General features: G+C 41.0%; 60 protein-coding genes (2 of these 60 cut by a window edge). 22 read left to right on the top strand and 38 right to left on the bottom strand.

The window, feature by feature from the left end; translation table 11 throughout:
- Positions 1–3359: the 5' portion of a helicase-exonuclease AddAB subunit AddB gene (addB, locus tag MHH65_RS05160; RefSeq protein ID WP_098676794.1), read on the bottom strand. It extends 151 nt beyond the left edge of the window; only the first 3359 of its 3510 coding nucleotides appear in the window; it begins with the start codon at positions 3357–3359; its stop codon lies off the left edge, out of view.
- A gap of 152 nt (positions 3360–3511) precedes the next feature.
- Here addB and MHH65_RS05155 point away from each other — a divergent pair, with 152 nt between their 5' ends.
- Complete coding sequence (locus MHH65_RS05155) at positions 3512–3958, top strand: ferritin-like domain-containing protein (protein WP_061109640.1); 447 nt, start codon at positions 3512–3514, stop codon at positions 3956–3958.
- Between the two features lie 197 nt (positions 3959–4155).
- Here the strand turns inward: MHH65_RS05155 and MHH65_RS05150 are convergent, their stop codons facing one another.
- Genes MHH65_RS05150 through MHH65_RS05140 form a run of 3 tightly spaced genes read right to left on the bottom strand, consistent with a single transcriptional unit; the run spans position 4156 to position 5878 of the window.
- A complete protein-coding gene (locus MHH65_RS05150; RefSeq protein WP_098676793.1) occupies positions 4156–4566 on the bottom strand; it encodes a DoxX family protein in 411 nt (136 codons plus the stop codon).
- Between the two features lie 57 nt (positions 4567–4623).
- Positions 4624–5463, bottom strand: coding sequence for a M56 family metallopeptidase (locus tag MHH65_RS05145; RefSeq protein ID WP_034282157.1), 840 nt, complete (start codon positions 5461–5463; stop codon positions 4624–4626).
- Positions 5456–5878 (bottom strand): BlaI/MecI/CopY family transcriptional regulator, encoded by a 423-nt coding sequence (locus MHH65_RS05140; RefSeq protein WP_034282159.1) that lies wholly within the window; start codon positions 5876–5878, stop codon positions 5456–5458. Before MHH65_RS05140 ends, MHH65_RS05145 begins: the two co-directional genes overlap by 8 nt.
- Positions 5879–6144: 266 nt before the next feature.
- Between MHH65_RS05140 and MHH65_RS05135 the strand changes: the two genes are divergently transcribed.
- Positions 6145–7290: an AbrB family transcriptional regulator gene (locus MHH65_RS05135; protein WP_034282161.1), complete on the top strand. Its 1146-nt coding sequence runs from the start codon at positions 6145–6147 to the stop codon at positions 7288–7290.
- Positions 7291–7328: 38 nt separating this feature from the next.
- Here the strand turns inward: MHH65_RS05135 and lepB are convergent, their stop codons facing one another.
- Positions 7329–7841 (bottom strand): signal peptidase I, encoded by a 513-nt coding sequence (gene lepB, locus MHH65_RS05130; RefSeq protein ID WP_098676792.1) that lies wholly within the window; start codon positions 7839–7841, stop codon positions 7329–7331.
- Positions 7841–8458, bottom strand: a complete 618-nt coding sequence (locus MHH65_RS05125; RefSeq protein ID WP_098676791.1) for a TVP38/TMEM64 family protein — start codon at positions 8456–8458, stop codon at positions 7841–7843. Before MHH65_RS05125 ends, lepB begins: the two co-directional genes overlap by 1 nt.
- Positions 8459–8614: 156 nt before the next feature.
- Here MHH65_RS05125 and MHH65_RS05120 point away from each other — a divergent pair, with 156 nt between their 5' ends.
- Positions 8615–8977 (top strand): hypothetical protein, encoded by a 363-nt coding sequence (locus tag MHH65_RS05120; protein WP_024425491.1) that lies wholly within the window; start codon positions 8615–8617, stop codon positions 8975–8977.
- A gap of 71 nt (positions 8978–9048) precedes the next feature.
- Here the strand turns inward: MHH65_RS05120 and MHH65_RS05115 are convergent, their stop codons facing one another.
- From MHH65_RS05115 to MHH65_RS05085, 7 genes are all read right to left on the bottom strand, one after another.
- On the bottom strand, positions 9049–10002 hold the full coding sequence (locus MHH65_RS05115) for an LCP family protein (protein WP_024425490.1): 954 nt from the start codon (positions 10000–10002) through the stop codon (positions 9049–9051).
- A 138-nt stretch (positions 10003–10140) separates the two neighbouring features.
- The gene (locus MHH65_RS05110; protein WP_268413023.1) at positions 10141–11085 is read right to left on the bottom strand and encodes a siderophore ABC transporter substrate-binding protein; all 945 of its coding nucleotides are present in this window, start codon (positions 11083–11085) and stop codon (positions 10141–10143) included.
- Between the two features lie 21 nt (positions 11086–11106).
- Complete coding sequence (locus MHH65_RS05105; RefSeq protein ID WP_034282171.1) at positions 11107–11865, bottom strand: ATP-binding cassette domain-containing protein; 759 nt, start codon at positions 11863–11865, stop codon at positions 11107–11109.
- Complete coding sequence (locus MHH65_RS05100) at positions 11856–12806, bottom strand: iron chelate uptake ABC transporter family permease subunit (protein ID WP_098676789.1); 951 nt, start codon at positions 12804–12806, stop codon at positions 11856–11858. Before MHH65_RS05100 ends, MHH65_RS05105 begins: the two co-directional genes overlap by 10 nt.
- Entirely contained in the window at positions 12799–13749 is a 951-nt protein-coding gene (locus MHH65_RS05095; protein WP_268413027.1) for an ABC transporter permease, read from the bottom strand. Before MHH65_RS05095 ends, MHH65_RS05100 begins: the two co-directional genes overlap by 8 nt.
- 160 nt (positions 13750–13909) lie before the next feature.
- Positions 13910–14185, bottom strand: a complete 276-nt coding sequence (locus tag MHH65_RS05090) for a barstar family protein (RefSeq protein WP_034282178.1) — start codon at positions 14183–14185, stop codon at positions 13910–13912.
- Between the two features lie 65 nt (positions 14186–14250).
- Entirely contained in the window at positions 14251–15420 is a 1170-nt protein-coding gene (locus MHH65_RS05085; RefSeq protein ID WP_034282180.1) for an MFS transporter, read from the bottom strand.
- A 145-nt stretch (positions 15421–15565) separates the two neighbouring features.
- Here MHH65_RS05085 and MHH65_RS05080 point away from each other — a divergent pair, with 145 nt between their 5' ends.
- Positions 15566–17005, top strand: coding sequence for a PLP-dependent aminotransferase family protein (locus tag MHH65_RS05080; protein WP_034282181.1), 1440 nt, complete (start codon positions 15566–15568; stop codon positions 17003–17005).
- 31 nt (positions 17006–17036) lie between these two features.
- On the opposite strand, the gene MHH65_RS05075 is transcribed toward MHH65_RS05080, so the two are convergent.
- Together MHH65_RS05075 and MHH65_RS05070 are read right to left on the bottom strand one after the other, a co-directional pair.
- Positions 17037–17519, bottom strand: a complete 483-nt coding sequence (locus MHH65_RS05075) for a hypothetical protein (protein ID WP_034282182.1) — start codon at positions 17517–17519, stop codon at positions 17037–17039.
- A 298-nt stretch (positions 17520–17817) separates the two neighbouring features.
- A complete protein-coding gene (locus MHH65_RS05070; protein ID WP_034282183.1) occupies positions 17818–18396 on the bottom strand; it encodes a competence protein ComK in 579 nt (192 codons plus the stop codon).
- A 289-nt stretch (positions 18397–18685) separates the two neighbouring features.
- On the opposite strand from MHH65_RS05070, the gene MHH65_RS05065 reads away from it, so the two are divergent.
- Positions 18686–18922 (top strand): IDEAL domain-containing protein, encoded by a 237-nt coding sequence (locus MHH65_RS05065; protein ID WP_008348804.1) that lies wholly within the window; start codon positions 18686–18688, stop codon positions 18920–18922.
- A 56-nt stretch (positions 18923–18978) separates the two neighbouring features.
- Here MHH65_RS05065 and MHH65_RS05060 read toward each other — a convergent pair whose 3' ends face one another.
- Positions 18979–19839: an SDR family oxidoreductase gene (locus tag MHH65_RS05060; protein ID WP_034282185.1), complete on the bottom strand. Its 861-nt coding sequence runs from the start codon at positions 19837–19839 to the stop codon at positions 18979–18981.
- A 141-nt stretch (positions 19840–19980) separates the two neighbouring features.
- On the opposite strand from MHH65_RS05060, the gene MHH65_RS05055 reads away from it, so the two are divergent.
- The 4 genes from MHH65_RS05055 to MHH65_RS05040 all read left to right on the top strand — a co-directional run bounded on the left by MHH65_RS05055 (position 19981) and on the right by MHH65_RS05040 (position 25081).
- Positions 19981–21513 (top strand): FAD-dependent oxidoreductase, encoded by a 1533-nt coding sequence (locus MHH65_RS05055; protein ID WP_098676788.1) that lies wholly within the window; start codon positions 19981–19983, stop codon positions 21511–21513.
- Between the two features lie 93 nt (positions 21514–21606).
- Complete coding sequence (locus MHH65_RS05050) at positions 21607–22902, top strand: globin-coupled sensor protein (RefSeq protein ID WP_342497897.1); 1296 nt, start codon at positions 21607–21609, stop codon at positions 22900–22902.
- A 61-nt stretch (positions 22903–22963) separates the two neighbouring features.
- The gene (locus MHH65_RS05045) at positions 22964–23548 is read left to right on the top strand and encodes a histidine phosphatase family protein (RefSeq protein ID WP_024426547.1); all 585 of its coding nucleotides are present in this window, start codon (positions 22964–22966) and stop codon (positions 23546–23548) included.
- 387 nt (positions 23549–23935) lie between these two features.
- Positions 23936–25081: a S8 family peptidase gene (locus tag MHH65_RS05040; RefSeq protein ID WP_034282323.1), complete on the top strand. Its 1146-nt coding sequence runs from the start codon at positions 23936–23938 to the stop codon at positions 25079–25081.
- Positions 25082–25126: 45 nt separating this feature from the next.
- On the opposite strand, the gene MHH65_RS05035 is transcribed toward MHH65_RS05040, so the two are convergent.
- Positions 25127–26413 carry a M48 family metallopeptidase gene (locus MHH65_RS05035; RefSeq protein ID WP_034282187.1) on the bottom strand — a complete coding sequence of 429 codons (1287 nt, stop codon included), beginning with the start codon at positions 26411–26413 and terminating at the stop codon, positions 25127–25129.
- Between the two features lie 177 nt (positions 26414–26590).
- Between MHH65_RS05035 and MHH65_RS05030 the strand changes: the two genes are divergently transcribed.
- Entirely contained in the window at positions 26591–26998 is a 408-nt protein-coding gene (locus tag MHH65_RS05030) for a hypothetical protein (protein ID WP_034282188.1), read from the top strand.
- A gap of 71 nt (positions 26999–27069) precedes the next feature.
- On the opposite strand, the gene MHH65_RS05025 is transcribed toward MHH65_RS05030, so the two are convergent.
- From MHH65_RS05025 to MHH65_RS05015, 3 genes are all read right to left on the bottom strand, one after another.
- Complete coding sequence (locus tag MHH65_RS05025; RefSeq protein ID WP_034282189.1) at positions 27070–28623, bottom strand: fatty acid--CoA ligase family protein; 1554 nt, start codon at positions 28621–28623, stop codon at positions 27070–27072.
- 172 nt (positions 28624–28795) lie between these two features.
- The gene (locus MHH65_RS05020; RefSeq protein WP_024425472.1) at positions 28796–29785 is read right to left on the bottom strand and encodes a lipoate--protein ligase; all 990 of its coding nucleotides are present in this window, start codon (positions 29783–29785) and stop codon (positions 28796–28798) included.
- 2 nt (positions 29786–29787) lie between these two features.
- Positions 29788–30531 (bottom strand): MBL fold metallo-hydrolase, encoded by a 744-nt coding sequence (locus tag MHH65_RS05015; protein WP_034282324.1) that lies wholly within the window; start codon positions 30529–30531, stop codon positions 29788–29790.
- Positions 30532–30687: 156 nt separating this feature from the next.
- On the opposite strand from MHH65_RS05015, the gene yhfH reads away from it, so the two are divergent.
- Both yhfH and MHH65_RS05005 read left to right on the top strand, forming a co-directional pair.
- The gene (gene yhfH, locus MHH65_RS05010) at positions 30688–30825 is read left to right on the top strand and encodes a protein YhfH (RefSeq protein ID WP_008359029.1); all 138 of its coding nucleotides are present in this window, start codon (positions 30688–30690) and stop codon (positions 30823–30825) included.
- Between the two features lie 339 nt (positions 30826–31164).
- The gene (locus MHH65_RS05005) at positions 31165–32454 is read left to right on the top strand and encodes a cation:dicarboxylase symporter family transporter (RefSeq protein WP_034282190.1); all 1290 of its coding nucleotides are present in this window, start codon (positions 31165–31167) and stop codon (positions 32452–32454) included.
- A 34-nt stretch (positions 32455–32488) separates the two neighbouring features.
- On the opposite strand, the gene MHH65_RS05000 is transcribed toward MHH65_RS05005, so the two are convergent.
- The 7 genes from MHH65_RS05000 to MHH65_RS04970 form a co-directional block, all read right to left on the bottom strand.
- Positions 32489–33538 (bottom strand): M42 family metallopeptidase, encoded by a 1050-nt coding sequence (locus MHH65_RS05000; protein ID WP_034282191.1) that lies wholly within the window; start codon positions 33536–33538, stop codon positions 32489–32491.
- Positions 33539–33681: 143 nt separating this feature from the next.
- Complete coding sequence (locus MHH65_RS04995) at positions 33682–35991, bottom strand: YhgE/Pip domain-containing protein (protein ID WP_024426554.1); 2310 nt, start codon at positions 35989–35991, stop codon at positions 33682–33684.
- A gap of 64 nt (positions 35992–36055) precedes the next feature.
- Entirely contained in the window at positions 36056–36634 is a 579-nt protein-coding gene (locus MHH65_RS04990; protein WP_024426555.1) for a TetR/AcrR family transcriptional regulator, read from the bottom strand.
- A gap of 174 nt (positions 36635–36808) precedes the next feature.
- Entirely contained in the window at positions 36809–38221 is a 1413-nt protein-coding gene (hemY, locus tag MHH65_RS04985; RefSeq protein ID WP_024426556.1) for a protoporphyrinogen oxidase, read from the bottom strand.
- A gap of 22 nt (positions 38222–38243) precedes the next feature.
- The gene (gene hemH, locus MHH65_RS04980; protein WP_024426557.1) at positions 38244–39182 is read right to left on the bottom strand and encodes a ferrochelatase; all 939 of its coding nucleotides are present in this window, start codon (positions 39180–39182) and stop codon (positions 38244–38246) included.
- Positions 39183–39214: 32 nt separating this feature from the next.
- Positions 39215–40273 carry a uroporphyrinogen decarboxylase gene (gene hemE, locus MHH65_RS04975; protein ID WP_024425464.1) on the bottom strand — a complete coding sequence of 353 codons (1059 nt, stop codon included), beginning with the start codon at positions 40271–40273 and terminating at the stop codon, positions 39215–39217.
- A gap of 125 nt (positions 40274–40398) precedes the next feature.
- A complete protein-coding gene (locus tag MHH65_RS04970) occupies positions 40399–42534 on the bottom strand; it encodes a PBP1A family penicillin-binding protein (protein ID WP_024426558.1) in 2136 nt (711 codons plus the stop codon).
- 127 nt (positions 42535–42661) lie between these two features.
- Here MHH65_RS04970 and MHH65_RS04965 point away from each other — a divergent pair, with 127 nt between their 5' ends.
- Complete coding sequence (locus MHH65_RS04965; RefSeq protein ID WP_024426559.1) at positions 42662–43147, top strand: antibiotic biosynthesis monooxygenase; 486 nt, start codon at positions 42662–42664, stop codon at positions 43145–43147.
- A gap of 65 nt (positions 43148–43212) precedes the next feature.
- Here MHH65_RS04965 and MHH65_RS04960 read toward each other — a convergent pair whose 3' ends face one another.
- On the bottom strand, positions 43213–43500 hold the full coding sequence (locus MHH65_RS04960; protein ID WP_225315487.1) for a hypothetical protein: 288 nt from the start codon (positions 43498–43500) through the stop codon (positions 43213–43215).
- A gap of 148 nt (positions 43501–43648) precedes the next feature.
- Between MHH65_RS04960 and MHH65_RS04955 the strand changes: the two genes are divergently transcribed.
- Positions 43649–44836 (top strand): M20 family metallopeptidase, encoded by a 1188-nt coding sequence (locus MHH65_RS04955; protein ID WP_024426560.1) that lies wholly within the window; start codon positions 43649–43651, stop codon positions 44834–44836.
- Between the two features lie 230 nt (positions 44837–45066).
- Here the strand turns inward: MHH65_RS04955 and MHH65_RS04950 are convergent, their stop codons facing one another.
- The 3 genes from MHH65_RS04950 to MHH65_RS04940 are packed head-to-tail and all read right to left on the bottom strand — an operon-like array spanning position 45067 to position 47773.
- Entirely contained in the window at positions 45067–45774 is a 708-nt protein-coding gene (locus MHH65_RS04950; protein ID WP_024426561.1) for an EcsC family protein, read from the bottom strand.
- Positions 45775–45819: 45 nt separating this feature from the next.
- Complete coding sequence (locus tag MHH65_RS04945) at positions 45820–47040, bottom strand: ABC transporter permease (protein WP_024426562.1); 1221 nt, start codon at positions 47038–47040, stop codon at positions 45820–45822.
- Positions 47033–47773 carry an ABC transporter ATP-binding protein gene (locus MHH65_RS04940; protein WP_024426563.1) on the bottom strand — a complete coding sequence of 247 codons (741 nt, stop codon included), beginning with the start codon at positions 47771–47773 and terminating at the stop codon, positions 47033–47035. Before MHH65_RS04940 ends, MHH65_RS04945 begins: the two co-directional genes overlap by 8 nt.
- A gap of 486 nt (positions 47774–48259) precedes the next feature.
- On the opposite strand from MHH65_RS04940, the gene MHH65_RS04935 reads away from it, so the two are divergent.
- From MHH65_RS04935 to MHH65_RS04925, 3 genes are all read left to right on the top strand, one after another.
- Positions 48260–48688: an HIT family protein gene (locus MHH65_RS04935; protein ID WP_024425457.1), complete on the top strand. Its 429-nt coding sequence runs from the start codon at positions 48260–48262 to the stop codon at positions 48686–48688.
- Positions 48689–48847: 159 nt separating this feature from the next.
- Positions 48848–49927: a 3-phosphoserine/phosphohydroxythreonine transaminase gene (gene serC / locus MHH65_RS04930; protein WP_024426564.1), complete on the top strand. Its 1080-nt coding sequence runs from the start codon at positions 48848–48850 to the stop codon at positions 49925–49927.
- A 127-nt stretch (positions 49928–50054) separates the two neighbouring features.
- On the top strand, positions 50055–50573 hold the full coding sequence (locus MHH65_RS04925) for a tryptophan transporter (protein ID WP_024425455.1): 519 nt from the start codon (positions 50055–50057) through the stop codon (positions 50571–50573).
- Between the two features lie 253 nt (positions 50574–50826).
- Here the strand turns inward: MHH65_RS04925 and MHH65_RS04920 are convergent, their stop codons facing one another.
- Complete coding sequence (locus MHH65_RS04920) at positions 50827–51018, bottom strand: hypothetical protein (RefSeq protein ID WP_024425454.1); 192 nt, start codon at positions 51016–51018, stop codon at positions 50827–50829.
- Positions 51019–51146: 128 nt separating this feature from the next.
- Between MHH65_RS04920 and MHH65_RS04915 the strand changes: the two genes are divergently transcribed.
- Positions 51147–51503 (top strand): YtxH domain-containing protein, encoded by a 357-nt coding sequence (locus MHH65_RS04915; protein WP_024425453.1) that lies wholly within the window; start codon positions 51147–51149, stop codon positions 51501–51503.
- Between the two features lie 187 nt (positions 51504–51690).
- The gene (locus MHH65_RS04910) at positions 51691–52311 is read left to right on the top strand and encodes an HTH-type transcriptional regulator Hpr (protein ID WP_048238392.1); all 621 of its coding nucleotides are present in this window, start codon (positions 51691–51693) and stop codon (positions 52309–52311) included.
- On the opposite strand, the gene MHH65_RS04905 is transcribed toward MHH65_RS04910, so the two are convergent.
- Positions 52289–52633 (bottom strand): YhaI family protein, encoded by a 345-nt coding sequence (locus tag MHH65_RS04905; protein WP_024425451.1) that lies wholly within the window; start codon positions 52631–52633, stop codon positions 52289–52291. The genes MHH65_RS04910 and MHH65_RS04905 overlap by 23 nt on opposite strands.
- A gap of 232 nt (positions 52634–52865) precedes the next feature.
- Here MHH65_RS04905 and MHH65_RS04900 point away from each other — a divergent pair, with 232 nt between their 5' ends.
- Both MHH65_RS04900 and MHH65_RS04895 read left to right on the top strand, forming a co-directional pair.
- On the top strand, positions 52866–53387 hold the full coding sequence (locus MHH65_RS04900) for a DUF3267 domain-containing protein (protein ID WP_024425450.1): 522 nt from the start codon (positions 52866–52868) through the stop codon (positions 53385–53387).
- A gap of 82 nt (positions 53388–53469) precedes the next feature.
- Complete coding sequence (locus MHH65_RS04895; RefSeq protein ID WP_072368131.1) at positions 53470–53655, top strand: hypothetical protein; 186 nt, start codon at positions 53470–53472, stop codon at positions 53653–53655.
- Positions 53656–53706: 51 nt separating this feature from the next.
- Here the strand turns inward: MHH65_RS04895 and MHH65_RS04890 are convergent, their stop codons facing one another.
- A complete protein-coding gene (locus MHH65_RS04890; RefSeq protein WP_017360317.1) occupies positions 53707–53796 on the bottom strand; it encodes a YjcZ family sporulation protein in 90 nt (29 codons plus the stop codon).
- A 145-nt stretch (positions 53797–53941) separates the two neighbouring features.
- Positions 53942–54028 carry a YjcZ family sporulation protein gene (locus MHH65_RS04885; RefSeq protein WP_008361129.1) on the bottom strand — a complete coding sequence of 29 codons (87 nt, stop codon included), beginning with the start codon at positions 54026–54028 and terminating at the stop codon, positions 53942–53944.
- 161 nt (positions 54029–54189) lie between these two features.
- Between MHH65_RS04885 and MHH65_RS04880 the strand changes: the two genes are divergently transcribed.
- Entirely contained in the window at positions 54190–55074 is an 885-nt protein-coding gene (locus tag MHH65_RS04880; protein ID WP_098676779.1) for a peptidylprolyl isomerase, read from the top strand.
- A gap of 53 nt (positions 55075–55127) precedes the next feature.
- On the opposite strand, the gene MHH65_RS04875 is transcribed toward MHH65_RS04880, so the two are convergent.
- From MHH65_RS04875 to MHH65_RS04865, 3 genes are all read right to left on the bottom strand, one after another.
- A complete protein-coding gene (locus tag MHH65_RS04875) occupies positions 55128–55358 on the bottom strand; it encodes a sporulation YhaL family protein (RefSeq protein WP_024425448.1) in 231 nt (76 codons plus the stop codon).
- Positions 55359–55475: 117 nt separating this feature from the next.
- Positions 55476–56423: a 3'-5' exoribonuclease YhaM gene (yhaM, locus tag MHH65_RS04870; protein WP_024425447.1), complete on the bottom strand. Its 948-nt coding sequence runs from the start codon at positions 56421–56423 to the stop codon at positions 55476–55478.
- Positions 56424–56485: 62 nt separating this feature from the next.
- Positions 56486–57671, bottom strand: partial view of an AAA family ATPase gene (locus MHH65_RS04865; protein ID WP_268413063.1) — the end only. 1601 nt of this gene lie beyond the right edge of the window; only the last 1186 of its 2787 coding nucleotides appear in the window; its start codon lies beyond the right edge, outside the window; the stop codon is at positions 56486–56488.

Below are 57671 nucleotides of genomic sequence, written 5' to 3'. Positions count from 1 at the left end.
GGTGTTTGATCCTTCAATTTATATGGATTAATGGCTACCTCGCCATTTGTAATTCTTTCGCCTGCCTCTTCAAACGTGCGCCGAACATGCTGTGTGAGTATATGGAAATGATCTTCACTTAAAACAGCAGAGTCAGAACGGAAAGACCCATCCTTTTTCAAGCCAGCTTGAATGACTTGTGATCTTCCTGATTCAAGCGTTTGATCCATTAGCTTTACCGCTTCTACATCTTCAAGCAAAAGACCTTTCATTTTAAATTTCTTGAATATTTCCTGCTCAATTTCATCCTCTGCAAGCGGAATCGGTGCTTGAATGAGCGGATCATGAATATGGAAATATAAAATGCCAGCTGGCGTTGCTTCTACACCGAGCCACTCCTTTGAATACGTAATCGTCAGGTCTAAGTATGTGAGCATTTGCAAGGCCAGCCCATAGTATACTTCTGCTAGATCAAGGCCTTTCTCACTCGATTTGTAGTCGACGATTCTCAACAGCAGCCCTTTTGAACCTTCTGCTTTATCCACCCGGTCAATTCTTCCGACAAGCTCCATCGTGCAGCCATTTTTCAATTTAAAAGTAAACGGCGGAAGTGGCCCTTGGCCGCCAAAGCCTAACTCAAGCCCAACGGGAGAAAATCCACTCACTCTTGCATGCTCACTTAATATAGAAGAGACTCGAATCAAGATTTTCTGGAGCTTTTCTTTAATATAAGCATGTCGGTTAGAGCTTAATAGGATTTCCTTTTGAAGACGCGGTGCAAGCTGTTCGATTGCATGTCTTGAATAGTTGACACAGTCATCCTTCGTTAGGTTTTTCCAATCCTTTTTTTGTTCAACAAGCGTATCTGAAATATGCTTTAAGGCCGAGTGAAACAGCTGGCCGATATCGGGTGCTTCCAATTTATAAAATTGCCGGTCCTTTAGTTTTAACCCGTGGGAAGCAAAGTGAGAAAATGCACACGCATTGAATTTCTCCATTCTTGAAACACTGCCTTGAATGTGATCACCATAAAGTTCTTTTGTGACGTTAGGTTTTAAGCGCTTCGCTCGATTTGTAAAAAACAAACTCGACAAGATGTTTTTTGATACATCCCGATGAGATGACGTCATCAAATAATTATAGACACTCCACCATACACCACTGATGGGGTATTGGCTGAGCCATTGCTGCAGCTGCGAGACAGTATACGATAACGAGACATGCTCATTCGCTACAAATTTTAATTGCTCCTTGTCATCCAGCTGTTCCGGGTCTAACACATACAAAGTATGCTCATGATTTGGCATAAGCTCCTGACAATACTTGATAAGAGGCGAAGGCAATAGAGAGCGCCCCTCTTCATCTGACACTGAATAAGACAGATACAAATGATGAGATGGACTCGACAGCGCCTGGTAAATTAAAAATTGCTCATCTAGCAGCCGTTCTTTTCCTGTCTCTGCGAGTTCTGCTCCTGCTCGTTTTAACCACTCCCGGTCATCCTCAGACAAAACACTTTCGTCAGAAGGACGTGCGGGAATAACGCCATCATTTACCCCAATGATAAACATACACTTCACTTGATACATTCTCGATAAATCCATACTTCCGATAAATACTTGGTCGAGTGAAGGCGGAATTAAAGCGAATTTTAAAGAGGCCAATCCTGTATCCATCATCTGTTGGAATAAAGGAAATGAGAGCTCCTCCTCACCGAGCATTTCAACAAATTCATCCATTAATTGAATAACAGCATCCCATACTTGTCCATGCTGCATGGCTTCAGCTAATCTACCTGCTTCTTCAGCTTCCAGCCTAGCCTTTTCAAGTTTATCAGGCACTTGTATTTCCTCTAAAAAGACATAGACTGCCTCTACCATGTCTTTTACCTTTTGCGCTTTTTTCAGCCTTTTTTGCAATTGGAAAAGCGGCGGTGCGATCCATTCCTTTACATCATTCAGCATCTGTTCCATTTCAATTTCTTGATCTGTTTGTCCAAAATCCTCATCTAAGGATTGGAATCGTCTGTAATGGAAACGGGAACCGTTTGTCCAGCGTTCTCCTTTTACACCATAAGCAATACAGTAGTTTTCAAGCTGGTCTGCCTGTTCTCTCGCTTTGTTTTTGGCAAGTTCGAGCGGAAATAAGAACTCTGTCTTCACGCAGCGAAACACGGCCTCATAACGCCAGTTTCCTTTTATGACATCCAAGCTTGAACGAATTAATTCAATGAGCGGATGATACTGCATCGATTCATTTCCATCAATAAAAAATGGAATATCGTAATCTCGAAAAACCTCTTTTAACGTATCTTTATAGTCGTCTACATGCCGCGCTACAATCGAAATATCTCGCAGTCTAAGTCCTTCTTCTCTCACTAAATGAAGAATTTCTCTCGCTACTCCCTCAATTTCAGCTCGTTTACTCGCACTTTTAGACACTGTGAGATGAGGGGTTATTTCCTGATATGGCTTCACCGGTCTCTGCTCATATTGCCGTTCTAAATAAGCAAGATCCGACGTATGAAGATGACGGTTATTTTTCTCCAAAATGTGCTCAGAAATGGACGCGCCGCACTCTTTAGCAAGCTGATAGAGCTGGAAATACGTTTTACCTGTCATACGAAATAAATCAAGTTCATTTGGCTGTTTATCATGATAGGAACGATCCACTGTGAAAGCAGCCGTTATTTTCTCAGCATGCAGCAAAAGCTGTTCAATGACGAGAAGCTGCTGCGGTGTAAATTGATAAAAACCATCTATATAAATGTGTGCTCCTTTTATTTCTTCAGATAAAGGAATTTGCTCCGTGAGAAGCGTCAAATAGTCTTCTGAGTGCACATATTCATCTTGTAAATGCTGCTCCATCTGCTGATAAAGAACATGCAGATCATGCAATTTCTCGGCTGCCCGTCTTTCTTCTGTATACTCTGAATGCATGCTCTGTAATGAAATTTTTTCAATATCCTCAGGCAGCATGCAGTATCTCTTGAACTCAGCCATCGTCTTTTCGATTTGCTCGACAAACCCCGGCTTATCACTCGCTTTTTTGAATACCTTAAACTTTTCTTTCTCCTCTTCAATCACTTTTCTTAAAAGCATCTGAATTCCTGTGCTTGTCACAAATTGCCGGTTCGCTCCACCAGTCTGCTGTAAAATAGACCAAGCAAGACGCGTGAAACTAAATACTTTGGCCCTGATCATCCCGCCAGCTTCAGACGTTTTTGCAAGCTCGTATTCCATTAAGAATGTCATTTGATCCGGGACTAAAAAAATGATTGGCGGACCCAACGGATCAAGCCGAAGCTGTTCTTTGATTTCCTCTAAGATTGCAGTCGTTTTTCCACTCCCCGATCTGCCTGCTAAAAACTGAATCTCCACGCTCCACAACACCTTTCTTATGTACTCATATTCTAGCGAAAATAAAAGTAAATAGCTATTTTCCCCTTCTCCTTCCTAAAAAGATATAGGCACCTTTCCTTACTCATCTCATATCATAAACCATCATGAACTCAAAGGAGGCTGGCAATATCATGTATTACGGTTATTACGACTACCCGCCATATGACATGCGCCAAAACACAAGAATCATTTCAGACCTTGAAAAAGCAATCAATGGTGAATATTCTGCGATCCAATGCTACGAAAAACTTGCTCAAAGAGCAAAAACTCCTGAGGCAAAAAAAATCATTCAAGAAATACGCCAGGATGAAGTCAGACACTATCAACTATTTTCAAAGCTGTATTATTCTTTAACAGGTAAAAATCACAAACCAAGCGTAACAGAACCTTGTCCAGATCAATTTAGAGAAGGGCTTATTTTCGCATTTAAAGATGAACAAAGAACGGTTGATTTTTACTTAACGATATCAGATTATGTCCGGGATCAAGGAACAAAAGAGCTGATGAAACGTATCGCTCAAGATGAACAGCAGCATGCTGTATGGTTTTTATATCTTTTAACGCACCATGTGTCTTAGATAGTCCTATTTTAATAGGAGATCGTATGTTCCGTCAAAAAATGAAATCGTCTTTTTGTTCATTCAATCTATCAAATAAAATACTATTCTCAATAAATCCCTCATCTCTTTCACTTTTTCAAACGTGAAAACGACAATTTGATAAATAAAAAAACTCCTCTGCCACAAATAGCAGAAGGAGTTTTTTTCATGATCGTTTAATGAAATTTTGCTTTATTGCTTTGCTGCTGATGTTTTAGCAACCCATCAATGGACAGCATCTTACTGCCGCTGAGTGTTAAATAAAGGGCCATGACAAGCAGCGATAGTTCAAATTCATAACCACCAACAAATCCTTTAGAAAAACCAACCGTAATAATCGCCACAGCCATAATTGGTACAAATAATGCTGCGAAAATACGTGTTCCTAGACCTAAAATCAAGGCGATACCACCGACCAGCTCAATTGTCTTTACAATATAGGCCATAAATTCCGGTACACCGATTTGTCCAAAGAATGCCGCTGTTCCTCCCAGACCTCCTTGATATGCCTGAAGTCCGTGTAGAAAGAAGATAATACCTAAAATAACACGTACAAAAAGTGTTCCTATTTCTTGATTCGTTTTCATATAGTGATTTCCTCCTGTTTTTACACTACATAATGTAATGTTAATAAGTAAAAAAAATTAGTAATTTAGGTTAAGCATAATCATTAAGGCCACCATGAGAATGGTTGATGTGACAATGGGAATGATGGGTACATTGAAAGGAATATTGTATGTTGGATTTAAGATCTTCTGTATTCTTAAATTCAATGCCCGATCTCCAAAGGATACCGCAAACTTCGTTTGTTTTTGAAACTGCGTTCTCTTTTTAATCAGCTTCAAAAGGGCTTGCCCTACTCCAAGCTCAGTGCCTGTCTGCCGAATCGCATAGTCATCTGCGATCACTTCACGAAAAACGGAATAGCTTTGTCTCATATGCTTTAACACTGGAATGTACCAAATGACTTTTGTGAGCATTGAGAATGTGAAAGCCTTTAAAGGATCATAGCTGTATTTGTGGTGTAATTCATGATAAACAACAGCGTCAATCTCCTCTTCATCCAGCATGTCCATGAGAGACGTTGATAAGTAAACCTTTGGGTGAAGCATCCCCATGGCAAAAGCAAGCGGTTCATGACAATGAAACACAATGATGTCATTTGCATATTTCTCAGATAAAGATTCGGTCGAGTGGTAATCGACTGCAAGCATCAGATTTTGCTTGAATTGAATGTACGTTTTGATTTGCTTCGTCATATAGAAAATCGCAAATCCCAGTGTGTAGAGGACTAAAGCATCTAGAAAATATTTCAAAGGAGTGAATCCATAGAATTCGAGAACAGATTGGCATACATGAATAAGATTATATGCTTGATTCCAGCCAAAAAAGCTTGAAAGCACGTAATAACCCATCTGATAAAAAATCGTTAAACCAATCAATATACCGCCTAAAAACAGCAGGCTCGATTTCATTTTATTCATTTTGCTGCTCCTCTTTTTTGGATGCCAGCCTTGCTTCAAGCACTTTGAGTAATTCAGGGTCAGCACTTTCAATTGCATCCACCATATGATTCACTGCCAGTGGACCAAAATCGTCCATCAGCCCTTGGGTAATCCATTTTGTCTGCTCATTTAGAAATTCTTCTTTTGTTAAAATGGGATTATAAATAGATGAACGCCCTTTTGTTTTCTTCTCGACAATTCCCTTTTCGGTTAAGCGGTTCAGCACAGTCATCACCGTGTTGAAATTAATCGGCTTCTCATCTGACAGCTTCTGCTGCACTTCTTTAATCGGCATACCCTCACCTTGATAAAGGATCTCCATAATCCTTCCCTCTAAAGGACCGAAAAAGCGATTCAATCCCTTTTCATTATATTTAAAAGAAGGAATTTTCATGTCATCACCTCACACTAAGGATTGTAGTGTAATTGAAAATGATAGTCAACAGATAACCAAAATAGGGGAAAATCGTTGCATATTACCTTGCTTCTTAGTAAAAATTACGAACCTATTTATATCAATAGGCAATCTGATTCTCGATAAGATAATCTTATGAAATTGGTAAAAAAATTCGTATTTTATTTATAGAGACTTTTGTATTATAGTGAAGATAACAACATTTCACTTACTGAACAAATTTATAGGAAGAAGGTTTACATGTGATGAAACAAGGAAACAGCCTTCGAACCGATCTCATTTTGATCGCGATAAGCGGTTTAGGTGGATTTCTTTTGTCTTTAACAGGAATGTCTATTGGCTGGATGATCGGAACATTAATCACGGCTGCATTTATTGCCATGCGACGTCCCGCCCTGTTTCAGCGTAAAGGAAACAACACCTTGCGTATCCACAGCAGATGGCTACTCCTTGGTCAATTTATTCTCGGAATCGAACTCGGACAGAAAATGAACATGAAAGTTCTTCATATTTTCACTGAACATTGGCTCCCTGTGAGTTTCATGCTCGTTTTTTCTATTCTACTGGCGATGCTCTCTGGCTTTGCCTTATGGAAGCTGAGTAAAACAGATATGCTGACCAGTTTTGTCGGAACAGCACCAGGCGGTTTATCTGCTATGCCAGGGATTGCCCAAGAGGTTGGAGCAAATACAGCCGTTGTCAGTCTCGTACAAACAACACGTGTATTAATGGTGGTACTCACCATCCCATTTACGGTGTTCTATTTAAATACAAAAAATCCAGCGGATGCAGCTGCAACCGTGCAAGGGAGCGCCTTTTCATCCGGCGTTTTCACCCTGTCAAATATCTCGTGGAGTATCGCACTTATTTTAGGTGCCTGGCTTATGTCACGCCTCGCGGTTCGTCTTCATTTCCCTGCCCCTTGGCTGATTGGCAGTATGTTAGGAGTTGCAGCTCTTCAAGTAGGTGCAGGTGCGCTCATAGGTCATGATTTGATTCCTTACTGGCCAGCACAAGCGAATATCGCGTCACAGGTATTTCTAGGTGCAACCATCGGTTCAAAAATGAATAAACAGATGTTTGTCGGGCTAAAAAACACGTTAATTGTGGCCGTCGTCAGCTCAGCTGGACTGATTGCTGCAACGGTTCTCAGTTCAATTGCCATTGCAGAGGTCACAGGCATTTCTGTCATTACAGCCATTCTTGCCTTTTCGCCTGGCGGTATTGCAGAAATGGCAACAACAGCAGTCACACTCCATGAGGATTCAACCTTTGTAGTAGCTGTACAAGTCGTTAGAATCATTCTTGTCATTGCGATGCTGCCACCGTTTTTTCGATTCTTACATCATGTCTGGGCAAAAAGACATCCTGAATATAAAGCCGCAAAATAAAAAAAGAGACGCTTTGCATGTGCAGAGCGCCTCTTCTTTTATTCATTCTGATTTCTTTTGACACCAACTACTTGATCCTTTGAAATCGTTCCAAAATGCCGGCTGTCGAAGCTATGTATTCGGTTATCTCCGATCACGAAGTAATGGTTTTTTTTGATTTTATCTTGTCCTGTGATAGCTTTCAGCTGAAAATCTCCTGTCAGGACATTCCCCATTTTATTTTTTTTCTGCTCTTTTAAATAGGGTTCTTTCCATTTTTCCCCATCGACAAATAACTGATCATCTACATACTTGATCGATTCTCCTGGGAGCCCAATGACCCGTTTGATCAAAATTTGATTTTTGGGTCCGTGAAATAACACATAATCAAACCGGCTAATTTTCGTGAGTTTTGGCGAGAACTTGTTGATTAATAATTCTGTTCCATCTGTAAATGTAGGGTCCATACTAACCCCTTCTACTTTATACTTCACAAACATGAAATTCTTTACCTGGAACAATAAGACGATGCATGTAATAATCATCAACCATAGCAATGGCTTCTTTTTCATTAAGAGCCTCCTTTGTCCTCACGCTTGCTCATTCGAATATTCAACCTATTTTCTACTCTCTTTCCAACATACCATAATAAAACGATAACTAGAACCGCAAAAACACTTCTTAACGGATTCTTTACTAAAGCAGAAAGATCATAACCGATAAAACTAATGATAAAGAGCATGACACACTTACCAGCTAAAGCAGCTAATGAAAATTGCCACATGCTAATTCTTGATAAGCCTGCGACAACATTGACAGCCGCAGAAGGTGTAAAAGGAAAGCAGAGTAAAATAAATAACGGACCAAATCCCCGCTTCTCTACCCAAAGCATCAATTTCTTAATGGAAGGGTGTCTGCTGATAAAGTTCAGCATTCTCATCTGTCCAAATTTTCTGATCAGTAAAAAGACAAGAATAGACCCTGCACTTGCACCGATCCAGGTTAATAAAAAGCCTTCCCAAAGGCCGAATGCATTTGCATTGGCCACCGCAAACGCCACAAGTGGTAAAAACGGAAGAAATGCTTCAATCAGAGGAAGCAATATAGCGACAATTGGTCCAAAAGCCTTGTAGCTTTCAAAAAATGATGTGATATTTTCATGAGTAAGTAGAGAAAGAAATGATGTCAACTTGTTTGACTCCTTCAAGGTTTGTCTACATTTCATTTTACATGGAAAACATAAAAATATACAAATGAATCCCACTCGCCCCCTTGAGATTGTTTGACTCATTCGATATAATAAACAAGAACATTTGTTCTATTCATAAAGAAAGCAGGCTTGGACATGACAAGACTATCAAGAATACAGCTTCAGATGATGGAACAGGCCATCTTTCTCCCAATGGTCATCTCCATCCTCAATCGTGATCTGACACACTTAAAACAACATCAAACATTTAAATTAAATGAACCATACATTCAGCTTGTGACCTCCGTGTTAAAGGAAGCACAGAAAGCACTTTACGAACTGAAGCAGCATTTACGTAAAGAAAACATGAAGGTACAGCAAATTGAACACGATGAAGGATTTACAACGTATCTATTTATCATAAATGGCTATGAAGAAAAGCATAAATACTTTAATCCGCGTATACGTCACCGGGTAGAGGAACTGCTGACTGGATATTTTCTGCATCAAGCAAATTAACTTCTTGCTGAAATGCGGCGTGGTACACATTCAAAGAAAAAAGCCTGCCGCGGCGGCAGGCTCCTTCTTATTTATGATAATTCAAGCTGTTTTCTCAGCTCTGTTCTAACTTCTTCTAATCCTGGTCCATCTAACTCAAAGTAATACACATTCCCAGGCTGATAATCATGGCCCTTTAGCTGAATCGTATCCACTGATTTCAATGAGCTCAGTAATGGAAAAAGACCGATGAACTGCTTCATGGAAAGATTGGTTGAGACATTATCACCAAGCGTATCAATGATGTTGTCATATGACGGGATCGAAGAAATCGATTTAGATTTTTCGAAGATGGCTTGAAGTGCTTCCATTTGGCGTTTTCCGCGCATGAGGTCACTATCAGCCTTTCTCGTTCTCACAAAGGCTAAAGCTTCTTCACCATTTAACGTATGTGTTCCTGTTTGCACATGAACTTTCCCTTTTGAATCCTTTTCCATTTGTTTTGCGATACCTTCATCTTTAATCGTTACGTCAATTCCATTTAACTCATCCACAATGTCTTGAAACGCCTTAAAGTTCCCTGAAATCACATAGTCTACAGGAATGTTCAACAAGTTTTCGACCGTTTTGACTGACAAATCTGCACTCCCAAACGCATGGGCGTGAGCAATTTTATCATATCCTCTCCCCGGTATATCCACATAAGCATCACGAGGAATACTGAGAAGCTTAATGGTTTTGTCTGTTCGATTCACCGCCGCCAGTAAGACCGCATCACTTCTTGCTTCGTCTACCGTTTCACCTGGACGGCTGTCAATTCCAAGCAGCAGCACCGAAAAGCTGTCCTTTCCTGGATCAAAAGCTTTCACACGCTTTTGCGAGGTGTCTCCTCTTTCTAATGATACTTGCGCCTTATTCGACGCTTTTGAAATTTTATAGTATGCGTATCCAGTCACGGACACTGCCATCACCATGACAAATGCCATGATAAACAGCACGGCTTTTACCCAAGGCCTTAGTCTTCTTTTTGATCTTTTTTCCTTCATCCTTTCCGAACCCTCACTCTATCTTAGTCTATCAATGTAGGTTCCACTATAACATATTTTGATGAAAGTTTCCTGCATGCAACATATTTTTATGAATCCACAATAAAAAAGCCGCTCAAGATGAGCAGCTTTCGTCCATTATTTTTGGCTAATTCCTTGTTTTATTTCATCAATCATGGCAGTGAATGATTCAAGGCCGCCGCCAGATAAATACCACATGTCAGAGTTCAAATACACCACATGGTTGTTTTTGACCGCTTTGACTGATTTCACATAATCATTCTCAACAAGCTGTTTCGCAGACGTTTCTTCTCCGATCGCTGCGCCTCGATCAACGACAAAAAGATAGTCTGGGTTCGTTTTGACCATGTATTCATACGAAATGCTTTGACCGTGTTTATCAGATGGCTCAAGCTTTTGATCTGCCGGTGTGATACCAAACACATCGTGGATGAGACCGTATCTTGACTTAGGTCCGAACGCTGTCATTTTGCTGTCGTTCGCCATGATCACCAGCCCATTTTTCTTTAACTCTTTTGCTTCTTTCTTTAAAGCGTCCACTTTTTGATCAATGGCTGCAAGTTCTTCTTTAACTTTGTCTTCTTTATCAAAAATCTTGCCTAAAGTTTTGACATTCTTTTTAAAGGATTCCATATAATTGGCATTGTCTACATCCATATAAATCGTAGGGGCAATTTCAGAAAATTCATCGAATGCATCTGCTTGACGGTGCTGGATAATGATTAAATCCGGCTTGATTTCTGCAATTTTTTCAAAGTTCGGCTCTTTTAATCCGCCGACATTTTCATATTTGTCTCCTTCATATTTAGATAAATATTTAGGCACCACTTGTTTCGGTAAAGCTGTTACATTCACACCTAGTTTGTCTAACGTATCAAGACTTCCCATATCAAACACGACCACTTTTTTCGGGTTTTTCTTGATCTTTACACCATCTTTATTCAGCATGTCTTTTACCGTGACGGTTTCCCCTTTTGTGCCTTCAGTTTTTCCTTGGTTCCCGCAGGCAGCGAGTACCACGATTGCTATTAATATAGTCATCATCCAAGTCCATTTTTTCATACGTAATCACCTCTTCATTTTTTAAGAAAAATATAAGCAAATACGCTCACCGCGAATAACTTCAATCGGTATGCGCATGTCATAAATTTGTTCAAGTGCTTCTGTTTGAATCACGTCGTCCACTCCACCTTCTTTAATGACCTGTCCATCTTTTAAGGCGACGATATGATCGGAATACACAGAGGCAAAGTTAATATCATGAAGAACCACAACAATTGTTTTCCCAAGATCTTTGACGAGCTGCTGAAAGAGCTTCATCATCTCGACAGAATGATTCATATCCAAATTGTTTAAAGGCTCATCTAAGAAAATATAATCTGTATCCTGCGCCAGCACCATTGCAATAAAAGCTCTTTGTCTTTGTCCACCGCTCAGTTCTTCTACATATTGATGCTGGATATCGGCAAGCTTCATGTATTGGAGGGACACATCAATCATCTTCTCATCCTCTTTTGTCAGATGACCCTGCGAGTAAGGGAAACGGCCAAAGCTGACAAGCTCCCGAACGGTCAGCCGCACATTCATATGATTGGCCTGCTTTAAAATACTCATCTTCTTTGCAAGTTCCTGCGGAGGGTATGCACTATATGGCTTGTCTTCTAAATAAGCTGCACCTGAGTCTGGCTGAATCAGCCGGCTCATGATGGATAAAAGCGTGCTTTTCCCCGCACCATTCGGACCAATGAGAGACGTCAGCTGTCCCTTTTTCACACTGATCGTTGTGTCGTGAAGCACTGTTTTTCCGTTATACGCCTTACTGACGCCCTTCATCAAGACCATGAACGACTCTCCTTTAACAGTAAATAAATAAAATACAGTCCGCCGACTAAATCAATCAACACACTAAGCGGCGTTTGAAAAGTAAATACCTTTTCTACAAGAAATTCCCCGCCTACAAGGGCAATCACGCTGATAAAAAAAGAGCCTAATAGCAAGTATGTATGCCGGTATGTCCGAAAAAGCTCTCGTGCGACGTTTACGGCGAGTAAGCCGAGGAACGTAATTGGTCCGACAAGTGCCGTTGCGATAGACACAAGGACAGCTATCACGATCAGCATTTTTTTTGTGATGCTGTCGTAGTCAATGCCTAGATTCACCGCATGTTCCTTGCCAAGAGACATGACATCTAATTTGGAGCGGAAAGTCCAAATGTAAACACACAGCGCCGCAAATAAAACAGAAGCAATCAGTAAGATGTCCGTGTTCATGTGATTAAAGCTTGCAAAGGATTTATCCTGTACGACCTGATATTCATTCGGATCGATCAGCATTTCCATAAACGAAGAAAGACTTTTGAATAATGTCCCAAACACAATTCCAACTAGCAGAAGTAAGAAAATGTGTTTATTTTTGCGTTTGAACATGACTGTATACAGCAATACAGAAAATAGAATCATCAGCCCAACGCAAAGGAAAAAATTAATATTCTTATTGACGATCATTAAATGAGTCGACCCAAACACATAAATAATCGCTGTTTGCAAAAACAAGTACAGTGCGTCTAAGCCCAATATGCTCGGCGTTAAGATTCGATTGTTGGTCAAAGTTTGAAAGACAACAGATGAAAAGGCAATCGCGCCTCCCGTTAATGTCATCGCAAGCACTTTCTTTAAACGGCTTGGGACTGTGTACGGCCAGTACCCCATTTGAAAGGTAATAAAAATTACGATCAACACGGCTGCAATGGCTGCAATTAGACATAATATACGTTTCTTATGCATAGCGTTTCCTCCTTAATAACATGTACAGGAAGATCGCACTCCCGATGATGCCTACCATGAGCCCAACCGATATTTCATATGGATAAATGATCACCCTTCCGAGCACATCACAAATCAGAACAAAAATAGCTCCTAGTAAAGCTGTATGCGGGAGGCTTTTTTTCAAGTGATCGCCGCGGTAGATCGAAACAATATTCGGAATGATTAATCCAAGGAATGGCAGCATCCCGACAGTTAAAATGGTGACAGACGTAATCATTGAAACGATCACCAAACCAACTGCCATCACACGTTTATACGTTAAACCTAAGTTGACAGCAAAGCTCTCGCCCATGCCTGCCACTGTAAAGCGGTCAGCATATAAATACGCAATGATCAATAGTGGAACGCTCACATAGAGCAGTTCATAACGCCCTTGGACAATAAGAGAAAAATCCCCTTGAAGCCATGCGGATACGTTTTGGATCAAATCATATTTATAGGCTATAAACGTAGATATTGAACTGACAATCCCCCCAAACATTAAGCCGACTAATGGTACATAAATCGTATCATTCACCTTGATATGCCGCAGGATTTTTAAGAAAAGAAGATTCCCAGCTAAAGTAAATAGAAACGCAATCCCCATTTTCATAAGCGTATTCGCATGTGTAAAAACAAGCATTGCTGCTAAAATACCAAGCTTCGCCCAATCCATCGTTCCTGCAGTGGTTGGTGAAACAAATTTATTCCTCGTCATGCTTTGCATAATAAAGCCGCATAAACTAAGGCTCATACCAGCAAGCACAATACTCACGAGACGCGGGAGGCGGCTTGAAACTAACGTGTGCACTTGTTCATCTGTTAAATGAAACAGTTCTAAAATGGACAGATCCTGTACGCCGACAAACAGAGATATACATGCCAAACATACAAATAACAAACTTAATTGATACAACTTCATACAGGTTTCTCACTTTCTATCAAGCTCTATCCGCCATAAATGATTATCATTATCAATTAAGCGACAGTTCATATATTATCACATCTAGTGAAATATTCAATAGCGGTATAAAAAAGACGAAAACTCAAAAAACAGCCTGCGGCAGCGGCTGCTTTTTCTCTTATTGAATATTCAATTGAAATTGTCCATTCAGTTCTTCTTCTGCTTCTTGAAATAACTGACGCAAGCTCTCAGCATAATCACCAAGAGCGTCTTTGCTCGTTTGAAAATTCACCCATGTCAGTTCAACTGGAAGAGTCACCTCTCCTGTCAAACAGTCCCAAAGGGCATCAAGGTTTTTCCCATAATAGTCAGGAAGGTGTAAAACTGTTTTTAGCTGGTCATGAAGCTCTTCTTGCGACCTGCACGCTGCGCCGTCAAGCTGCACTTTTTTCATGTTCATCTTCCCCTCTCTTGCCTATATTTTAAACGAATTGGAAGAGAAAGAGAAAGATGGACATCTTACTTTTGTTTCTGCCTGACCCCTGAGATCAAGAGAATGAGGCAGGCAGCCAAAACGATCAAGAGAAAGAGGGTTAACACGATCTGAGTACCGTATATATCAGCAAAGAGTCCAACAAAAACACTCGGAATACCAAGTCCTAAATAGGCAAACAAGTAATACCCTGCAACGGCTCTAGCCGCCTCCTTTTTCCCTCGCTCAACAATGAGCTGAAGGCCACCTAAATAAGTAAATCCATAGCAGGCAGTACCCGCCAGCATCGTTCCGGCAAGTACAAGGAAAATAGACCCGCTGCTTGCACCGTATAGTAAGAGGCCATATCCGCACGGAAGACAGATAAACCCCAAAAGGAGCGCTGTGCTGCTATTCATCTTGCGCACAAAGGGCTGCATCAGGACACCTGCCATATTAATTAAAAAGAGCGCTGGCCCTACCCACAATTCATAACCATTTAGTTTAAGCTGTGCTGGCAAAATTGAAATGACAAGGCCGCACACCGACCATGCGATAGCAATGGCTGCATTCGCCGGCATTGTTCCTTTTGGAAATCTTGGCATGTTCATCATCGGTTTACCTGAATCTCCTTGGACAGGCGGCACGAAAAAGAAGACACCCACAATGGTTAAGATCAAAAAAGCCAGCACAATCCAATAGCTAAGCGGCGTGAGGGACACACGCTGAAAAGAAAGAAGTGCCGTAAAAAGAGCACCGCCCCCAAATCCAACCGAACTGCATAGTGCAATAAAAGTTGGAATCCAGCCTGACTTCTCTGGATATAAAGCAATCAAATATGCGGTGCATGTTCCAACACTAAGACCAAGTCCGACACCTTGCAAGAGCCGGGCAGCAAAGAGCATCTGTATGGAAGGGTGGATAATCATCAACAAGGTGGCACATAACGAAAAGCTAAGCGCAACCAATAAAATCGGTTTGCGTCCAACCCGGTCAGAAATGCCGCCAAGAAAAAGCAAAACTGGAATAAGTCCGAAGACATACGCGGCAAATACAAGTGCTGTTGCCGCCTTTCCGTACCCTGCGTGTTCTGCATACGCCGTATAAAGGGGCACTTGCAGATTCACAGCAATCGTAATCATAAAAAGACCAAGTAAAACGAAAATAAACGGGATGATGGATAAGTGTGCCGTTTCCTCTTTGGATGCTGGGATCATTTGACTCTCTCCTCTATGTCATTGCATATGAGAACAGTGTACACACCATTTGGCTTACTTCCTACATCCAAAAATGACACTATTGACCAGTCCATAATTCAGTGTCATCATCAACTTATGATGTGAAAACGAGAGAAGGTGCACGATGTATATTCATTTAGACCGTTCAAGCGCTACTCCGCTCTGGCAGCAAATCGTGACTGAGATCATTCAAAAAATTCATACACAAAAACTGCATCCTGACGATCAGTTAACACCGACAAGAGTGTTAGCACAGGAGCTTAATGTATCAAGATCAACCGTACAGCTTGCCTATGATGAGCTGCTGGCAAGAGGTTACGTGAGCACATCTAGAAGAGGCGGTACCAAGGTCATTTCAAGCGATCAATATACAGCTTCCCCTCCCTATCAAAGTGAACCGCCTTTTTCACCTCCGACAAGACCTCACTTTGAAGAAGCCGAAAAACAAATGGATCATTGGCTGTCAGCCAATCAATTTCATGAGAAGCTTGATATTGATTTTCGTCATCAGGAGCCAGCCATCGATGCACACTTTCAAAACATATGGAAGCGCTCGCTCATGAAAGCATTACAGCGATTAGATATGAAGGATTGGGGCTATTCCTCACCGCATGGATTATGGGAGGTGCGTTCAGAAATACGCCAATATTTATCTGTTGAACGCGGGATTGATGTAGAAGAAGATCAAATGGTGTTAACAGGTGGTACGCAGCAAGCCATTGATTTGATTTCACAGGTATTGCTTAAAAAAGGTGATACAGTGGCTGTTGAAGATCCAGGTTTCCCTGGGGCAAGGCTGTCGTTTATGCATCGCGAAATGAACATTCACCCCGCACCAGTTGATGAAGAAGGAATGGTGGTGAACACATTGCCCCGGCGAACAAAACTGATTGCTGTGACGCCCTCCCATCAGCGTCCAACTGGAGTATGTATGAGTGTAAACAGAAGGCAGCTGCTGCTGAAGTTTGCTGTCAGCCATCAGTCTTATATATTAGAGGATGATTTTGATGGGGATTATCGTTACCATGGCGGGCCGCTCCCTTCCCTATTTTCAGAAGCACCCGAGCATGTGATTTACATCTTAAGCTTCTCAAAAGTGCTGGCACCTGGCATCCGCCTGGCTGCCATTGTCGGCTCCAAAGCAGTCATGAAAGAAATTGCCGCACTGCAATCACTCATTCAAAGGCAGCTGCCCATTATGGAACAAATCACACTCGCTTCTTTTTTCAAAGAAGGAGAATTCACGCGGTATGTCAGGCGAATGAGACAGTTGTATAAAAAAAGACAGGCAGCCATGATGGAAGCCCTTTTGACACATCACTTTGACAAACACTTCCGTATCTACGGAACCGATACGGGCCTTCATGTCTTTTTAGAAGGAGCGCAAGACTTTGATGAAAAAGGAAGCATTGAGGCAGCAAAAGCAGCTGGCGTTGGCATTTATCCATTAAGTCCTTATTGTTTTGAAAGCAATCGAAAGGGATTACTGCTAGGATTCGCCTGTACGGACGAAAGCATGATTCAAGAGGGCGTTCGCCGTTTAAAGAAAATCCTTCACATCTAAAAAAGTCTGGAAGGTTTACTTCCAGGCTTTTTTAGGATGATTGCTGAATCTGACCTACTTCTTCCATAAATGCGGCTGTCTGCTGCAAGCCATCCTGAAAATGATGGGTAGCGGAAATAAACAGCTTTTCTTGATCGGGATGCTTCAAGAGCTTTTCCACCTTACTGATCCCTTTTTCAAATGAAGCAAGGCCTGTCTTTAATTGTTGATCGGCCTTTTGGTAAGCAGCTGGAACTTCTTGATGATCAAGCCCTTTTTGAATCACACGATCAAATGCTTTCGTCGCTTCTGTCAATTTTTTATTTGTTTGGATCTTTCCATGTCCATCTGAGATAAACTGACCGGTCATATTTTCATATGCTTTATTTAACTCATCCATATAAGACTGCACCCATTGTTCATAAGCAGCTTCTTTTGTGTCTTGCTTTGAAGGCGGCTGACCTGCTTGCTGACAGGCTGCTAGTAATGTCAAAGTTAGGATAAATAGCAGCACCAAATGTGATTGTTTTTTCATACAGAGCCTCCATTTCTTCATCCCATTCGTTCATATCGGTCAAATATAAGCATCCTTTACCACATAAGATTTCTTTTATTGTAACAGACAAGCTCGTGTCTCTTCTGTGATTTATGGATAAATGAATGAAAATATGTCTAAGGATTCACATTTCCCTGTCATTTCCCAAACAACCAATAGACGACGAGACATACGTATTTGGTTTCAATGAATTCTTCTTTATGATGTAGCGGCGCCTTTTTGCATTTCATTCATGCTGGATAAGAGGTCCAGCGGCTGCTCTGCCGCTGGCTTTTGACTAATATTTGTTTCGAAGCTCCCTTAATATAAAATCGTATACGAGATTGAGCTGCTGTTCTTTTGGATACAGCATAAATTCTTGTTTCTTCGGAAGACCTCCATCGAGACGATCTTGAAATTTCGTTCGGAGATATGCTGTCCGGTGCACCTGACTCTCAAATGATTTATATGAGACATCAAGTTTGACGGTTTGCTCGTTTGTAAAGGTGACCACCGTGTCTCCGAGGGATGATTCTTGGAAGGTATGAATGTATTTGTGGGAGATCCAGCCGCACTGAGGACGGTTGGATGAATAGGTTGGGAAAAAATACAGATGATTGGATGAGTCAATCACAATTGGGGGTTTGTGAGAAATTCCTGTTACTTCGTATGTTCCCGCCTTTCTGCCTGCATAGCTTGAGCCGAAGAATCTGCAGCTGCGTTCAATAATTTGCAGGGGCTTTAATTCAACGTAAAAGCTTGTCTCTCTTTCTATAACTTTTGAATATACTCTTTTTCCTTCTTCAACTGGAAGGACCGCCATTGTTGTTTGATTAATGACGTATGAATCTAAAGGTGTTTCACTAATTCCTGACACTTCATTTCCTCCTGTGTTAATATTTGGTTATTTTAGATACTATTAATCTATCACCAACATATAAGAAACGACAGGATTTTTTCAAAATTTATTAAAAATCATCTTTTTATCATATTTTTTAGTCCATTCGATCTATCGAAAAGCCATTTTTAAAGATATATCACATCCTGTCGATTGGACAAGTGGTGTCGATTCTGCTCAAAAATAAATTGTCTAAAAATTATAAATTCTTGTTGATTTTTTCTCCGCCAATCCATATACTATAAAAAAGGCATCGGGGGGATTCTTTATGAAAGAGAAAAAAACGTATGCTGAGCTCATGAAGTCCCGCAACACCCAAAAAACCGAAGAAAACGGCGTCACCATTTTAGACATCTATATTCAAATGGTTTTAGATGAGGCGCTTTATAAACAGCGCTTAACCTTCCTAAGAGAAGAGATTGATAAGGCACTGGATCAGCGTGATGAAAAGCGATTCAATGACTTGTCAGCTCAATATGCAGAACACTGCTTACATCAATCATGATGATTTTACTTGCGGCAGAGAGACAGTAACTCGTCTCTTTACCGCAAGTTTTTTGTTTATCCATTTAAAATGGTCCCGCCATTCACATGCAGCATTTGTCCATTCATATAAGATGAGTCTTCGCTCGCTAAAAATAAATAACTTGGCGCAAGCTCTACTGGCTCACCAGGACGTTCCATTGGGACATCTCCGCCAAATTCAGAGACTTCTTTTTCCGTAAAGGTTGAGGGAATCAGCGGTGTCCAAATAGGACCGGGAGCTACTCCATTCACTCTAATCCCTTGTTTAATGAGCGATAAAGATAATGATCTCGTAAAGGTAACGACCGCCCCTTTTGTGGATGAATAATCGATCAATGTTTCATGCCCTTTATAGGCGGTGACAGAGGCTGTATTAATGATACTGCTTCCTTTTTTTAAATGAGGAAGAACAGCCTTTGTTAAATAAAACATGGCAAAAATATTCGTTTGAAACGTCCGAAGAAGCTGATGCGAGGTAATTTGCTCAATGCTTTTTTGCGGATGCTGTTCCCCGGCGTTATTCACCAAAATATCAATGGAACCGAAGGCATCTTTTGTTTTTTTGACGACCTCATTAGAAAAAGCCTCATCCCCTAAATCACCTGCAATTAAGATGACACGGCCTCCCGCTTTCTCAATATAGTCCTTCGTCTCCTCGGCATCACGATGTTCACTTAAGTAAACAATGGCGACATTGGCACCTTCCTTCGCAAATAAAACAGAGACTGCTCTTCCAATCCCGCTGTCTCCACCTGTCACAATGGCTGTTTTTCCTGCTAACTTTTTATTCTGCACCTCACGATCAAAGACAGGTCTAGGGTTCATTTTATATTCAAGACCCGGACGTTCATTTTGGTGCTGAGGCGGTAATGTTTTCTTCGGCTGCTTTGTTGACACGTTAGTCCACTCCTTCCTTTTATCTTGTTTATTTTTATGTGCTGGCTGCTTTTTTATGTATGACGCCCCTGTTTCCTTTCAGATGTATGATTTTCAGCATTGTGGAAAAATTATACACAACAAATCATTGGAGGCGACAACATGGAACAAGAACATAAAGGAATGGAACAGGCAAAATCGTTATGGCTGGCGGATAGTCAGAAGCATTCTTTTCCTGCTGTCAGTGAAGATCTCACAGCAGATGTGATCATTGTCGGCGGCGGTATTACCGGTATCGCTGCGGCGTTTGAAATGACAGAGCGAGGACTAGATGTGATCATCATTGATGCCGAACAATTGCTGCAAGGCACGACCGGACACACAACGGCTAAAATCACCTCACAGCATGATGTGTACTATTATGAGCTGATTCAACAAATTGGGATGCCAAAAGCACGTTTGTATGTAGAAGCAAATGAGAAAGCAAAAGACCTCATCCAAGCTCGTATCAAAGAGCACGACATTGATTGTCAGCTAGAGATAAAAGATGCTTACCTTTATACAAAGGAAGAAAGCGGTGTAAAAAAGTTAAAGAAGGAATTAGATGCCTACAAACAGCTTGGTATTGACCGGGAATGGAAAACAAAGCTTCCTTTTGACGGTGACATCAAAGCAGCACTTGCGATGACCAATCAGGCACAGTTTCATCCCCTTCATTATCTCAATGCGCTAATCGACAAGCTCCTAGAGCGAGGTGTACGTATCTTTGAACAAACAACCGCTGTTGATGTAAAAGAAGGGAACCGCCCTGCTGTCGTCACAAAAAGCGGACATCATTTGACAGGGCGCTATGTCATTTCATGCTCACACTTTCCTTTTTATGATGGAAAAGGACTTTATTTCACCCGTATTCATCCAGAGCAATCCTATGTCGTAGCAGCTAAAACAACCAAACCACTCCCAGACGGAATGTACTTAGGAATTGACCAGCCTGCTCACTCTTTAAGAACGGCAGAATGGGACGGAGAAGAAGTAGTCCTCATCGGAGGAGAAGGCCATAAAACAGGACAAGGCGGAGATGAATCCGCTCACTATGAAGGACTAGAAACGTTTGGAGATGCCACCCTTGGAATAGAAGAAGTGCTGTATCGATGGTCGACACACGATATGGTCACAATGGATCAAATCCCTTACATTGGCCGCCTGACCAAACACCACCAGAATATCTTTGTAGCAACCGGCTTTAGAAAATGGGGCATGACCACAAGCCACGTCGCAGCCACTCTTATCGGTGATTTAATTGAAGGTAAATCGAATCCATACGAATCAATCTTTACGCCATCAAGACCTGTTACTGACTCTTTCGTCAAAGATTTCGTTAAAGAAAATGCCAATGTCGCTGCCAAGCTGATCAGTGGTAAATTCAAACGAACTGATCAAACAATCGATGATTTAAAACCAGGTGAGGGCGGCATTATCTCGTATGAACATAAAAAGTGCGGCGCCTATAAATCAGAGGATGGGAATGTCTTTCTAGTCGATACAACGTGCACTCACCTAGGCTGTGAAGTGGCTTGGAATAATAGTGACCGCACTTGGGACTGTCCGTGTCACGGTTCACGTTTTTCCATTACTGGAGAAGTAGTAGAAGGCCCTGCTAAAAAACCACTAAAAAGGTCATATAAAGAACAGTAAAATTTCACTCGTCCCCCCCTTTAAAAAATCCAATATTATCCGATAAAAAACATAAAGTCTGATATTTTTGATGATTATGGGGGGACAAACACATTGTTATTTAAAAAAGAACCGAAAAGAAAAAACACTGCTTTTTTCACACAGCAGGATGATGGGATAAAACGAATCAACTTCTCGAACAATACGGACATCGCGAAACAAATCAAAATGATTGACCTGACGCAGCATGACCTATTGATATTAAAGCAGCTCAATCCAATTGTTCAGGATGATATTGCACATATTGTTGATAAGTTTTATAAAAATTTAGAAGTCGAGTCTTCCTTGATGCATATCATTCAAGACAATAGTTCTGTCGATCGTTTGAAAAAAACACTCCGCATTCATATTAGCGAAATGTTTGCAGGCGTGATTGACGAAGCCTATGTGGCAAAACGCATTAAAATTGCGCAAGTTCATTTACGGATTGGACTCCAGCCTAAATGGTACATGGCAGCATTCCAAGACCTTCTGCTATCAATTATGGATTTATTCGCTAACCATATCCAAGATTTCAAAGAATATCAGACAGCGGTCAAAGCGACGACGAAAATTTTAAATTTAGAGCAGCAGCTTGTCCTAGATACATTCCAAAATGAATATTCTAAAATTCGTGATGAAGCAGAAGAGCAGCAGCAAGAGCTTCATACAAAAATCACAGAGACTTCAAATTCGCTTGCTTCGCTCTTCTCAAACACAACAAGTGCGGTCGACAAGCTTGTCTCAAAATCGGATGAGATGGCGGACATGTCACAAGCTGGAACACAAATTTCAGCACAGGTCGAAGAAAAATCAATCGGCGGTAAAAAAGAATTAGAAATTCAGCAAACACAAATGAATCAGATTGATGGCAGCATGACGAAGATTGAAACAGAAATTAAGCGTCTTGAGGAAATCGCCAAACAAATTGAACAAATCTTTGGGATTGTCACAGGCATTGCAGAGCAGACGAACTTGTTATCTTTAAATGCTTCAATCGAATCTGCACGAGCAGGAGAACATGGAAAAGGCTTTGCTGTCGTTGCAAACGAGGTGCGCAAATTATCAGAGGACACAAAGAAAACGGTTTCAACTGTATCTGAACTTGTCAACCATACCAATTCACAAATCGCCATTGTCTCTCAGCACATTGCGGACGTGAATTTACTTGTGACAGACAGTAAAGAAAAAATGACACAAATCAATTCACTCTTCGATGATATCGTCAGCAGCATGAACTTAAGCAAAAACCAAAACGGAAAAATTGAAATTGACCTTCAGACTTTCCTTAACGAATTGAAGGAAGTCAAACAAACGGTGTCTCAAGTCGCAAGCTCCGTCGAATCCTTAACAAGCCTGACAAATCGCTAATACAGTCTTTTTTCTTCTGCTTTAGTATAATAGAAGAAAAGATAGAAAAGGCGGGATTTGATTGACAACAATTTGCCTAGTCAGACACGGGGAAACAGATTGGAATGCAGCGAAACGAATTCAAGGACGAACAGATATCCCTTTAAACGACACAGGTAAATGGCAGGCTGAACAAACTGGACTTTACTTAAAGGATGTCCATTGGGATGTTGTCATTTCCAGTCCACTAACAAGGGCAAAAGAAACGGCACACTTGATTTTAAATCATGTCCATGCTCCACTTGTCATCATGGATGATTTTATAGAACGAGATTATGGTGACGCTGAAGGCATGTCGTTTGAGGAGCGTCAGAAGCTGTTTCCAGATAAACAGTATCCAAATATGGAACCAATTGAGACGATTCAAAACCGAATGCTAGAAGGTATTGAGAAAGTCAGAGCCGCCTATCCAGATCAACATGTCCTGATCGTGGCTCACGGAGCTGCTATCCATGCTTTACTCACCACTTTGGCAGATGAACATATGGGTCTACAGAACACGAGACTTGTTAATGCTTGCTTAAATTATGTGGAATGGTCAGATGGTAAATGGAAGGTCCGTGATTACAACGTGGTCAGCCATTTAACTCAATCCGCCCCTTCTTAAAGAGCCTGTTATCTTAGCAGGTTCTTTTTTATGGCAAAAACAATGATAAAATAATATTTTTTTATATCGAAATTCGAAATAGATGCTAGACGATTCTACCTATTTTATGGCTTTTCGGGTATCGAATATTTAACCGGAAATGGATCATGAGAAAAAAAGCACACTCCCTTTTTAATAGAACATCGCTGAAATGATAGAATAAACATATTTTACCACCAGTTCCAAGTGACTTAATTCCCCAATTTTCGCTAGGACTTTCACAAAAATTCGGGTCTACTCTTATTTGCCTACTTCCCTTAAACTGAATATACAGAATAATCAAACGGTTCATTCTTATAGACTACGGATGATTATTCTGAAATAAGAAAAAAGGGATGTGGAATGTGCGTGAAAAAGAAAAATGTGATGACAAGTGTTTTATTGGCTGTCCCTCTTCTGTTTTCAGCAGGGTTTGGAGGATCCATGGCAAATGCCGAAACGGTCTCCAAAACAGATAGTGAAAAAAGCTATATTGTTGGTTTTAAAGCCTCTGCCACCACAAACAGCTCTAAGAAACAAGCTGTCATTCAAAATGGTGGAAAACTAGAAAAACAATACCGCCTCATTAATGCTGCACAAGTGAAAATGTCCGAACAAGCCGCCAAGAAACTTGAACATGACCCTAGCATTGCTTACGTAGAAGAAGACCATAAAGCAGAAGCATATGCACAAACCGTCCCTTATGGAATCCCTCAAATCAAAGCTCCAGCTGTACACGCTCAAGGTTATAAAGGTGCTAATGTCAAAGTAGCTGTCCTTGATACTGGAATCCACGCTGCACACCCTGACTTAAATGTTGCAGGCGGTGCGAGCTTCGTCCCTTCAGAGCCAAATGCCACCCAAGACTTTCAATCACATGGAACTCACGTAGCAGGAACCATTGCTGCCCTTGATAACACAATTGGTGTTCTTGGGGTCGCTCCAAGCGCTTCCCTATATGCTGTGAAAGTATTAGACCGTAATGGCGACGGACAATACAGCTGGATTATTAGCGGTATTGAATGGGCTGTAGCGAATAACATGGATGTCATCAATATGAGCTTAGGCGGACCAAACGGCTCCACAGCGCTTAAAAATGCTGTTGACACAGCGAATAACCGCGGAGTAGTTGTCGTTGCCGCAGCAGGAAATTCAGGTTCATTTGGCTCTACTAGCACCGTTGGCTATCCAGCAAAATACGATTCTACAATTGCTGTTGCCAATGTAAACAGTAACAATGTCAGAAACTCATCTTCTAGCGCAGGTCCTGAATTAGATGTTTCTGCACCTGGTACTTCTATTTTAAGTACGGTGCCAAGCAGTGGATACACTTCTTATACTGGAACATCTATGGCGTCTCCTCATGTAGCAGGAGCAGCAGCGCTTATCCTTTCTAAGTATCCGAATCTATCAACTTCTCAGGTTCGCCAGCGCTTAGAAAACACGGCAACACCGCTTGGTGACTCATTCTATTACGGAAAAGGGTTAATCAACGTTCAAGCGGCTTCTAACTAATCCAAATGTGATAATAAAAATCCGGCTGATCCAGCCGGATTTTATTTATTCCTGCTTTTTCGGCGTTTTCTCTTTTTCCGCTGCTTTTTCCATATCCATAATTCTTTCCATCATGGTCGGGTGTCCATAGCGGAAAATCTTCACTAGAAATGGTGGATTCACCTGGGAGAGCCCTGATTTTGCAAGCTTTTGAAAAGACGTTACGCCTGCATTCCCGTCTTTTGTCATGTTCACCGCATATTCGTCGGCTGCCCGTTCTTGATGCCTTGACACTGCATTTGTAAAAGGTGAAGCTGCAAATGACAGCATGGAAACGATGATTAAAAGAAGCGGAAGAGCGGCGATGTCGTTAGACACCTTGAGTCGAAATGAGGCTGCTCCTTTTTGATAAAGATAAAAATAAAGACGGTCGATTACAAAAAATCCGGCCAGTGACAGCACTAAATATCCTGCTAACCCAATATAGACATGTTTCATGACGTAATGTCCCATTTCATGCGCCATGATAAATAAAATTTCGCGGTCTTTCAGCTTTTGCAGTGTTGTATCCCATAAAACAATACGCTTATTTTCACCTATTCCTGTGACATAAGCGTTCATCGTATTCGTTTTTTCAGACATATTGACCTCGTATACATGATCTGCCGGAATATGCGCTTTGTCTGCCAGCGTTAATATCTTCTTCTCTAGGGCTTGATCCTTTAGTGGATAAAAATTGTTATATAACGGATCAATGACGACCGGCTGTATAAAGAAGAGAAACAGCGTAACTGGGACTGTCAAACACCACGCATACAGCCACCAGCGCTTTCTTCTCTTTTGAATCAGCCAAAAGAACACAATAGCACAAAGGGCAAGGAGCGGATATTGAATCCAAAAATCCAGTGTTTGATCTTTCAACCAGCTTGCCGTACTTTGTGAAGATACTCCGTAGTGTAAAGACAGCTGATAGCCAATCCATTTAATTGGGAATGAAATGATCATTGTTAAAAGTGACAGCACAAACACATACACAAGTTTGCTTAAAAACTTGAAACGGGCTGCTGCCAAGCTCCAGTCTGCTATTTTCCGTGAAAACCCTGAAATGAGCAAAAGAAAAAAGACATACCAATCTAATGGGATGGTTATGAAATACAGCAGGTTCCGTATGTTCGAGAAATTCTCACTGATCACAAGCTCATGGCTTGTCATAAAAGTATGCGGATCTGCACTTGTCTCTTTTATACTTTCAGGTACCGATGAATCCCCCATTAGAAACAAATACGAATAAATAAAAAGACCGTACAATATGTATGCTACCGTTACAAGAGCTATCCATTTACGTACTCGCACAGGTCAGCCTCCTTTCCATCCCTCTCTCTATTCTAGTCGCGCATTTTTTCGTTTAGAACCTGTCTCATGTGGCTCCATCATAGCATGCCCCATCTGAAAAAGCTTTCGCGAAAAAAATGATTATGCGGCTCAAAAATCGGAGAAGCTACATGTAAAACAGTAAGTTGGAGGATCAAAATGAAGAAAATCCTTGCAGGAGTTGTGATTTTTGGACTTTTATTAATCACTTTCTTTTATGTGTTCAGCCGGACGAGCGAAATCTTTGATGAGAATCGAGCAGAAAAATTGCTGCTCTCACCTGCGAATGAATCAATCTCTTATGAAATAGATGATAAGGACACAGCAGAAGATTTAATTGAAGAATTAAATAAAGGCAAACAAACAAGCAATCATCTCAAGAAAAATTTAAAAAAGCCTGATTATATCGCCAAGGTGATGTTCGGACGAACAAACGGCACCACCTTCCAGCTTTGGACCAACCGATCACAGGTCGTTTTTTTAGTTGATGGAACGTTTTATGAACTGAATCAAAAACAGTCGAATTCTTTTCAGAGACAGTTAAAAGAAGCCATTCAAAAGAGCTAAAATGTCTTTGAGAGAAAACCTTGAAGTGCGGGGATTTGTAAGGGAGCCTCCTCATCAGAGACTCCCTTTTTTTATTTACTTTCTTCTGCTTGATACTTTTCTCTTAGCGCTCTTCTTAAAATTTTACCTGTTGTGTTTTTAGGAATATCATCTATGAAATGGATCGTTTGGGGCTGCTTATATTTTGCTAAATAGCGTGAACAATGTGTGATGATGTCTTCTTGATTGATGTGAGCATGTTTCTTAGGGGAAATGTAACAGACGACTGCCTCTCCTGTGTTTGGGTCTGGCACACCGATGACAACGGCTTCTGCTACACCTTCATGTTGATAGAGTACTTCTTCTACTTCTCTTGGATAAACATTATAACCGCCAACAAGAATCATATCCTTTTTCCGATCGACAATGTAAATATATCCGTCTTCATCTCTTCTCGCCAAATCGCCAGTATACAGCCAGCCGTCTCTTAGTGCAGCTTCCGTATCTTCTGGCATTTGATAATAGCCTTTCATGATGTTTGGCCCTTTTGCTATCAGCTCTCCGACTTCATTAGGACCGACTTCTTCTCCAAGTTCATTCACAATTTTATTCTTCACATTCATAATGTCAGTTCCGACAGAACCCGGTTTTCTTTTTCCGTCAAGAGGATTGAATGCAGTCACTGGAGATGCCTCTGATAACCCATAGCCCTCAAGGACCGTAACTCCGAACTTTTTCTCAAAGCCATGCAGTAAGGCAACAGGCATTGAGGCACCGCCTGATATACAGATCCTCACAGATGACATCGCTTCATTATGCCCCTCCTGTCGGTACAAATAGTTATACATGGTGGGCACACCAACAAATAGCGTTGGCTTCTCTTTTTCCATCATGCGCAAAAGCTCTGACGGGCTGAAATGCGGCAAGACATAAATCGTCGCACCATGAATCAACGGCGCATTCATACAGACTGTTAAACAAAATACATGGAACATTGGCAAAGCGGCAATGACCTTGTCCTTTTTATCAATCGATAAATACTCAGCGACATCTCTGGCATTTGAATAAAGGTTGAAATGAGTCAGCATGGCACCTTTTGGTTTTCCTGTCGTGCCAGATGTAAATAAAATAACAGCGGTATCATCTGGCTGAATGGAAGGGTGTACGTTTTCATTCGCAGCACCTGTCACAAGCTTTCCAAAGAAAACAAGCCGATCAGATACTTCCTTGAAGCTTGATCTGCACGCCGCTTCATTTTCTGCACAAATAATGACTCTTTCAATGGAAGGAAGCTGCTCATACACCTGTTCGTACACTGGCAGAAGCTGTTCAGGCGCAACAATACCTTTAACATCACCTGTGATGAGCATATATCCAATTTCACTAGGTGTGTATGTTGGGTTAATAGGCACAACGACAAGCCCTGCCTTTAATGCGCCAAAAAAAGAAATGACGAAATGCGGTGAATTTCCTAAAATAAGCGCGATATGATCCCCGGCTTGAAACCCTTCGCTCACTAATCCATCTGCAAAACGCTCGATACTTGTCATCAGCTCTCGATAGGTCCACTTCTTTCCTTCAAAGATCAATGCGATATTTTCTCCCTTCGTCATCGCCGTCTGCTGAAGATTTTTGATCAAATCCATTCTCCCACCCCTTACATGTCATCAATGAATGAATGGCCATTCATTTTATGGCCGAACATTCCTCCTTTCTATTATAATCGACAATCGAAAAAATCCACAAGATCAAATGTAAATCGCTTTCATTTCCTTCAATCAAAAAAGCACTGCTATGCCTAGCAGTGCTTTCCCGCGATTAATAAATCAAATCAAGAAAATCCTCTTTTGATACGTTGCCGAAATAGTGACGCATGTCCATATCTTCTAAGACGTCACTGATCGTTTTACGATCATATTGCTGGCCAATGAGCCGCTTCTCAATATCGGCAATATCTCCTACGCCAAAGAAATCACCAAAGATTTTGCAATCCTGGATCATCCCTTTTTTCACTTCTAATCGCAAATCAATGGAGCCTGCAGGGAATCTCTTAGAATGCTGCAAATTAAATTTCGGTGAACGGCCATAGTTCCATTCCCATTTTTGATAGCGATCTCGGGAAATCTCGTGAATCTTTTCCCAATCCTTTTCAGTCAGACGATATTGAGGCACGTCCCCATTTGTATCAAAAATGTAGCTTAAAAGAATTTTTCTAAACTCTTCTGTTGTCATTTTTTGATCCATCAGTTCACTAATATTGGCAACCCTGCTTCTAATTGATTTGATGCCTTTTGATTCAATCTTTTCTTTTTTCACATTTAAAGCCGAAACGACATGTTCAATTTCTGAATCAAATAGCAGTGTGCCGTGGCTGAAAATACGTCCTCTTGTTGCGAACTGGGCATTTCCAGAAATTTTACGTCCATCTGCCATGATGTCATTTCTGCCGCTCAATTCAGCTTTAACGCCTAGCTTTTCAAGCGCTTTGATAACTGGCTCTGTGAACTTTTTAAAGTTATGAAAGCTGTCTCCATCATCTTTTGTGATAAAGCTGAAGTTTAAGTTCCCTTTGTCATGGTAAACTGCACCACCGCCGGATAAGCGGCGCACGACTTTGATTCCATTGTCTTCCACATACTTTGTGTTGATTTCTTCTATTGTATTTTGGTTCTTTCCAATAATGATCGACGGCTGATTGATGTAAAACAGCAAATATGTTTCTTCTGGATCTAAATATTTTAAGCAATATTCTTCAATTGCCAAATTAATCATTGGATCATAATGTTGTTCGTTATCGATAAACAGCATCTCTATCTTCCTTCCTTGTTCCATCTAAGCCCTGAATGGGCAAGCTGTATACTGCCAGTATATAACGCCTGTGCTTCATTGACTAGGTCTTTATGACGTCCAAAATGGGGCAGATGGGTGATGATAAGTTCCCCAACATTTGCTTCCTTTGCAATTTTCCCTACTTCCGTACTGTTCATATGTCCGGCACCTGATCCATCTTGTCCAACGTAAAAATTGCTTTCGGCAATGAGCAGATCTGCCCCCTTGCTAAATGGAATAAATGCCTCCTGATAGCTTGAGTCTGCAGTATACACGACCACAGCATCTTCTGCCTGAATTCTCATCGCATAGCATTCTGCCGGATGAACCGTTTTCAAAAAATCAATTTGAAAGGGTCCGAGTTCAATCCTTTCTTCTGGCTGGTAAGGCTTTGCCTTTGTATGTACATCATCAGAAAGCCGCCCAAATGCTTCTTGATCACCAGTATGTCCATAGATCGGAAGCGGGCCGCTGCTTTTTCCTAAATGATATCCCACTAGCTTTGCATATTGGAGTGGTCCGATATCAGCAATATGATCGTGGTGATAATGAGAAAGGAGAACAGCATCTAGTTCTTCTATATCAATGTATTGCTGCAGCTTTGAAAGAACACCGCTTCCGCAGTCTACAAGAAGACGAAAGCCATTTGATTCAAAAAGGTAGCCTGATGTCGCTTCACCAGCTGCCGGAAACCCTCCATAGCATCCAATCACGGTTAAGTTCAACGTCATTTTTCCCTCCTTTTCTAAAAATCCCCTTCTTACAATATACCCATTTTTCAAGGAAAAAGCATTCTTCCTGCCTATTGTTACAAAACAGATTGACAATTATTAATCTGTTATAATACAATAATAGCAACAAATCGTATTGGAGGATGACAAATGCTAGGAAAAATCACAGAGTTTTTTAGAAATTTGCCCTCAAAGAAATGCACAAAATGTGGAAATGATTTAATGGAACAGCACGAGTGTTACGGTAATGAATGTGAGGAATGCTCACAAGTAAGTTATCTTAAATAAGGGAATAAATTGAATAAAAAAGCACTTTTTTCCTCCGTCATCAGTTGGAGTCAAAGGTGCTTTTTATTTTTTCTGAAAAATAGGTAAAAAGGTAAAACCCTCGTCACAAAAGGGTTTTTTAGTATTTTCATATGATGACTTTTAGTTCTGAAGGCACTTTTTATTGACTCGAAACAATGGAGGGGGTTCTAAATGTCTATTTTTTCTAATAATTTTGTATTTTCTTAATATAATTTAATCGTGGACGAACCTCTTTAAATTTAGTTATACTTTAATTCATATATTAAAACTTAATATGGTGGGAATATTCCTTTAATGAATATGTTAGGGAGGAAATCTATGAAAAAATTAAAATTTGGATTGGCTACTCAAATCCTAATCGGTCTTATTCTCGGTGTTGTTGTTGGGGCAATCTTTTTCGGTAACCCAGGTGTCGAGACATACTTAAAACCAATTGGAGACTTCTTCTTAAGGCTCATAAAGATGATTGTCATACCAATTGTCGTATCCAGCTTAATTTTAGGTGTTGCAGGTGCGGGTGATGGTAAAAAAGTAGGGAAACTAGGTTTTAGAACCATTCTTTATTTTGAAATTATCACAACATTTGCGATTGTCCTTGGTCTTGTGCTTGCAAACTTTGTACAGCCTGGTGCAGGCGTTGACTTTGGAAATACGGAAAAGCAAGATATTAGCCAGTATGTTGAAACGGAAAAAGAGCAAAGCAGCAAATCAGTTGCTGATACGTTCCTTCATATCGTTCCAACGAACTTCTTCCAATCATTGGCGGAAGGTGATTTGCTTGCGATTATTTTCTTCACTGTGCTATTTGCACTTGGCGTTTCAGCAATTGGCGAACGCGGTAAACCAGTGCTCGCCTTCTTCGAGGGTGTATCACATGCCATGTTCCATGTCGTCAATGTTGTGATGAAAGCTGCACCATTTGGTGTATTTGCACTCATTGGTGTGACCGTATCAAAATTTGGTCTTGAATCTCTCATTTCATTAGGTAAGCTTGTAGGTCTTGTTTATTTTGCGCTCGCTCTCTTCCTTATCGTTGTATTCGGAATTATCGGAAAGATGATTGGCGTCAATATTTTCAGATTTCTTGCTTACATGAAAGACGAAATGCTTCTTGCCTTTAGTACATCCAGCTCTGAAACAGTTTTACCAAGAGTCATGGATAAAATGGAGCGCATCGGATGTCCAAAAGGAATTGTTTCGTTCGTTATCCCAATCGGTTATACGTTTAATCTGGACGGCTCCGTCTTGTATCAAGCCATTGCTGCGCTTTTCCTTGCACAGGTATATGGCATTGACCTCACGATCGTCCAGCAGCTTACACTAGTTCTTGTGCTGATGGTAACATCTAAAGGAATGGCTGCCGTTCCTGGTACTTCATTTGTTGTATTACTCGCGACATTAGGAACGATCGGTGTACCTGCTGAAGGTCTTGCATTTATTGCAGGTGTGGACCGTATCATGGATATGGCACGGACTGTTGTCAACTTAACAGGAAATGCACTTGCAGCTGTTGTCATGTCTAAATGGGAAGGGCAGTATGACCCTGAAAAAGGACATCGTGTGATGACTGGACAAGAGGCACCTGAGCCAACACAGCTTTCAAGCTAACCAAAAAGAACCCCATCTATCAGGGGTTCTTTTTTTATGCTGTGATTAATGGTGATTGAACATAGTAGTAAAGGAGATCCGCTGTATGGACAAGTGAATCTTCATGTGTTCTTTCAAAAGCATGCGAGGAATCTATACCAGGACCAATCAGTCCATGAATGATATCATGCCCTGCTCTAATGGCTGCTGATGCATCAGAGCCATAATAAGGGTAGATATCAAGGCGGTAATCAATGTTGTTCTCTTCTGCTAATGCAGCTAAATGCTTGCGAAATCCATAGTGATAAGGGCCGCTCGAATCCTTTACACAAATCGATACACTGTATTCATCTGTCGATTGACCGTCACCGATCGCACCCATATCTACAGCGAGATATTCCACTGTTTCTTCTGGAATATTCGAGTTGCCGCCGTAGCCAATCTCTTCATTATTGGAAATTAAAAAATGCGTCGTATGCGGCAATGTGATGTTTTCCTTTTGAATCCGGTGGATGAGCCGCAAAAGCAGCGCAACACTTGCCTTATCATCAAGATGTCTTGATTTAATAAACCCTGAAGACGTCACTTCCACTCTCGGATCAAATGAAATAAAGTCCCCTACTTGAATGCCAAGTGCTTTGACATCGTCTGCATTTTTCACCTTTTCATCGAGACGAATCTCCATATTTTCTTGGTTTCGTTTCGCTTTTCCAGCATCCGCATAAACATGAACGGATGTTTGATGCATAAGAATGGTCCCTGTGTATGTATGGCCTGATGCTGTTTCAATTTCACAATATTCGCCTTCAATTGAGTTATATTGAAAGCCTCCAATAAGTGCAAGACGAAGCCGTCCATTTGATTTAATTTCCTTAACCATCGCACCGAGCGTATCGACATGCGCTGTCAGCATGCGGTGTTCCTTGTCATCTGTTCCTTTGATTGTGGCAATTAATCCGCCTTTTCGATTTCGTTTTGTCTCAATATTCAAATCTTGTAAAAAACGTTCAACAAAGCCGATCACTTTTTCCGTATTTCCTGATGGACTTGGGATTGATACGAGCTTTTGAATCAGCTGAACGGTTTCGTTTACTTCAGTTGTCATTCGGCATTTCCTCCTTTGTCTGAAAGCAATTCCTTCCATGTATGCCTTTTTCAGCATCTCTTCTTAAAATATATCGCTTCAGGTTCGAGATGTCTAATTTCAAATGAAAAATCCTTCCTCTATAAAGAGAAAGGATTCATAGATTAAGCTTCGTCCTGTTTCATTTTTCTTACGTTCCAAGCAAAGTATGCTGTTGTTGCTGCCATCATGATGATCGCAACTGTTCCAAGGATCGCTGCTTGGTGCCATAAATAGCTGTCATCACCGCTTGCAATGATCGTTCTAAATCCGTTGATGGTATACGTCATTGGAAGCAGACTATGAATGACTTGGAAGAATTTCGGCACAAGCTCAAGCGGGAATGTACCAGCACTTGCTGCGAGCTGAAGAACCAAGATAATAACGGCAATGAAGCGTCCTGGGTTCCCCATAGTTGTCGCCAGCAGCTGAATGATCGCTAAGAATGTCAGACTGACGATAATCGCAAAGAGATAGAAGCGCCAGAGGCTTTCCACCTCAAGACCAAGCCCAAAGATGAGCATGGAGCTTGCAATAACTGCTTGCAGGATACCGACAAAGAGGAGCACACTATATTTGCTGAAAAACCATTCAAACGCATTTCTAGGGCGTCCAGCAGGGTCTTTCATTGGGAATACAACAGTGAGCATGAGAGCCCCTACAAAGAGTCCCATCGATAAAATATAAGGTGTGAGCCCTGTACCATAATTATCGATCTTTTTCGCTGTATCATTTTCTGTTTTCACGGGACTGGCAATCATATTGTAATTGTCTTGACCCGCATCAATTTCTCCTGTTTCATCAGCGGCACTTTTTAATTTATCGGACAGCTTACCTGTACCGCTCTTTAAATCTCCCAATCCTTTATCGAGTGATTTTGAACCTTCAGCAAGCTTAGATGTGTTGCTTTGGATATTCGTTGAACCACTTTCCAGCTTATTTAACGCTGCACTAAGCTGGCTTGAACCATTCGCAAGCTTATCTGCACCGCTTTTCGCTGTATCAAGCTTTCCATTTGCTGTTTGCAGACCATCTTGTAATTGGCCTTGACCTGTTTGGAGCTTCAGTGCACCTTGATACAATTTATTCGTACCTGATGTCATTTGATCAATCGCATTTTGTATCGCGACTGTAGACGTGTACAGCTGTTCCGTTTTCTTTGGCAGCTGTTTGACTTGCTGCAGCTGAGCTTTTGCAGAAGCAACCGCAGATTGAACCTCACTAGCATCAGGCAGTTCCTGCAAGGCCGCTAAGCTTTGTTCAAGTCCAGACAGATCAGGCAGTTCGATTTTAGGCAGACTGTCAAGCTGATCCATTGCCGCCTTTTTCTCTTCATCTGTCATTGAGCTGTTTTGGATGATGCTTTTTACTTTAGCATCTCGATTCGATAACGCTTCTTTTAATGAAGCCAGTTTTGTACTAAACGTTTTTGCGTCTTTTTTCACCTGATCAAGTTTAGGCGCCATCTTTTCAAGATTCGCTAATTCTGGTGACGATAAGACTTTTTCTACTGCTTCAATTTTTTCTGAAAAAGATTGTGCTTTGTTGTTTAGCTGCTCAATACCCGCTGTAAATTGCGGCATTTTAGAAGCGAGCTGCTGATGACCTTCGCGGCTTGTGTTTAGCCCTTCAGTCAATGTATCAATCCCTGTACCAAGCTCTCCAAATTTCTGATCGATGGTTTGATAGCCTGTTAAGAGCTGGCCAAGACCGCTGTCAAGAGATTGTATCCCTGTGTTCAGTTCACCCATTTTACCAGCAAACTGATGAACACCTTCGCTATAGGTTAACGTTCCCTCAGCCAATTTTGCTAGATTTTCTTTTAATTTGTTACTGCCATCTTTTGCATCTTTTGTTCCGTCATCAATTTTCTTCGCACCATCGCTTGCTTGATCTAAGCCTTTTGCAATCGTTTTGAAGTTATCAAAAATGACCTCTGCGTAATTTTTTGTGACTTCCTTTGAAACCGAATCTTTTAATTTGATAATGGCATTATTCGCAATTTGTGACGCCGCATAGTTGGCGCCTGGATTCGTATAATATTTCAGATTCGATTTTTTCGGATGTTTATCAAGGACTGTACTTGCATTTTTCGAGAATTCCTTTGGTATTTCCACGACGAGATAATAATCCTCGTTATTTAATCCCTTCAAGGCTTTTTCTTCACTATCGACAAAGTTCCATTTGAAATTATCATTTTTCTTTAATTCCTTCACTAAATCATCGCCGACATGCAGTGTTTTTCCGTCATAATGACTGCCTTCGTCCAAGTTGACAACCGCTACAGGCAATTGATCAACTGTACCATATGGATCCCAGTACGCTTTTAAAAACACGCCGCTGTAAATCAGCGGAATAAATAAGACAGCGAAAATCGGGATCAGTAGTTTTTTGCTCGTCACAATGTCTTTCCATTGATTCCGAATTAAATTCATTGCTGTTTTCCTCCCATAGATGAATGACTAAATTTAGAATTTGGTCATTTGAACTTAAAAAAAATTATCTTGCTGCTAAAAGTCCTTTGAGTACATAAAGCTCCAGCGACTCGGCCACCTCTTCTTTTGTTAAAGGCTCGTATCGCTTTTCCCAATCAAAAATAAGTGCAATATATAGTTTCACCATCACAAATGCAGTCAATTCAGGATCACATGGCTTAATATCGCCTTTATCAATCGCTTCTTTTACTTTCGTTTTAATATAGCGAATGATCATTTGCTCCATCTTCTCAATCATTTCCTTGACCGCTGACGTGCCAAGCTTCGCATTTTCCTGAAAGATTTTGATTGTGAGCTGGTGATTTTTTCGAAATTCCAATATTGCAAAGAGTGCTAAATGAAGGTTTTCAGAGAAACTTTTCTCCTCATCCATTGCTTCATCCGCAATTTTCCTCATCTCACTTAAAAGGGATGTAAAAATTTCATCGAACAGCTCTTCTTTGTTTTTGAAAAAGGTATAAATGGTTCCTTTTCCGACGTTGGCAAGCTTCGCCACAAGGTCCATTGTGGTGGCTTTATACCCGAATTGAGTAAATGCCTTCGTAGCCCCGTCTAAAATCATTTGTCTCCTATCAACACTCATGATTTTCACTCCCAAAATGACTATTTGAACGTTTTGGTCATTAAGTACAGAAAGTAATATACCATATCCTTTTCTCCAGATGCAACAACTTTGTTCACTTTTATGATTCACAACTCTTTTTGAATTATTCGAGCATGAAAAACTCCCTTTCCTTGATAGAAAAGGGAGTTTGTTTTATGAAAATAGATAAGATACAGCCTCTGAAATGGCAGCTTTTCCTTGATCAATACAATCAGGGATTCCGACACCTTCAAAAGCAGCACCTGTGATATAAACACCAGGATATGATTGCTTAAACGTTTCTCGCATGTTCGAAATGGCTTTTTGATGACCGACGTGATATTGCGGCATGCTCGTCTTCCAGCGAGTCACTGTTGTCAGTTCTGGATCTGCTTTAATATCCATAATTTTCTTTAAATCCTCCAGCACAATGCTGACGATTTGATGGTCTGACTGTTCGACAATTGATTCGTCGCCAGCCTTCCCTACATAAGCACGCAATAATGTTTTTCCTTTAGGAGCTGTATGCGGCCATTTTTTGTTCGTCCATGTACAAGCTGTAATAGAGAAATCACTGTTTCTTGAGATGACAAAACCAGTACCGTCATATTCATTATGAACATCCTCTTCTTTAAAACCGAGTGCAACCGTTGCAACAGAAGTAGATGTCATATCATGCAAGTACTCAAGCCCCGCTTCTTTTGGAAACATGGAATAGATCGATTGATGCGGAGTTGTCACAATGGCTGAATCAGCAAAAAGCGTTTGACCGCTGTCTAACTGCACACCGTAGCCCTCATCTGTTTTTTCAATCTGCTTCACTTTTGTCCCTTTATAAATCGTTGTCAGCTTGAGCTTGCTTTCTACTGCTTCAACAAGCGCTTGAAGTCCTTGATTGATCGTTTGGAACTGCCCTTGTTTTTTCGCTGTCACTTGCTGCGCTTTCGCATGCTGCTGTGATTTTTTCATCCCAAGAATCAAACTGCGATGCTTTTGTTCTGTTTGATAAAACTGCGGGAAGGTGGACATTAAGCTGAGACGGTCAATGTCACCTGCATAAATGCCTGATAGAAGAGGTTCGATTAAATTCTCAACTACTTCATCACCGACACGTCTTCTAAAAAATTCACCGAGCGACTGATCTTCTGTTTGCTTGCTTTTTGGCAAGACGAAATCCATTGCGGCTCTCGCTTTTCCTGCAACTGAAAAAAGACCGGTTGTGATGAATGGGCTGATTTGAGTTGGAATACCCATGACAGCGCCTTTTGGCATCGGGTGAAGGGTTTCATTGACTAGTACATACGCCTGCCCTGTTTCATTATTGACGAGCTGATCGGATAGACCTACATCTTTCGCCAGCTGCGGTCCACTGACCTTTCTTTCTAAAAATGAATCAGGCCCACGTTCAATGATGTAGCCGTCTTTATATAATGTTTGGATTTTTCCACCTAGCCTAGGGCTCGCTTCAATAAGAGATATTTGAATGGGAAGACCTTTTTCTTCGACTTCCTTTTCCAAATAGAAGGCGGCGGCTAAACCAGTGATGCCACCGCCAATGATGACAAGGTGTTTTTGATTGTCATGCATAGGATCGCCTTCTTTTATATAATTACTTGCTTTCGTCAAGCTTCTTTAATACGACAGTTGCGAGGGCATCAATAAATGCTGGTTTCGCATTTGGCATTTCTGGTCGATAGTAGGCTGCACCGATTTCATCTGTCACGACTTTACATTCATAATCGTTGTCGTATAACACTTCAAGATGGTCAGCGACAAACCCAACAGGCACATATACGAACGTTTTATAGCCTTTTTGTTCGAATAGGTCCCGTGTTAAGTCTTGAACGTCTGGTCCAAGCCATGGATCAGGCGTGTTGCCTTCGCTTTGCCAGCCAATTTCATAATGTTCAATTCCTGCACCTTCTGCAATCATTTTGGCAGATTGTGCGAGCTGATCAGGATATGGATCTCCTGCTGCAATAATCTTTTCAGGAAGGCTGTGTGCAGACACAATGAGTACGGCTGATTCTCTTTCCTCTTCACTCATTGATGCATACGTATCCTTCACTTGTTTCACCCAATAGTCCACAAACTTCGGCTCATCGTACCAGCTTTCCACAGACGTAATCTTCAGATTGCCAAGCTTGTCTGCCTCATCTTGTGCACGCTTGTTATACGATTTCACGCTAAAGGTTGAAAAATGCGGCGCAAGAACAATACTCACTGCTTCTGTGATGCCGTCCTTGTGCATCTCTGCAACTGCATCCTCAATGAACGGCTCAATATGCTTTAAGCCAATATAGACATGAAATTCAATGTCGTCTTGGATGTCGTTCAAATGATCACACAAACCATTTGCCTGCTGTTCGGTAATTTTTGATAAAGGAGAAATACCGCCGATTGCCTTGTAGCGATCCTTCAAATCTTGCAGCATCTCTGGCTCCGGCTTTCTGCCTCTGCGGATATGTGTATAATAACGCTCAATATCTTCTTCTTTATATGGGGTGCCATATGCCATGACAAGAAGTCCCATTTTCTTTTTCTCCACAACCAACACTCCTTCAGATCATTTGAAATAGTTTAGATGGATGATTTTTTATGTTTCGCTGAATAATCGTGAATAAAATCTGTCAGCTTCTTTAACGTATCTGGTGAAACATCTGGAAATACCCCATGACCTAAGTTAAAGATAAAGTGATCTGATTTCATTCCTTGATCTAAAATATCTTTTGCTCTCTCTTCAATGACTTCCCAAGGAGCAAGTAAAATAGTTGGATCAAGGTTCCCCTGTAACGTTTTTGTGAGCCCTTCTTTTCTTGCTTCGTCTACACTCATACGCCAATCCAGTCCAACCACATCAAGCGGCAGATCATGCCAATCTTTCGCTAAATGGCTTGCACCAACTCCATACATGATCATTGGGACGTTTTCAGACTTCAGCTCTGTGAAAATTCGCTGCATGACAGGCTTAATGAATGTCCGGTAATCTGCTGCATTTAAAGCACCAACCCATGAGTCGAAAATTTGAAATGCGCTGACCCCGGCTTTTACCTGCGCACGTATGTACGTGATCGTCATATCAGCTAACTTGTTCATGAGCAGCATCCACGCCTCAGGATCACTGTACATCAGCGCCTTTGTTTTATGATAATTTTTAGATGGACCGCCTTCAATCATATAGCTTGCCATCGTAAATGGTGCGCCAGCAAAACCGATAAGCGGAACATTCAGCTGCTCCTTCGTTAAAAGCTGAATGGTATCAAGCACATATGGCAGGTCTTCTTCAGGATGAAGTTCCCCAAGACGTTCAATATCTGCTTTAGATCGAATCGGTGCATCAATCACAGGTCCAATTCCATTTTTAATTTCTACGTCCACTCCAATAGCCGGAAGCGGGGTCATAATATCTTTATATAAAATAGCGGCATCTACACCATATTGTTCTACAGGAAGTCTTGTTACATAAGCACATAACTCTGGCTGATGCGTAATTTCAAATAGCCCGTATTTTTCTTTAAGGGCACGATATTCAGGCTGTGAGCGTCCTGCCTGTCTCATATACCACACTGGTACATGGTCTGTTTTTTCCCCTTTACACGCCTTTAAGAACGTGTCATTAAAAACCTTCGTTTTTCCCATTACCTTTCATTCCACCTTTCGCCTTATACTCTCTTTTTGTACAAGGCTCAAACCTGCTTTTACTATACCGTTTTTTCAAGGCACGGTATACTAAAGCGGCTCAATGTTCAAAAAATCGCCGAATATTAACGTCCAAAAGCCTCTGGCTTGACATATGGACTGCCTTCTCCTTCTTCTTGCGTTTGGGTATTATATGGAACAACCTTATACTCTGCATTTGAAAATACATTGGCATACGGCATTGTATAGCTGTCCACGCCTGTCACTGTGTCGATCAGCGTCTCGCTTCCATTTCTCTTTTCATAGATGCGGTATTCAATGCGTTTATCCTCCTGATTGTCCCAAGACAGCTCTAATGTAAACAAGCCTTTGATTTTAAACGCATAGCGGGCTTCAAATCCTGATAATCCCTCTAAATGGATGGGCGACTCGAGCTCTTTAATCCCCTCTGGTTTTTCAAACGTTTCATTGGTGATTTGAGCTGCTGTTAAAATATCTTTAAACAGCTGTACAGGGTATTGACTGCCTCCAGTTAAATAGTGGCTGTTATCGGTTTTGTCATACCCCATCCAAATTGCACCCGTTGTACTAGGCGTATAGCCGGCAAACCAAGCATCCTTTGTTGCACCTTTCACACCTGAATATGTGGTCGTACCTGTCTTACCTGCTAAATCTCCAGCGTATGAACCGCTCTGGGCTGTTCCGCCCTTGACGACTTGCTGGAGCATTCTTGTCATATTCCAAGCATTCTGCACACTAAATACTCGTTCTTGCTGACTACGATTCTTTTCTACAGTTTCTCCTTCATCATTGGTGATTTTTTGAATAAAGAAAGGCTTTTTATATACGCCTTCATTTGCAAATGTATGAAAGGCTCCAGCGATCTGTAATGGAGAAACTCCTTTTTCTAAACCGCCAAGTGCAATAGCTAAGCCTTTATCCGAGATATCTATCCCCATTTTCTCGAGATATGATTTCGACATATCAATGCCCAGCTGGCTTAATGTCCACACAGCAGCGGTATTTTTACTTTTCATGAGGGCTTCCACCATTGTGACCCTGCCTTCATACTGCCCATCGTAATTCTTAGGTGAATAGCCGTCATAGCTTTTTTCTTTGTCTTCAAGCAGTGAATAAGGTCTGAATTTTTTCTCCTGCATTGCCGGACCGTAGACTGCGATCGGCTTAAAAACAGATCCCGGCTGCCTAACAGCTGTCACCCTGTTGTAGCCTCTCGCCTGATATTCTCGTCCACCGATGGCTGCTTTCACTCCACCAGACTCGTTATCAATGAATACGGCGCTGCCTTCCGGAGAACCGCTTTTTCCCGGGAAATAACGGTTGTTCTTCATCGCATCATAAGCGGTTTTTTGCAGATTCATATCAATCGGAACTGTAATGGTATAGCCGCCTTGAAGCAATTGTTCATGCGAAATGGCATACTCTGATTCTGCTTCTTTAATAATGAGATCAACATAGCTGTCCACCCAAGGCGTTTCTGATTTCTTTTTTAAATGAATGCCTAGTGTTCTCCCTTTTGCTTCTACTGTTTCTGTTGAAGACAAATATCCTTGTTCATTCATTAAATTCAGGATGGTGTCCCGCCTCTGTTTATTTTTATCAGGGTGTAAAACAGGCGAGTAAGAAGATGGTGCCTTTGGCATCGCAGCGAGTGTGGCACCTTCGCTGACCGTTAAATCTTTCACATCCTTACTAAAATAATAATTGGCTGCTGCCTGAATACCATAAACACCATGGCCAAAGTAAAGCTGATTCAAATACATCTCTAGCAGCTTATCCTTTGAATAATCTCTCTCTAAATTAATGGCAATAATGACTTCTTTCGTTTTTCGAAGAAAGGTTTTGTCATTTGTGAGAAAAATATTTTTTGCGAGCTGCTGGGTAATTGTACTGCCGCCCTCTACCTTCCCTCCTGCTAATATATCTCGATAAACCGCCCTTGAAATAGACTGTGCATCAATTCCGTGATGCTCATAAAAACGCTTGTCCTCGACAGCCACAAAAGCTTTTGCTACTTTATCAGGCACCTCTTTTAATGACACAGGGTCCCGATTTTCTGAATACATGCTTGTGAGTTCTTTTCCATTCTGATCAATGATTTTGGAGGAAGCGTGAAAAACAAGCTTCTTTTCATCTATGACATAATGTCCTAAAAATAAAATCGTCAGATAGCCAATGAATGAGAGTACGATTGTACTTCCTGCAATGACTAATGGAATGATTATCTTCTTTTTCTTCAAATTAGGTCACCTCATTCCTTTATACGGATAGTATGGGATGTATTGCTTCATAATATGTTTTATGGATTGACTGCCAAAGAATTATATATCATTCTTTTGTTATACTATCAAGCAGGAGGCGGTTTAGATGAATTTCTATATTACATATGGAACAGCAGATTTTTTGCATAAAATCGCAAAGAAACACCATCTGGAAAATCTGCTTTATATGGTCGGAAAAGAACAAGCAGCTCTTTTTCATGAAACGGAGGGTGAGACTGTATTTAAAGCCCCTCATGCCTATGATGTGATTTATGCGAAAGGCGAGCTTGTCCAATCTGGTTTCGTCACCTTGAATCATATCCCTGTTAAGCTTGAAAGCAGAGCACTGTTTGAATCCACCTTTCAGAAAAAGACGAACATCTCAGAACATCAGCGCGGCTTCCAGGCTATTCGCGTTTTAAGACCTAAAAAAGATGAAGAAGTTTATTTGATTTTGACACTTTGGGAATCAGAGGACTTATTTCAAGACTTTCAAGAATCAGAAGCATTCTTTCAGCCACACGAAGATACAGGCTCCATTTTCTCTCGTCCAGCTTACCTCACATCCTACCATGCCGTCACAGACAATTAAGGAAGTGCTGCTCTCAGCACTTCTTTTTTTCATCAAAAAAAGCCCAGTCGCCTGGGCTCTTCATTTTATGAACTTGATTTCAGCTCGTACCGATGAATGATCGGCTGAAGCACATAGAAATTCAGCAATATCCACCCTAATAAGACCGGCCACTTCAACATAGGTGAAGCACCTTTCAATTGAATCAGCAGCACCAATAGTGGAATCAAGCAGATCATAAAAAAACTCATTTTTGAGACAAAGGTTTCTTTGATTTGATGCCGGCAGCTTGGACACATCATCATTTTCGTATGTGATAAATGAAATTTTTCGACGAAAGAAAATGTTTTTGAACAATTTGGACAGCTTCCCAACGCTACTCCTCCCTTTCCCTGCTTCATATCAACTTCGACTTTTATGTAAAATGACCTTTGGATACTGACCACGAAATCCTCTTCTGTTGAAAGATTCTAACAATTACCATACAATCAGTAAAAGAGCATGAAGGAGGTTTTCGATTCAATGACAATATCCACTTTACAAAAAAGCATCAATGAACGTCTTGATGAACATTATGAGGAAATGGTTGAAATTAGACGCCATCTCCATATGAATCCTGAACTTTCTTTTCAGGAAGAAGAAACAGCCGCTTTCATCGCCAGCTACTATGATACATTACAAATACCTACGCGCACCAAGGTGGGCGGTCATGGCGTACTCGCTTTTATTGAAGGAGCTTCTCCGGGACCAACCATTGCCCTCAGAGCTGATTTTGATGCACTTCCCATCCACGATGAAAAAGATGTACCTTACAAATCAACAAAGCCTGGTGTGATGCATGCGTGCGGTCACGATGGGCATACTGCGACACTTCTTGTATTAGCAAAAGTCTTGCATACGCATCGTGATCAATTAAAAGGCAAGATCGTCCTCATTCATCAGCATGCAGAAGAATATGCTCCCGGCGGTGCAAAACCAATGATTGAAGACGGCTGTTTAGACGGGGTCGATGTGATATTTGGTACGCACCTTTGGTCTTCAGAGCCTTGTGGCACGATTCTTTATAAAAGCGGGAACTTTATGGCAGCGGCCGATCGTTTCTCCATTCAAGTCCAAGGGAAAGGCGGACATGGCGCCCAGCCTCATTTAACAAAAGATGCCGTACTCATCGGTTCACAAATCGTCGCAAACCTGCAGCAAGTCGTTGCACGTAAAGTCAATCCAATTGATTCTGCTGTTGTTTCTGTTGGAGGTTTTGTAGCAGAGAATGCCTTTAACGTTATTGCAGATTCAGCTGTTTTAACGGGTACTGCACGATCCTTTGAAGAAAGTGCACGGCATATCATCGAACGAGAAATTGAACAGGTGGTAAAAGGGGTATGCCAGATGCATGATGCTGCCTACACATATGAATACGTAAGAGGATACCCTGCTGTCAAAAACCATCCAAAGCCGACTGAGTATATTGCTGGCATCGCAAACCAGACAGAAGGTGTCACAGAAGTAAAAGAAGCGGAAACCCAAATGGGCGGAGAAGACTTTGCTTACTACCTTCAGCATGTCCCTGGTACCTTCTTCTACACAGGCGCCATGCCGGAAAACAGCAAAGACGTCTATCCACATCATCATCCAAAGTTTGATATCAACGAAAAAGCAATGCCTATCGCAGCAAAGGTTCTCGCTAACGCCGTTCTTTCCTACAATGAATAAAAAAAAGCCGCTGTCATCAGCGGTTTCAGCGTGTAGACAAACCCTCGCATTCGGTGTCAGGTCTGCGCTCCGGTGCTCACGAATGTCAAATTCGCTCCGCTCCGCTGCTCGTCCTTCCTAGACTGCAAAGGTTTTCTATCACGCTGTGCTGAAAAGAAGACAAAGGGCTAAAATAAAGATTATTTTAGCCCTTTGTCAACAATCTGAAGCCGCTGTTATCAGCGGTTTTTCTATTTCATTTCTTTCAATATTCGCAAGTGAAACACATGGCGTGCAACCTCTCCGAGCTGTCCTGTCAGCTGATGATTTGCCACCCCGCCAACAGCGGCTCCGACGACCGGCATTAATTGAAACAGCTTTACAAGATCAATATAATCTCGATACTCCTGCTGAAAGCTGTACCAATCCATTTCCTCGCGGCTCGTTTCCCAATCATCTATGATTTTCATCATTTTTTGACGATGTGCACTGCTGGAAAAGGCGAGTTGAAATATACAGAGCAAAAAGAGTCTTTCCTCCTTTTGAGATAAATCAAAGCCATAAATACACGCCAGCTCATAAAGGCATTTCATCTTTATGCTCAGCAGCAGCGGAAAGTCTGCCATTCCGAGGAATAAACCGCCTGCACCTGTTCCAACCCCTTCGATAGCAGCCGCCTTTTGGTAATACTTCACTTTATCCTTTGCCAGTTCATTTCGTTCTACAATAGATAATTGTTCATCAATCACTGAAAATGAAGTAAAGTGTGATCCTGATACGGTGGATTCAACCATTGTTTTGACTGCACTTGTGATGACTTGATGAAACCTGGCAGGAATTCGGCGGTTCACCTGCTGCTGAACTCCTTTTGAAAACCGTTCGATCTTTGAAGGTTTTCTTAAAAAACGTGTTTGAAAAAGAATGGCTTCTTCATACAACTTCCGTTCAGCTGCATTCATCCGGTCCCCTCCTTGATGTCATCATACGCTCGCTGTAATCTCCACTTATCTCATCTTTTTTAACCTGCTTTGTACGTAAGGCTTAAAGAGGACAAGCACAAACGCTACAGAAATGAGAAGGGCAAGTCCGCTTCCCTGCCAGCCTCCTGCTGGAAGTACCGCACAGCTCAGCAATATCGATTGGATGATGAGCACATTACGGACGAGAACAAAAAAGCTTCGATCCTTTTCTTTTTGAGAAACTGGATAAAGTGCCTGTAATGAAAGATGAGCAAAGTGCTTCGTTAACGGCACAAGCTGTACACCTGTGATAAATACTGTGAACAAGACTAGTAACGCACCCACCCAGCCTGCTGCACCTGTATACAAAATAATCAGGACAAACACGGCCGTTAATCTAAACACCAGACCAAAATAGTCATTTGAGCGTACAAACGCCCTCACATACATATAAGAAAAAGTTTTACGCTGATCGTAAGGAACAAACTTCAACATCCAGTCCATGTATGCTCTTCTTTTCACCTGTTTCTTTAAGTGAGGCACATCTGTAAATAAGTTTGCCAAACGATAAAAGCGCTGCTTCCGTTTTAATTCATCAGAAATATGCAGTTCCCATTGAAAGGGCTGTTTTTTCACTGCATTTGTTAAGTAGACGAGATAGACACCGTAGATAAGATAAAAAACGATTGCAATCACATAGGCTGCCTGTAAGATGGTGTAGATCAACATCATATTTAATAGAAAACGAAGGGCTGCATCGAGCCATCTCACGTGTTTTCCTTGAAAATAAGTCATTCTCCATTGAATGGCTGTATTCAGACCCTTTATTAAGATCATTTGCGCCAATATCAGCACATACTCCGTGATGCCTCCTGAAGACACCGCCGAATAAAGCGGAAGCGCGACAATGGATACAGCAATGAGAGGAAACAGCTGAGAAATGAAGCTAAAGTTAAACGCTTGTTTTAAGTAAGGCTCCATCTTCCCTTCCAAAGGAAGCAAAAACACGAGATCGGCTTCTTTAATCAACGTACGTACGTATGAGCTTGTAAGTACCAATGAGAAAACAACTGCCATCACCCAGTAGGATGGGAAGTGAGCTGGAATATGTTTGAGCCAGCTGCTGTACCAGCTTGCTCCGCCTGCAAGGAAAAAAATGAGCACAATGACAAGATGATCGTTGAACATGTATTTTAAGTATTTTCTTGTTTCTTGTATGTGTTCCTCTAATCTTGATTTCCAAATAGTAAGCGTTGTTTTACTCATAGCTTTCTTCCTTTGTTAATTCCAAATAAAGATCATCGAGTGTCGCATCTCTCATATCGAACTGTTCTCTCAGCTCTGCCAGTGTTCCTTTCGCTCTGATTTCCCCTTCGTGCAAAATAATGAAGGAATCACAATAGCGCTCAGCTGTCGCTAAAATATGCGTTGACATCAGGACACTAGCGCCGCTTTTCTTCGCTGCATTCATCCGTTCAAGCAGTGCATTGATTGCAAGCGGATCAAGCCCTAAAAACGGTTCATCGATGATATACAGCTCTGGTTCCACAAGGAATGCACACATAATCATGACCTTCTGCTTCATTCCTTTTGAAAAATGAGCAGGGAACCATTTCAGCCTTTTCTCCATTCGAAATTCTTTCAGCAATGATGGCAGGCGTTCGTCTAATTGTTCCTTTGATAGACCGTAAGCCATCGCTGTCAGCTCTAAATGCTCTTTTAACGTTAATTCTTCATATAAAACAGGTGTTTCAGGAATAAATGTAAATTGTGAACGATACGCCTCTTGGTCGTCTTGAAGAGTTCGTCCATTCAATTCAATGACACCTTTATGCGGTTTCATGAGCCCGATAATATGGCGGATGGTTGTACTTTTCCCCGCCCCGTTTAAGCCAATGAGACCGACGATTTGATTTCTTTCTAATTCAAATGAAATATTTTTTAGAACGGGATTCTTCGTATATCCGCCCGTTACATCTTTTACAGTGAGAAGGGACATGAATTCGTTCCTTTCTTTCTTTTTTCCTTTATAGTAACAAAAACGAATGATAATTTGAAATGTTTACCTATAGACGAGTCATGAATAAAAAATAGGCGCTTTGGTCATCATAATGTATGTAGAAGAAATGAACTTGATGACCAATAAGTAAATGAGGTGTTTGTTAAAGGCAAAGAACCGCATGACAAGTTGGTTTTTCATCTAAAAACCTTAGCTTCTGTTTTGCTTCACTGATTCTTGATTTTTGTGTCCTATACAATATGTATTCGACAAACCAAAACGTCAAATGAGGTGTTTACGGCAGAAATAGCAGGCACATGAATTCTTTATTTCAGTAAATAGAGAATTCAAAAGGCATTCGAATGAAAGCATCAGCATTTCTTCTGCAGGAGCAGGATGAGCGACCAAAGGAGTTCGCTTGTCCTGTTTTCTTTTTTGCTTCTTTTTATGATACGATAAAGGAAAAATAGTGAGGAGTGACATGGCGTGAGCGACTGCATTTTTTGCAAGATCATTGATGGAGACATTCCATGTGCAAAAGTATATGAAGACGAGCATGTATTGGCTTTTCTTGATATCAGCCAAGTAACAAAAGGACATACCCTTGTAATCCCGAAAATACATAAAGAAAACATCTATGAGATGACACCAGAAGTGTCTAACCACTACTTCCAAGCGATTCCGAAAATTGCAAGGGCGATCAAACAGGAGTTTGAACCAATTGGGTTAAACCTCCTGAACAACAACGGTGAAAAAGCCGGTCAATCGGTGTTCCATTACCATATGCATATCATTCCGCGCTACGGAAAAGGCGATGGCTTTGGTGCCGTATGGAAATCACACCAAGATCAATACACGTCAGAGGATTTAAAAGACATTTCTTCTGCCATCCACACGCGGCTTACCTCATCTTAACAGATGAGGTTTTTCTTATTTTTGCCCCTTTTCCTCGCTTCCATCTCCTAATAGTAAGATATTTTGAACGATTCAAATTTTTTGTCCAAATGCTTCAAATTTGTGATAAGATGGTTTTATCTTTTGATCCATTAACGCGAGAAATAGGGAGAGATTGTGATGAAGCGAACGACGAATTTTAATGCTGGTCCGGCGGCACTGCCGCTAGAAGTTCTTCAAAAAGCACAGGAAGAACTTGTTGATTTTAAACAAACTGGGATGTCTGTGATGGAGCTTTCTCATCGCAGCGGTGAATATGAAGAAGTCCACAATAAAGCAAAAGCGCTTTTGGGGGAACTGATGCACATTCCAGAAGATTATGAAGTCCTCTTTTTACAAGGCGGAGCTAGTCTTCAATTTGCGATGATTCCTATGAACTTCTTACATGAAGGCGAAACAGCTCATTTCATTCAAACAGGCGCTTGGTCAGAAAAAGCATTGTCAGAAGCAAAAGGGTTTGGTCAGACATCTGTGCTTGCTTCAAGTGAAGATGACAACTACTCGTATATTCCAGAAGTAGATACTTCTGGTTTAACAGATGGTGCTTACTTGCACATCACATCGAACAATACGATCTTCGGCACTCAGTGGAAAACGTTCCCGAACACGTCACTCCCGCTCATTGCGGATATGTCCAGTGATATTCTCAGCAAAAAAATAGACGTTTCTTCATTTGATCTCATCTATGCTGGGGCACAAAAAAACCTAGGGCCTTCAGGTATCACGATTGTGATTGCACGCAAACGTTTATTAGAGAAAGAGAAAAGCAGCACGCCGAAAATATTAAAATATTCAACACATGCAAAAGCTAACTCTCTTTATCATACACCACCGACTTTTGCGATTTATATGCTGTCACTTGTCCTTGAGCATGTCAAACAAGCTGGCGGTGTAGAAGCAGCGGAAAAACGCAATGAACAAAAAGCAGGCATTCTCTATGATACCATTGATCAAAGCGGCGGTTTTTATCAAGGGCATGCGCGCGCTGACAGCCGTTCACATATGAATGTCACCTTTACTCTTCGCGATGATGCACTTACTTCTTCCTTTGTGGAAAAAGCAAAGCAAGAGCAAATGGTTGGACTTGCCGGCCACCGTTCTGTCGGTGGATGCAGAGCATCTATTTACAATGCGGTCTCAATTGAAGACTGCCAAAAGCTTGCGGACTTTATGAAAAAGTTCCAGCAAGAAAATGAGTAAAAAGGCTTTTCTATAGAGAAATAAATTTGTTATAATAACGAGAAATATAAAGTCATGACTCTTGCAATAAATGATGAGCCATATTATTGGAGAGTCCTATAAGAGCTTAGCAGAGGAGAGCATAGAAATGAAAACAAAAGAATTAGTGATTATGTCATTGCTTGCAGCAATGGGAGCTGTCTTGCATACGATTTTCCCGCCCATCTTTTTCGGAATGAAACCTGATATGATGCTTGTCATGATGTTTTTAAGCATCATCCTTTTCCCAAAGGTACAGCATGTTGTCGTGATTGCGCTAGTGACTGGTGTCATTTCTGCATTAACAACGGGATTCCCAGGCGGACAAATTCCGAATATGATTGATAAGCCAGTGACAGCCTTTATCTTCTTAGCCCTTTTCTTATCTTGCTTGAAGATAAAGAACAAAGTCGTGCTGACCGCTGTATTAACTGCGATTGGAACCATCGTATCCGGCGTGATTTTCTTATCTGCCGCTTTACTGATCACTGGACTGCCAGCTGCATTACCGGCACTTCTTGTGGGTGTTGTCCTGCCAGCAGCCGTGATTAATACCATCGCTATGGTATTTGTCTTCCCAATTGCTCAGTCCATTCTGAGACGTGCAAGAATGATAGAAGTTGCTTAACGAATAACCGAACCTCTTCATGATAGATGAAGAGGTTTCAGATTGTTGACAAAGGGCTAAAATGATCTTGATTTTAGCCCTTTGTCTTCTTTTCAGCGTGATAGAAAACCTTTGAAGTCTAGGAAGGACGAGTACTGGCGCGGAGCGAATTTGATATTCGTGAGCACCAGCACGCAGGACTGACAAAGAATGCGAGGGTTTGTCTACACGCTGGAACCTCTTCATGATAGATGAAGAGGTTTTTTTCATGCTTTTATAAAAGAAAAAGGGTCAGCAGCAAAATGAGGAGCGAAATTCCTGCACCAGCCGCACACACAAGTGCTTTTTGCTTTAAAACATGTTTTGGCGGATAAGACCCTGCATACCCAAGCTGTCTTGCATAATGAATAGAACCACCTGTAAAAACGATGACGATACACATAAAAACGAACAGAAAGACAGACAACCTTCTCCCCTCCCTTTTCTTCAAAAGTATGCTAAAATAAAGCAAGCTATGTATGGAAGTTCAATGAAGCTGATCGTCAGCTCAGAGAGAACATGCGAATGTGTAAAATTTGACTAGAGGTGATTTGAATGGCTAGTGGACGTTCTTTATTAACAGGATTATTTGTAGGCGGTCTCCTCGGAGGTGCGGCAGTGCTCCTGACGACTCCCTCTTCTGGCAGAGATGTGCGCGGAAAAGTGAAAGACGGCTATGACAAATTCGAAGATACGCTGACAAAATTAAAAAGAGATGGACAAGCTTTAAAAGAGCAAATTGTGGAAACAGCAAAAGAAAGCGCAGAGGTAATTAAAGAAGTCGGGTCTGAATTGCAAACATCGATTCAGCAATGGCGCGAAGAAATCAAACCTCATCAGCAGGACTTACAAAAGGAAATTCAGGAAATTGAGGAAAAGCTCAAACAACTGGAGAAAACCTTACAAAACTAATATACTCACAAAAAAATATTCGTTTACAAAAGTGTGCGGGGTGCGTATCCTGCACTTTTTTTGTTGAAAAAAGGTTATTTTGTCAATGTTTTTCATGACTTTTAAAAATTCTTGAATTTTCAGCTTTATTAATCTTTATTTTATTGGCATAATAGAATTACAAGAAAAAGAGAAGTAGGTGAAATGGATGAATCATTCGGAACAGCCTTTCGATGTAAAAGAAGCACTTTTATTCAGTCAAAGAATGGCCCAATTGAGCAAAGCTCTTTGGAAATCCATTGAAAAGGACTGGCAGCAGTGGATCAAACCGTATAACCTAAATATCAATGAACATCATATTTTGTGGATTGCGTATCAATTAAAAGGAGCTTCAATATCAGAAATTGCAAAGTTTGGCGTCATGCATGTATCAACGGCGTTTAACTTCTCTAAGAAACTGGAGGAACGAGGATTTTTAAAATTTTCTAAAAAGTTAAACGATAAGCGCAATACGTATATTGAGCTAACGCCAAAAGGCGAAGAGACATTCCATAAACTACTCGAAGATTATGACCCGGCCCGAACTGGTATTGTCAAAGGCGCACAGCCGCTTCATGACATTTACGGAAAGTTCCCTGAGATTTTAGAAATGATGTGTATCATTCGAAACATTTATGGTGAGGATTTCATGGAGATTTTTGAGAAATCGTTTTCAAACATTGAGAAGGACTTTTTGAATGAGCGAGGAAAAGTCACGAAAAAGTCTGAGGAACTTGAAGACTCAGCAGAGGCAGCAGAAAAAGCAGCTAAAACAAATCAAATTGTTTAATGATCTTTATAAATTCATTCATTAGCGGCTGAAACAGCCCTTGATCGTGCAAAGCAAATATCGTCTCATGAACATCCAGCTTTTCAATTAACTGTCCCGCAAAGAGCGCAAGGAGATCGTCAAACATGACGTAGCCTTGTGCTTTTTGCTTATCCATTTCCTCTGTAAGCTCAGCACAAATACGCTCAATTTCCTCTGCCTCTTCTTTCGACACACGCTGCCTGATCAATAACGCATAATATGGATAGCGGCTCATATCGGCTGCCGTCAATAAAAGTTCCATATAATATTCAAGCTGGCTCATTCGTTCCTCAATACTCATGTACGTTCCCTCTTTCTCTTAGTCCTTCTATTTTAGCCGAAAATACTCATTGACGAAAGAGACGAACCTCCCCCTTCAGTTCTTTTTTCTTGAAAAATCCAAAGTTTCCTCTCTTTATTCCATATGAAGGCACCATTTTATTTTTTTTCATCAAAACCATTGATTTTTATCCTCAGGAAGAGTAAATTATCTTGAGATATTCAATTCGATTTTTAGATTGGAAGGATGAAAAATGAATTGTTGGAAGACCATTAATCTTGAAAAGGATTATGGTTATACGAGAATGATGATTTCTGCCATAAGTCTTGCTATCCTTTTTTTCATTATGGCATTTTTATGTTTTCAACTGACTCATCCTGAAACGAGGCTAAGCAGCCATAACGCACCGCTTTTTGCCGTGCTCTTACTTGTGACATTGCTTGTCCACCGTGTGGTTCACTTGATCCCAGTGATGAAAAATAAGAAAAAAATGACGCTATTGATGAAACGAAATTGCTGGCAGCGCGTGCCTAAGAAAGTGATGCTTTTTTCACTTCTCAGCCCGTTTTGTGTCATCTCACCGGTTTATTTTGTGTTAGGCGTGGCGTTTCCTATGTACGCACACTATTTTATCATCATCGCAAGTATACATGCAGGCTATTGTTTGCCTGACTTTTTATTTGCATGGAAGCTGCTCAAAGCACCTAAATCCTGCATCATCGATCAAGCTCAAGACGAGTTTGATATTTTAGTTGACCAAACTTCCTCATCATGAGGTTTTTAAAGCCAACTTCTATCTTTTTCATAAAAAATTTGGTAATGTAGTATGGGAATAGCATAGAGAGGGGGGATCTCCGATAGTTTTATTTTACTTCATCGTCTTTGCCGCGTTTATTGTGTATTCAATAAACAGGCTTACTAATACATTATGCCTTGTCAGAGAGATTCCTGAAGAACGGCAAGATAAGGTGTTTCGCTTTATCAATGTATCGATACTGATCTTACTTATCTCATCATTTGTTGAAATTACCATTTCCATTTAAGATCAAAGCAAAAGCTGCCAGTTTGAGGGCAGCTTTTTGTGTATATGTGAATTAGCAAATCCAAGATGCACCGATGATGATCAATAAAATGAATAATACGACGACTAGTGCAAAACCGCCAGCAAAGACTTCTCCTCCCATGTGAAAACACCTCCTGCCAGTTCTTCCTCTGTTCTAAGCTCAGTGTATGCAGAAAAATAAAAAACGTTTAGGCACCTGTCATCGTTTGAAAAAAGAACCGCCCTCACGCACGGCAGGACGGCTCCCTTCTGTCACAGCGATTTAATTAGTAAAGATATGCTGCACCAACGATGATCAGCAAAATGAATAGCACGACCAATAAAGCAAACCCATTAGAATATCCTGCTCCCATATAATTCAGCCTCCTTTTTGTGATCACTATATGTGTATGTCGCGCGCAATTTTTTGACTAGACGAATGCCCTTCCATTTGCATTTCTTTTTACAGCGTGTCACAATATGTTATGATACAAGCAATGATAAATAAATTGGAAAGATTAGGAGTGTTTTTTGAATGAAAAAAATAGCTTTAGCAGCTGTAACAGCAGTAAGTGTTTTAACTCTTGGCGCATGCAGTAGCGGTGATAAAGATGTGATCGCCACAACGAAATCAGGAGATGTCACAAAAGGAGAACTTTATACAACTCTTAAGAAACAAGCAGGTGGAGATGCTCTAAACCTACTTGTTCAACAAAAGGTTCTTGCTGACAAATACAAAGTATCTGATAAAGAAATTGATAAGAAATTGGAAGAATATAAAAAGACACTTGGTGAAGATCGTTTAAAACAGCTTCAAGATGAATTCGGTAAAGATTACATCAAAGATCAAGTGAAATATGAGCTGCTGACTCAAAAGGCTGCCAAAGCTAACATCAAAATCACTGATAAAGAAGTAAAATCGTATTACGATGACCTTAAAGGAAAAATCCGTGCAAGCCACATTTTAGTAGCTGATAAGAAAACAGCTGACGAAGTGGAAAAGAAATTAGATAAAGGTGAAAAATGGGATTCCCTTGTCTCTGAATATTCAACTGATACTGCTTCAGCAGCACAAGGCGGAGATGTAGGCTGGTTCGCAAAAGAAGGCCAAATGGACGAGAACTTCAGCAAAGCTGCTTTCAAACTAAAAGTAAATGAAATCAGCAAGCCAGTAAAATCCCAATTCGGCTACCATATCATTAAAAAGACTGAAGAACGCGGTAAATATGATGACATGAAAGCAGACTTGAAAAAAGAACTGCTTGACCAAAAACAAGCAGACACAAATGAAATCCAAAACATCTTAAACAAATTAGTAAAAGATGCTGATGTGAAAGTAAAAGATAAAGAGCTTCAAAAAACGTTCAAAGAAAAATCTGAACAGCCTGCACAAAATCAGCAGACACAACAGAACCAGTAATCACAAAAAAACCCTCTGCCGTAATCGTGCAGAGGGGTTTTTGTATGACGAGATTAAGCAATTGAATGATCTTCATGTGCCGCAGTATCCTGTGATCTTTTCACCTGCTGATTCTGGCGTCTGCGCTCTCTTTCCTGTTCCATTCGCTCGATAAAAATTTCTCCTTCCTTTTCAATAAAGGATTGATCAATTTCTTGCTCCTCTTTGGCTGTTGTCATTAATTTATACGCACAGAAAATAATGCCGATAATACATGCATACACCCACCACGGAAAAAACAACATTTTTTCATCGCCTCCTTTTCTTAAGGACATTCCTCTCTTCCTTTGTGTTACATGCTTATGCGAAAAGAAGACAAGTTATGAAAAAAAACGCCCGCATAAACGGACGTTTTGACATGATTATTCGTGATGGAAGGTTGGTTTATAAAACGAACGATTCTCAAGTGCAAAAATACGTTCTGTATATTCTCCTGGTTTCACATGCTCAAGCGCACGATCCATCATGTTCATTTTCGCATCTAAATTATCAATATAGTGGAGAATTTCAGCTTCTTTCACCATTGGTGGTTTCGGGCTGCCCCATTCTCCTTTTCCGTGATGACTCAGGACCAAGTGCTGTAAAATGAGAATTTCCTCTGAATCAATGCTAAGCTCTTCCGCAGCTTTCGCAATTTCTGTCACCATAATGGAAATGTGGCCAATTAAATTCCCTTCCACAGTATATGTCGTGGAGACTGGACCCGAAAGCTCTTTGACTTTCCCTAAATCATGAAGAATGATGCCTGAATATAAAAGATCTCGATCTAGTGATGGATATAGGTCAACAATTGATTTTGCTAAATGCAGCATAGACACAACGTGGTAGGCGAGTCCAGAGACAAATTCGTGATGATTTTTTGTCGCTGCTGGATAATCAGCAAATTCCTGTCCATATTTCTTCAGCAAATGCCTTGTAACACGCTGAATATTAGGGTTTTTCATATCAAAAATATATTGCATAATCGTATCCATCATATCGTGTTTTGGAATAGGAGCTGTTTCGAGAAAGTCATCAATTCGAATTTGCTCGTTTTCAGCAACAGGGCGTATATTCCTAAGCTTCAGCTGATTCCTCCCGCGATAATGATGAATGTCGCCTACTACCTTCACGATGGTTTGCGGGCCGTAGGTGATTTCATCATTCTGCTTTGCATCCCATAGTTTCGCCTCAATATCTCCACTTTGATCTTGAAGAATGAGCGTTAAAAATGGTTTGCCATTACTTGCAATCCCTTTAGTAGATGATTTAATTAATAAATGCAGGTCAACTTGTTCGCCGACATCATAGGTCATGATCCCTTTAGCCATTCAATAAAAGCTCCTTCCATGTTTCTGCTCATATAAGTATAACATAAGTCATTATTTGTCAATCATTCAACTGCTAAACTCGTAATCTGTCCATCTTCTGCTGCCTGCGTCATATGCTGATGACAGGTAAAATAAAACAGCTGTGTTTCAAAACGCGTGAGTTCATTCATCAACTCCAGTACTCTTCCTAGACGAACATGATCAAAATGAACGAAGCTGTCATCCATCATAAACGGAAGCTGACATTCATGCTGATGAGACAAGGCGAGTGCAAAACGAATGGCCAGATAGACTTGTTCACAGGTTGCTTGTGAGAGCTCCTCTGGGCGGAATATTCGTCCGTCCATCCTTTTCACGATCAGCCGGTCATCCTCGGGTGAAAATAAAATGGCTTCATATCGATCATTCGTTAACGGCTGAATAAAGCGGGAGGCTGTTTGCAGCAGTGCTGGCAGCCTTTTTTCTTTATGTTCATTCAATTTTTCTCGAATGACGGAGCGAACAAGCTGAATCGCCGCCCATTTTTTCGCAAGATACTTTGCATGCTCCTGCTCAGCTGAAAGCTGATGGGTCAAATCAGACACCGTACCTGAAGCTTCTATTTGCCGGATTTCCACTGCTCGTTCTGCCAGAAGTTTTTCCATATTCGCCGCATTCGATTGTATGTTATTCAGGTGCTGCTTTGCTTCCGCACACTCTTCTTCAAGAAGACGCATTCCTTTACGAACAATCGATTCTTCCTCATCAAAGCAGCCGCTTCTATGCAGCTCTTGATTCAGCTGCTGCAAATGGGAAAGCCGTTCCCGATATTCTTTCGATAGATGGGAAAGAATTTGGTAATCTTTTTTGGACTCTGCCTCTACTTGACGAAAAAGCGCGTCCATTTGTTTTTCGTAATAGTCAATTTCCCCTTCTAGTGCCGTGATCTGCTGTTTCACATGTTGAATCGATACATCCAATGTCTGACGTTCTTTTTCTCTTTTCGCCTCATCTTTCAAAATCTCTTGAAAGGCCGAGATGTTCTCTTGGATGGTGCCTTCCTTTCGTTGCAGAAGACTGCTTAACGCTTCCACCCTGTGCTCATAATTGGATTGCTGGCCGGCAAGCTCGTCTATTTCCCGGCTAAGTTCCTCATATTCCGCTGTATCCGTTTTTAATTGCTTCAGAATAAGAAAGGCTTCTACTAGGAAAGAAAGCTCTGAGGACAAGCCCAGCTGTCTTTTCTTTTCCTCTACTTGCTGCTGGACA

This window comes from Bacillus sp. FSL L8-0654 (assembly GCF_038629965.1).
Taxonomy (GTDB): domain Bacteria; phylum Bacillota; class Bacilli; order Bacillales; family Bacillaceae; genus Bacillus; species Bacillus safensis.
Note: the sequence above shows the minus strand (reverse complement) of the source record. Positions and strands in the feature narration are given on the sequence as shown.

Bases quoted from the DNA above. Each gene is read 5' to 3' on its own strand.
- MHH65_RS05155 (WP_061109640.1), top strand. From the start codon at position 3,512: ATGTATTACGGTTATTACGACTACCCGCCATATGACATGCGCCAAAAC.
- MHH65_RS05150 (WP_098676793.1), bottom strand. From the start codon at position 4,566: ATGAAAACGAATCAAGAAATAGGAACACTTTTTGTACGTGTTATTTTA.
- MHH65_RS05145 (WP_034282157.1), bottom strand. From the start codon at position 5,463: ATGAATAAAATGAAATCGAGCCTGCTGTTTTTAGGCGGTATATTGATT.
- MHH65_RS05140 (WP_034282159.1), bottom strand. From the start codon at position 5,878: ATGAAAATTCCTTCTTTTAAATATAATGAAAAGGGATTGAATCGCTTT.
- MHH65_RS05135 (WP_034282161.1), top strand. From the start codon at position 6,145: ATGAAACAAGGAAACAGCCTTCGAACCGATCTCATTTTGATCGCGATA.
- lepB (WP_098676792.1), bottom strand. From the start codon at position 7,841: ATGAAAAAGAAGCCATTGCTATGGTTGATGATTATTACATGCATCGTC.
- MHH65_RS05120 (WP_024425491.1), top strand. From the start codon at position 8,615: ATGACAAGACTATCAAGAATACAGCTTCAGATGATGGAACAGGCCATC.
- MHH65_RS05115 (WP_024425490.1), bottom strand. From the start codon at position 10,002: ATGAAGGAAAAAAGATCAAAAAGAAGACTAAGGCCTTGGGTAAAAGCC.
- MHH65_RS05110 (WP_268413023.1), bottom strand. From the start codon at position 11,085: ATGAAAAAATGGACTTGGATGATGACTATATTAATAGCAATCGTGGTA.
- MHH65_RS05105 (WP_034282171.1), bottom strand. From the start codon at position 11,865: ATGGTCTTGATGAAGGGCGTCAGTAAGGCGTATAACGGAAAAACAGTG.
- MHH65_RS05100 (WP_098676789.1), bottom strand. From the start codon at position 12,806: ATGCATAAGAAACGTATATTATGTCTAATTGCAGCCATTGCAGCCGTG.
- MHH65_RS05095 (WP_268413027.1), bottom strand. From the start codon at position 13,749: ATGAAGTTGTATCAATTAAGTTTGTTATTTGTATGTTTGGCATGTATA.
- MHH65_RS05090 (WP_034282178.1), bottom strand. From the start codon at position 14,185: ATGAAAAAAGTGCAGCTTGACGGCGCAGCGTGCAGGTCGCAAGAAGAG.
- MHH65_RS05085 (WP_034282180.1), bottom strand. From the start codon at position 15,420: ATGATCCCAGCATCCAAAGAGGAAACGGCACACTTATCCATCATCCCG.
- MHH65_RS05080 (WP_034282181.1), top strand. From the start codon at position 15,566: ATGTATATTCATTTAGACCGTTCAAGCGCTACTCCGCTCTGGCAGCAA.
- MHH65_RS05075 (WP_034282182.1), bottom strand. From the start codon at position 17,519: ATGAAAAAACAATCACATTTGGTGCTGCTATTTATCCTAACTTTGACA.
- MHH65_RS05065 (WP_008348804.1), top strand. From the start codon at position 18,686: ATGAAAGAGAAAAAAACGTATGCTGAGCTCATGAAGTCCCGCAACACC.
- MHH65_RS05055 (WP_098676788.1), top strand. From the start codon at position 19,981: ATGGAACAAGAACATAAAGGAATGGAACAGGCAAAATCGTTATGGCTG.
- MHH65_RS05030 (WP_034282188.1), top strand. From the start codon at position 26,591: ATGAAGAAAATCCTTGCAGGAGTTGTGATTTTTGGACTTTTATTAATC.
- MHH65_RS05025 (WP_034282189.1), bottom strand. From the start codon at position 28,623: ATGGATTTGATCAAAAATCTTCAGCAGACGGCGATGACGAAGGGAGAA.
- MHH65_RS05020 (WP_024425472.1), bottom strand. From the start codon at position 29,785: ATGCTGTTTATCGATAACGAACAACATTATGATCCAATGATTAATTTG.
- yhfH (WP_008359029.1), top strand. From the start codon at position 30,688: ATGCTAGGAAAAATCACAGAGTTTTTTAGAAATTTGCCCTCAAAGAAA.
- MHH65_RS05005 (WP_034282190.1), top strand. From the start codon at position 31,165: ATGAAAAAATTAAAATTTGGATTGGCTACTCAAATCCTAATCGGTCTT.
- MHH65_RS05000 (WP_034282191.1), bottom strand. From the start codon at position 33,538: ATGACAACTGAAGTAAACGAAACCGTTCAGCTGATTCAAAAGCTCGTA.
- MHH65_RS04995 (WP_024426554.1), bottom strand. From the start codon at position 35,991: ATGAATTTAATTCGGAATCAATGGAAAGACATTGTGACGAGCAAAAAA.
- MHH65_RS04990 (WP_024426555.1), bottom strand. From the start codon at position 36,634: ATGAGTGTTGATAGGAGACAAATGATTTTAGACGGGGCTACGAAGGCA.
- hemY (WP_024426556.1), bottom strand. From the start codon at position 38,221: ATGCATGACAATCAAAAACACCTTGTCATCATTGGCGGTGGCATCACT.
- hemE (WP_024425464.1), bottom strand. From the start codon at position 40,273: ATGGGAAAAACGAAGGTTTTTAATGACACGTTCTTAAAGGCGTGTAAA.
- MHH65_RS04965 (WP_024426559.1), top strand. From the start codon at position 42,662: ATGAATTTCTATATTACATATGGAACAGCAGATTTTTTGCATAAAATC.
- MHH65_RS04955 (WP_024426560.1), top strand. From the start codon at position 43,649: ATGACAATATCCACTTTACAAAAAAGCATCAATGAACGTCTTGATGAA.
- MHH65_RS04950 (WP_024426561.1), bottom strand. From the start codon at position 45,774: ATGAATGCAGCTGAACGGAAGTTGTATGAAGAAGCCATTCTTTTTCAA.
- MHH65_RS04945 (WP_024426562.1), bottom strand. From the start codon at position 47,040: ATGAGTAAAACAACGCTTACTATTTGGAAATCAAGATTAGAGGAACAC.
- MHH65_RS04940 (WP_024426563.1), bottom strand. From the start codon at position 47,773: ATGTCCCTTCTCACTGTAAAAGATGTAACGGGCGGATATACGAAGAAT.
- serC (WP_024426564.1), top strand. From the start codon at position 48,848: ATGAAGCGAACGACGAATTTTAATGCTGGTCCGGCGGCACTGCCGCTA.
- MHH65_RS04925 (WP_024425455.1), top strand. From the start codon at position 50,055: ATGAAAACAAAAGAATTAGTGATTATGTCATTGCTTGCAGCAATGGGA.
- MHH65_RS04915 (WP_024425453.1), top strand. From the start codon at position 51,147: ATGGCTAGTGGACGTTCTTTATTAACAGGATTATTTGTAGGCGGTCTC.
- MHH65_RS04910 (WP_048238392.1), top strand. From the start codon at position 51,691: ATGAATCATTCGGAACAGCCTTTCGATGTAAAAGAAGCACTTTTATTC.
- MHH65_RS04905 (WP_024425451.1), bottom strand. From the start codon at position 52,633: ATGAGTATTGAGGAACGAATGAGCCAGCTTGAATATTATATGGAACTT.
- MHH65_RS04900 (WP_024425450.1), top strand. From the start codon at position 52,866: ATGAATTGTTGGAAGACCATTAATCTTGAAAAGGATTATGGTTATACG.
- MHH65_RS04890 (WP_017360317.1), bottom strand. From the start codon at position 53,796: ATGGGAGGAGAAGTCTTTGCTGGCGGTTTTGCACTAGTCGTCGTATTA.
- MHH65_RS04885 (WP_008361129.1), bottom strand. From the start codon at position 54,028: ATGGGAGCAGGATATTCTAATGGGTTTGCTTTATTGGTCGTGCTATTC.
- MHH65_RS04880 (WP_098676779.1), top strand. From the start codon at position 54,190: ATGAAAAAAATAGCTTTAGCAGCTGTAACAGCAGTAAGTGTTTTAACT.
- MHH65_RS04875 (WP_024425448.1), bottom strand. From the start codon at position 55,358: ATGTTGTTTTTTCCGTGGTGGGTGTATGCATGTATTATCGGCATTATT.
- yhaM (WP_024425447.1), bottom strand. From the start codon at position 56,423: ATGGCTAAAGGGATCATGACCTATGATGTCGGCGAACAAGTTGACCTG.